The 57,671-nt window shown below is 45.3% G+C and carries 40 protein-coding genes (2 of these 40 running past the window's edge); 18 read left to right on the forward strand and 22 right to left on the reverse strand.

Annotated elements, in window-relative coordinates; translation table 11 throughout:
• From FTW16_RS07965 to FTW16_RS07975, 3 genes are all read left to right on the forward strand, one after another.
• Positions 1-1,236, forward strand: partial view of a SulP family inorganic anion transporter gene (locus FTW16_RS07965; protein ID WP_186728040.1) — the 3' portion only. 396 nt of this gene lie to the left of the window's left edge; the window shows 1,236 of its 1,632 coding nt (coding positions 397-1,632); its start codon lies beyond the left edge, outside the window; it ends in the stop codon at positions 1,234-1,236.
• Positions 1,237-1,556: 320 nt separating this feature from the next.
• The gene (locus FTW16_RS07970) at positions 1,557-2,474 is read left to right on the forward strand and encodes an ABC transporter ATP-binding protein (protein ID WP_146490628.1); all 918 of its coding nucleotides are present in this window, start codon (positions 1,557-1,559) and stop codon (positions 2,472-2,474) included.
• 1 nt (position 2,475) lies between these two features.
• Positions 2,476-3,246 carry an ABC transporter permease gene (locus FTW16_RS07975; protein WP_009847587.1) on the forward strand — a complete coding sequence of 257 codons (771 nt, stop codon included), beginning with the start codon at positions 2,476-2,478 and terminating at the stop codon, positions 3,244-3,246.
• A gap of 105 nt (positions 3,247-3,351) precedes the next feature.
• Here FTW16_RS07975 and panC read toward each other — a convergent pair whose 3' ends face one another.
• The 7 genes from panC to sfsA form a co-directional block, all read right to left on the reverse strand.
• Positions 3,352-4,242: a pantoate--beta-alanine ligase gene (panC, locus tag FTW16_RS07980; protein ID WP_146490629.1), complete on the reverse strand. Its 891-nt coding sequence runs from the start codon at positions 4,240-4,242 to the stop codon at positions 3,352-3,354.
• Positions 4,243-4,250: 8 nt separating this feature from the next.
• A complete protein-coding gene (panB, locus tag FTW16_RS07985) occupies positions 4,251-5,045 on the reverse strand; it encodes a 3-methyl-2-oxobutanoate hydroxymethyltransferase (protein WP_146490630.1) in 795 nt (264 codons plus the stop codon).
• A 22-nt stretch (positions 5,046-5,067) separates the two neighbouring features.
• A complete protein-coding gene (gene folK / locus FTW16_RS07990; protein WP_146490631.1) occupies positions 5,068-5,553 on the reverse strand; it encodes a 2-amino-4-hydroxy-6-hydroxymethyldihydropteridine diphosphokinase in 486 nt (161 codons plus the stop codon).
• A complete protein-coding gene (gene pcnB / locus FTW16_RS07995) occupies positions 5,550-6,905 on the reverse strand; it encodes a polynucleotide adenylyltransferase PcnB (protein WP_017059432.1) in 1,356 nt (451 codons plus the stop codon). Before pcnB ends, folK begins: the two co-directional genes overlap by 4 nt.
• Before the next feature lie 183 nt (positions 6,906-7,088).
• Positions 7,089-7,964 (reverse strand): tRNA glutamyl-Q(34) synthetase GluQRS, encoded by an 876-nt coding sequence (gene gluQRS, locus FTW16_RS08000; protein WP_146490632.1) that lies wholly within the window; start codon positions 7,962-7,964, stop codon positions 7,089-7,091.
• A 179-nt stretch (positions 7,965-8,143) separates the two neighbouring features.
• Positions 8,144-8,590 (reverse strand): RNA polymerase-binding protein DksA, encoded by a 447-nt coding sequence (gene dksA, locus FTW16_RS08005; protein WP_004738189.1) that lies wholly within the window; start codon positions 8,588-8,590, stop codon positions 8,144-8,146.
• 135 nt (positions 8,591-8,725) lie between these two features.
• Positions 8,726-9,451 carry a DNA/RNA nuclease SfsA gene (sfsA, locus tag FTW16_RS08010; RefSeq protein WP_146490633.1) on the reverse strand — a complete coding sequence of 242 codons (726 nt, stop codon included), beginning with the start codon at positions 9,449-9,451 and terminating at the stop codon, positions 8,726-8,728.
• Positions 9,452-9,545: 94 nt separating this feature from the next.
• Here sfsA and hrpB point away from each other — a divergent pair, with 94 nt between their 5' ends.
• The 10 genes from hrpB (at position 9,546) to FTW16_RS08060 (ending at position 26,293) form a co-directional block, all read left to right on the forward strand.
• Complete coding sequence (hrpB, locus tag FTW16_RS08015) at positions 9,546-11,984, forward strand: ATP-dependent helicase HrpB (RefSeq protein WP_261383425.1); 2,439 nt, start codon at positions 9,546-9,548, stop codon at positions 11,982-11,984.
• Positions 11,981-14,380 carry a penicillin-binding protein 1B gene (gene mrcB / locus FTW16_RS08020; protein ID WP_146490635.1) on the forward strand — a complete coding sequence of 800 codons (2,400 nt, stop codon included), beginning with the start codon at positions 11,981-11,983 and terminating at the stop codon, positions 14,378-14,380. The genes hrpB and mrcB overlap by 4 nt, the downstream gene beginning before the upstream one ends.
• A gap of 38 nt (positions 14,381-14,418) precedes the next feature.
• Positions 14,419-16,752 (forward strand): patatin-like phospholipase family protein, encoded by a 2,334-nt coding sequence (locus FTW16_RS08025; RefSeq protein ID WP_146490636.1) that lies wholly within the window; start codon positions 14,419-14,421, stop codon positions 16,750-16,752.
• A gap of 272 nt (positions 16,753-17,024) precedes the next feature.
• The gene (gene acnB, locus FTW16_RS08030; protein WP_146490637.1) at positions 17,025-19,613 is read left to right on the forward strand and encodes a bifunctional aconitate hydratase 2/2-methylisocitrate dehydratase; all 2,589 of its coding nucleotides are present in this window, start codon (positions 17,025-17,027) and stop codon (positions 19,611-19,613) included.
• A 267-nt stretch (positions 19,614-19,880) separates the two neighbouring features.
• Positions 19,881-20,249, forward strand: coding sequence for a YacL family protein (locus FTW16_RS08035; RefSeq protein ID WP_019824378.1), 369 nt, complete (start codon positions 19,881-19,883; stop codon positions 20,247-20,249).
• Between the two features lie 240 nt (positions 20,250-20,489).
• Positions 20,490-20,828 carry a P-II family nitrogen regulator gene (glnK, locus tag FTW16_RS08040; RefSeq protein ID WP_004738200.1) on the forward strand — a complete coding sequence of 113 codons (339 nt, stop codon included), beginning with the start codon at positions 20,490-20,492 and terminating at the stop codon, positions 20,826-20,828.
• Between the two features lie 27 nt (positions 20,829-20,855).
• Positions 20,856-22,085 (forward strand): ammonium transporter, encoded by a 1,230-nt coding sequence (locus FTW16_RS08045; RefSeq protein WP_146490638.1) that lies wholly within the window; start codon positions 20,856-20,858, stop codon positions 22,083-22,085.
• Positions 22,086-22,380: 295 nt separating this feature from the next.
• Positions 22,381-23,394 carry a Fe(3+) ABC transporter substrate-binding protein gene (locus FTW16_RS08050; protein WP_048658180.1) on the forward strand — a complete coding sequence of 338 codons (1,014 nt, stop codon included), beginning with the start codon at positions 22,381-22,383 and terminating at the stop codon, positions 23,392-23,394.
• Between the two features lie 245 nt (positions 23,395-23,639).
• A complete protein-coding gene (locus FTW16_RS08055) occupies positions 23,640-25,265 on the forward strand; it encodes an ABC transporter permease (protein ID WP_146490639.1) in 1,626 nt (541 codons plus the stop codon).
• The gene (locus FTW16_RS08060; RefSeq protein ID WP_146490640.1) at positions 25,265-26,293 is read left to right on the forward strand and encodes an ABC transporter ATP-binding protein; all 1,029 of its coding nucleotides are present in this window, start codon (positions 25,265-25,267) and stop codon (positions 26,291-26,293) included. Before FTW16_RS08055 ends, FTW16_RS08060 begins: the two co-directional genes overlap by 1 nt.
• Positions 26,294-26,443: 150 nt before the next feature.
• On the opposite strand, the gene FTW16_RS08065 is transcribed toward FTW16_RS08060, so the two are convergent.
• The 14 genes from FTW16_RS08065 to hemL all read right to left on the reverse strand — a co-directional run bounded on the left by FTW16_RS08065 (position 26,444) and on the right by hemL (position 49,227).
• Positions 26,444-27,856 (reverse strand): phosphoglucomutase/phosphomannomutase family protein, encoded by a 1,413-nt coding sequence (locus tag FTW16_RS08065; RefSeq protein ID WP_146490641.1) that lies wholly within the window; start codon positions 27,854-27,856, stop codon positions 26,444-26,446.
• Positions 27,857-27,930: 74 nt separating this feature from the next.
• Positions 27,931-30,336, reverse strand: coding sequence for a GH36-type glycosyl hydrolase domain-containing protein (locus FTW16_RS08070; RefSeq protein WP_146490642.1), 2,406 nt, complete (start codon positions 30,334-30,336; stop codon positions 27,931-27,933).
• A gap of 127 nt (positions 30,337-30,463) precedes the next feature.
• A complete protein-coding gene (locus tag FTW16_RS08075) occupies positions 30,464-32,410 on the reverse strand; it encodes a beta-N-acetylhexosaminidase (protein WP_146490643.1) in 1,947 nt (648 codons plus the stop codon).
• A gap of 12 nt (positions 32,411-32,422) precedes the next feature.
• Positions 32,423-33,307 (reverse strand): N-acetylglucosamine kinase, encoded by an 885-nt coding sequence (locus tag FTW16_RS08080; RefSeq protein ID WP_146490644.1) that lies wholly within the window; start codon positions 33,305-33,307, stop codon positions 32,423-32,425.
• A 2-nt stretch (positions 33,308-33,309) separates the two neighbouring features.
• Complete coding sequence (locus FTW16_RS08085; RefSeq protein WP_146490645.1) at positions 33,310-35,031, reverse strand: glycoside hydrolase family 9 protein; 1,722 nt, start codon at positions 35,029-35,031, stop codon at positions 33,310-33,312.
• A gap of 97 nt (positions 35,032-35,128) precedes the next feature.
• Positions 35,129-36,124, reverse strand: a complete 996-nt coding sequence (locus FTW16_RS08090; RefSeq protein ID WP_060982642.1) for an ABC transporter ATP-binding protein — start codon at positions 36,122-36,124, stop codon at positions 35,129-35,131.
• An 87-nt stretch (positions 36,125-36,211) separates the two neighbouring features.
• A complete protein-coding gene (locus tag FTW16_RS08095; RefSeq protein ID WP_048658172.1) occupies positions 36,212-37,195 on the reverse strand; it encodes an ABC transporter ATP-binding protein in 984 nt (327 codons plus the stop codon).
• Between the two features lie 2 nt (positions 37,196-37,197).
• Positions 37,198-38,223, reverse strand: coding sequence for an ABC transporter permease (locus FTW16_RS08100; protein WP_146490646.1), 1,026 nt, complete (start codon positions 38,221-38,223; stop codon positions 37,198-37,200).
• A gap of 2 nt (positions 38,224-38,225) precedes the next feature.
• Positions 38,226-39,212 carry an ABC transporter permease gene (locus FTW16_RS08105; protein WP_017633262.1) on the reverse strand — a complete coding sequence of 329 codons (987 nt, stop codon included), beginning with the start codon at positions 39,210-39,212 and terminating at the stop codon, positions 38,226-38,228.
• A gap of 169 nt (positions 39,213-39,381) precedes the next feature.
• The gene (locus tag FTW16_RS08110; RefSeq protein WP_060982640.1) at positions 39,382-41,064 is read right to left on the reverse strand and encodes an ABC transporter substrate-binding protein; all 1,683 of its coding nucleotides are present in this window, start codon (positions 41,062-41,064) and stop codon (positions 39,382-39,384) included.
• 699 nt (positions 41,065-41,763) lie between these two features.
• Positions 41,764-45,153 (reverse strand): response regulator, encoded by a 3,390-nt coding sequence (locus tag FTW16_RS08115; protein ID WP_146490647.1) that lies wholly within the window; start codon positions 45,151-45,153, stop codon positions 41,764-41,766.
• A gap of 216 nt (positions 45,154-45,369) precedes the next feature.
• Positions 45,370-46,392, reverse strand: coding sequence for a 16S rRNA (guanine(1207)-N(2))-methyltransferase RsmC (gene rsmC / locus FTW16_RS08120; protein WP_146490648.1), 1,023 nt, complete (start codon positions 46,390-46,392; stop codon positions 45,370-45,372).
• A gap of 110 nt (positions 46,393-46,502) precedes the next feature.
• Entirely contained in the window at positions 46,503-47,588 is a 1,086-nt protein-coding gene (locus FTW16_RS08125; protein ID WP_060982637.1) for an AI-2E family transporter, read from the reverse strand.
• A gap of 343 nt (positions 47,589-47,931) precedes the next feature.
• Complete coding sequence (gene hemL / locus FTW16_RS08130; protein ID WP_146490649.1) at positions 47,932-49,227, reverse strand: glutamate-1-semialdehyde 2,1-aminomutase; 1,296 nt, start codon at positions 49,225-49,227, stop codon at positions 47,932-47,934.
• A gap of 296 nt (positions 49,228-49,523) precedes the next feature.
• Here hemL and erpA point away from each other — a divergent pair, with 296 nt between their 5' ends.
• From erpA to FTW16_RS08145, 3 genes are all read left to right on the forward strand, one after another.
• Positions 49,524-49,865 (forward strand): iron-sulfur cluster insertion protein ErpA, encoded by a 342-nt coding sequence (gene erpA, locus FTW16_RS08135; RefSeq protein ID WP_004734539.1) that lies wholly within the window; start codon positions 49,524-49,526, stop codon positions 49,863-49,865.
• A gap of 343 nt (positions 49,866-50,208) precedes the next feature.
• A complete protein-coding gene (locus FTW16_RS08140; RefSeq protein ID WP_146490650.1) occupies positions 50,209-51,333 on the forward strand; it encodes an efflux RND transporter periplasmic adaptor subunit in 1,125 nt (374 codons plus the stop codon).
• Between the two features lie 10 nt (positions 51,334-51,343).
• Positions 51,344-54,433: an efflux RND transporter permease subunit gene (locus FTW16_RS08145; RefSeq protein ID WP_146490651.1), complete on the forward strand. Its 3,090-nt coding sequence runs from the start codon at positions 51,344-51,346 to the stop codon at positions 54,431-54,433.
• 96 nt (positions 54,434-54,529) lie between these two features.
• Here FTW16_RS08145 and FTW16_RS08150 read toward each other — a convergent pair whose 3' ends face one another.
• Positions 54,530-55,819: a peptidoglycan DD-metalloendopeptidase family protein gene (locus FTW16_RS08150; RefSeq protein ID WP_146490652.1), complete on the reverse strand. Its 1,290-nt coding sequence runs from the start codon at positions 55,817-55,819 to the stop codon at positions 54,530-54,532.
• A gap of 129 nt (positions 55,820-55,948) precedes the next feature.
• On the opposite strand from FTW16_RS08150, the gene tyrS reads away from it, so the two are divergent.
• Positions 55,949-57,136 (forward strand): tyrosine--tRNA ligase, encoded by a 1,188-nt coding sequence (gene tyrS, locus FTW16_RS08155; protein ID WP_017059402.1) that lies wholly within the window; start codon positions 55,949-55,951, stop codon positions 57,134-57,136.
• A 393-nt stretch (positions 57,137-57,529) separates the two neighbouring features.
• Positions 57,530-57,671, forward strand: partial view of a magnesium transporter gene (locus tag FTW16_RS08160; RefSeq protein WP_146490653.1) — the beginning only. 704 nt of this gene lie beyond the right edge of the window; 142 of the gene's 846 nt are visible here — the first part of the coding sequence; its start codon is at positions 57,530-57,532; its stop codon lies off the right edge, out of view.

The following is a 57,671-nucleotide window of genomic DNA, read 5'->3' on the forward strand; positions in this document are numbered from 1 at the left end:
CATGCTGCACCTTCCGGTGGTGTGATGGGCACGCTCTCTGCGCTTCCAGATACACTAGCAAACCTAAAAGTGAGCGAACTGTTTTTAGGGGCATTGACGCTCGGTATTCTTTTCGGTTTTCCAGCTAAGTACCGTAAGTATGTGCCTGCTCAACTGGTCGCTTTGGTTGCAGTGACGCTCTTGTCAGTCATTATTTTTGATACTGACTCTATTCGCCGTATTGGTGAAATTCCAGCCGGTTTGCCTTCTCTCGTTATCCCTACGATCAACGCTGAGCAGTTTACTACCATGGTTATTGATGCCTTAGTACTGGGTACTCTTGGCTGTATTGATACGCTTCTGACCGCGGTTATCGGAGATTCACTGACTCGTAAAGAGCATGACTCAGACAAAGAACTTCGTGGCCAAGGTATTGCGAATATGATTTCTGGCTTGTTCGGCGCTTTGCCGGGCGCGGGCGCTACTATGGGGACGGTCACCAATATCCAAGTAGGTGCTCGTTCTCCACTATCAGGTGTTGTTCGTGCATTAGTTCTGGCGTTGGTGGTATTGGTCGCGGGTGGCTTAACCGAACCTATTCCTATGGCGGTGTTGGCAGGTATCGCGATGTATGTGGGCTTCAACATTCTCGATTGGAGCTTTATTCAGCGTGCGCACAAGGTGAGTTATGCGGGCATGGGCGTTATGTATGGCGTAATGTTGCTAACCGTATTCGTTGACCTGATTATTGCTGTTGGGCTGGGTGTCTTTATCTCGAATATTCTGATTATTGAAAGATTGAGCCGAGAGCAAGCCAGACAAGTTAAGGCGATCAGTGATGGCGATGATGAAGACGATATTCCACTCACTGATAGTGAACGTCAGCTGCTCGATAGCGCGAATGGTAAAGTTCTGTTCTTCTATCTTTCTGGGCCAATGATCTTCAGTGTTTCTAAGGCGATTTCACGCCAGCACTCGAGTATCTCTGACTATGAAGCGATGATTCTAGATTTAACGGACGTTCCGATGATTGATGTAACCGTTGGTCTAGCGCTGGAGAATGCCATTAAGGATGCTCTAGATGCGCAATGTGAGGTGTATTTGTTGTGTCCAAACGAGAATACGCGTCAGCAGCTTGAGAAGTTCCATGTGATTGACTTGGTTCCTGAGTCCAATACTTACCGATTCAGATACGAAGCCCTGACGGCCGCAACAAGCTATGTCGACAGAGATGAACATCAATTTGAGGCTGTTTAATTATTCAGTAATAAGGTGACATGAATGAGCTATAGACGCTCAATTCATGACTGATCATTAATGCCGCTAAGTGAATAACTTAGCGGCATTTTTATATTTATTGAACGCTGATTTGGTCTTCACTTAGCCAATATTCTTATTTGTTTTCGAAAGAAACTCTCACACGATATTTGTATTCATCGTTAATCAACGATAAACTTGTTTGCAAAATGGCCGAGTAAACAAGTTTGGGTTAGTTTTCTGCTAGCCGTTTTAAGCATTACTCTCTCCTCAAGCTCGGTCGTCGACATCTTATCTATAGCAAATGGCAGTCTATCTCTATGTATGCATTAGAAATTGAGCAATTAAGAAAAACTTATGCTGGGGGCTTCGAGGCTCTTAAGGGTGTTAGTTTACAAGTAGAAAAAGGCGACTTTTACGCACTACTTGGTCCAAATGGTGCGGGTAAATCAACCACAATTGGTGTTATCTCTTCACTGGTAAATAAAACTTCAGGCAAGGTTAAAGTGTTCGGTTACGACATTGATACCGATCTGGAGTTGGCGAAGCAGAACCTAGGCCTTGTGCCTCAAGAGTTCAACTTTAACCCGTTCGAAACCGTTGAACAGATCGTGTTGCAACAGGCGGGCTATTATGGCGTGCCAAAAGCATTGGCGAAAGAGCGAGCGAAAAAGTACCTATCTCAACTCGATTTGTGGGAAAAACGTGGTGAACGTGCGCGTAACTTGTCTGGTGGTATGAAGCGTCGTTTGATGATTGCACGTGCATTGATGCATGAACCTCATTTGTTGATCCTTGATGAACCAACTGCGGGTGTCGATATTGAACTGCGTCGTTCAATGTGGGAATTCCTAAAAGAGATCAATGAGAAGCAGGGCATTACCATTATCTTGACCACGCACTATCTAGAAGAAGCAGAAATGCTGTGTCGCAACATTGGCATCATCAATCGCGGTGAGTTGATTGAGAATACAACCATGAAAGCGCTGCTGGGCAAGTTGAGTGCTGAGACCTTTATTCTGGATCTGGAAGAGGGCGCGACAGAACCTAAGCTTGAAGGTGTGAATAGCCAAGTCATGCTCAATGGCTCGCTAGAAATCGAAATCGATAAGAACCTAGGTTTGAATACCATCTTTGCTCAATTGAGCGAGCAACAGGTTAAAGTCCTTTCTATGCGTAATAAAGCAAACCGTCTAGAAGAATTATTTGTGAGTATTGTCCGTGAGGGGAGTAAGTAATATGTACAGCCTATATTGGACAGCTTTCTGCAGTTTGTTGACCAAAGAGATCAATCGCTTTACTCGTATCTGGGTGCAAACGTTGGTTCCACCTGCGATTACCATGACGCTTTATTTCATTATCTTCGGTAATCTTATCGGTGCACGTATTGGTGAAATGAACGGCTTTAGCTACATGGAATACATTGTTCCTGGCCTGATCATGATGTCGGTAATCACTAACTCGTACTCGAATGTGGCTTCATCATTTTTTAGTGCCAAATTCCAAAAGAACATTGAAGAACTGTTGGTTGCGCCGGTGCCGAACTACGTGATTATTGCTGGTTTCGTGATGGGTGGTGTGGTGCGCGGCCTATTGGTCGGTACTATTGTGACCTTTGTTTCTCTGTTCTTCGTTGACCTTCAGGTTGATCACTGGGGCGTGATTATTGCGACCGTTTTCCTTACGTCGGTGGTATTTGCGTTAGGTGGTCTTATCAACGCGGTATTTGCACGTACGTTTGATGATATCTCAATTATCCCAACCTTCATTCTGACGCCGCTTACTTATCTTGGTGGTGTGTTCTACTCGATTAGCCTGTTGCCTGAGTTCTGGCAAGGTGTGTCGAAGTTGAACCCTATCGTGTACATGGTGAATGCGTTTAGATATGGCTTCTTGGGTGTGTCTGACGTGGGTATTGTGACGTCGTTTGGCGTTCTAGGCGTGTTTATCGTTGTGCTGTATGGCATTGCACATTACTTAGTGACTAAGGGTATTGGCTTACGCAGCTAGCTCCGACACTTACTGAATCGCAGGCAAAGAAAAAGGTCGATATTACATCGACCTTTTTTGTCTCTTTCATTTGTGCTTTTGTTTTGTGTTTAGAGAAGAACGTGATTACTCAGCAGTTTCTTCTTTAACTTCTTCTTTGGTTTCCGTTACCAAGTCGAGAACTTGGTTGTCGATAAGACGCGTCTTACCTAGGAAAGCCGACATAAGAATTACAGCTTGAGTGGATTCTGAAGTGATGGCTTGCAGAGTCTTAGCATCACAGATGAAGATTTCATCTGGCTGTAGATCTGCTGCACGAAGTTGGTCTGTCGCATCTTCAATCACTGATGCGTAGTCATCGCGACCACCACGAATAGCACTGCTGATCCAGCGCATAGTACGCGCTAGAACTGGCGCTCGTTGGCGCTCGTCAATCGTTAGGTTGCTATTGCGAGAGCTCATTGCTAAGCCATCCATTTCACGAACAGTCGCAACGCCCACAACTTTAATGTCTAACGCTAAGTCAGTGGTCATCTGGCGAATAACAGCAAGCTGCTGGAAGTCTTTTTTGCCGAAGCATGCAAAATCTGGCTGAACAATGTTAAACAGCTTGGTGACAATCGTCGCTACGCCACGGAAGTGACCTGGACGAGACGCACCTTCAAGCATGTGAGATATGCCTGGGACCTCAACAAACGTTTGTTTGTCTAATCCCTCTGGGTACATCACATCTGGCGTGGGTGTAAATACTAGCTCAACGCCTTCGCCTGTCAGTTTGCTTAAATCTGCTTCTAACGTTCGAGGGTAGTTGTTTAGGTCGTCGGCACGGTCAAACTGCATTGGGTTTACAAAGATACTTACCACAACAATGTCTGCCAGTTCACGAGCTTTCTTTACAAGAGTCAGGTGACCTTCATGCAGGTTTCCCATTGTCGGTACAAAAGCAACCGTACGTCCATCACGCTTAAACTGTTTAATCTGCTCACGAAGAGCCGCTATCTCAGCAAAAGTTTGCATACTTACTCCTAAGCGATTGTATGAGCTTCATCAGGGAAGCGCGCGCTCTCTACTTCTTCTTTGTATAGAGCTACTGCTTTACGCATATCACCTGTTTCTGCTAGGAAATTCTTAGAGAACTTCGGCATGTAGTTCGCAGAAATACCGAACATGTCATGCATAACCAAGATCTGACCATCGGTAACATTACCTGCGCCGATACCGATTACTGGCACGTGACAAGCTTCTGTAATTCGTTTTGCCAATGAAGCGGGTACACATTCAAGTAGAACGATTTGAGCACCTGCGTTTTGTAGCGCTAGTGCGTCAGCAACCATTTTATCTGCTTGATCGTCGTCGCGACCTTGAACCTTGTAACCACCAAAGATGTTCACAGATTGAGGCGTTAAGCCTAAGTGTGCACATACTGGCACTGCACGTTCTGTTAGCATCTTCACAGTATCAACCAACCAGCTTCCGCCTTCGATTTTTACCATGTTCGCGCCAGCACGCATCAAGGTAGCTGCGCTCTCACAAGCTTGCTCTGGTGTTGCGTAGCTCATGAAAGGCATGTCAGCCATAAGAAGACAGTTTGGGCTACCAGCACGCACTGAGCGAGTGTGGTAAGCAATGTCTTCAACGCTTACTGGTAATGTGTCGTTATGGCCTTGTAGAACCATACCCAGTGAATCACCGACAAGCAGAACAGGCATCTCTTGGCTTTCGAATAGTTGAGCAAAGCTCGCATCGTAAGCTGTTGACGTCGCGAATTTACGGCCTTCACGTTTACACTTGATCAGGTCGTTAATGGTTACTTTTTTCATTGGTTTTCCTTAATGCGCCTGGCTATTGCTGCCAAACATTGAGCCCGTTTTTATCTACAGTTTTCAGTAGTTTTGTCAGCTCAGTCCCATCAGGGAGTTGTAAACTTGGTGCGATTTCAGCAAGCGGGTAGAGTACAAACTCTCGTTCTTTCATTCCGTAATGAGGAACGGTTAAGCGCTCTGAATCGATCACCTCATTGCCGTACAACACGATGTCGAGATCCAAGGTTCTTGGTCCCCAGCGTTCGTCTTTACGGACACGCCCTTGCTCTAACTCGATTTTTTGAGTGCAATCAAGCAGTTCAATAGGCGTTAATTCGGTTTTGATAGCGACTACCGCATTGATGTAGTCCGGTTGATTTTTCGGCCCCATTGGAGTGCTACTATATAGCTGAGAGGTCGCAATAAACGTTGATCGCGGTAGGCTTTTTAGCGTTTCGATAGCCAAATTTGCTTGGCTAACTGGGTCGGCAAGGTTGCTGCCGACCGCAATGTAAGCAGTTATCATTCGGATTGCTTACTCTTTTTGTTTCGGTAAGTCTTACGGCGACGATGGCCTGACTTTGATGGTGCTGCAACGTCGTTAGCCATTGCTTGACGCATGTTGCGACCTGCAGTCTGATAACGCTCCCACCATTTTGCTAACTCTTTGGTTTCGCCACCTTCAATCTCACCACGCATTTCTAGGAAATCGTAGCCTGCACGGAACTTGTTGAGCTCCATAAGGCGAACAGCGCGTTTACCGTTGCGACGAGGCAGTCGAAGTTGCAGTTGCCAAACTTCGCGAATGGTTGCGGTGTGACGACGAGGAATAGCAATAGACTTTACTTGCTGATCTAGAATGATGTTACTCGCTTCCATGATCGCATCGTAGTGTGCCATACCCTGTTCAGCGACAAGTTTGTCTGCCAGCTTGTTCATTGGGTACCAAAGCATCGCTGCGAACATGAATGCTGGGTTTACTCGCTTACCATCTTCGATGCGAAGGTCGGTTGAATCTAGAACCAAATCAAGCATCTGCTCAGTGTGAGAGTCGTAATCTTCTGTGAAGTGCTCAGCTACCGCTGGGAACATCTGTTGGAATAGATTGTACTCGCGCATCAGGTGGTAGGTTTCTAAACCGTGACCTGATTGCAGCAATTTCAGAGACTCTTCGTAAAGGCGCGCTGCAGGGATATCTCTTAGGAGGTGAGCTAACTCTTCAATTGGGTCAGCTGTGTCTTCTTCAATATCGAAATCCAGTTTAGCGGCGAAGCGCATTGCACGTAGCATACGTACTGGGTCTTCGCGGTAACGTGTTTCTGGATCACCAATCAGGCGGATCAGTTTATCTTCTAAATCTTCTACACCACCCGCGTAATCGTGGATGCTGTAGTCTGCAATGTTGTAGTACATCGCGTTGATTGTGAAATCACGGCGTTCTGCATCTTCATCAACACTGCCGTACACGTTATCGCGCAGTAGCATGCCTTCTTTAGATTGTGCAGACACGTTTTTCGATGGTTCTTGGTGGTGACCACGGAAAGTTGCCACTTCAATGATGTCGCGACCAAACATGATATGTGCCAAGCGGAAACGGCGGCCGATAAGGCGACAGTTTCTGAAGAGGTGTTTGATTTGCTCTGGCGTTGCGTTGGTCGCAATATCAAAATCTTTTGGCTGAGAGCCTAATAAGATATCGCGCACACCACCACCGACTAGAAATGCGTCAAAACCCGCACCATTCAGGCGATATAGCACTTTTAGTGCGTTGTCGCTGATCTGCTTGCGTGAAATATTGTGCTCTTGACGAGTATAAATATTCAGAGCTAATTCGTGGAATCCGCGTTGTTCGCTTGGGGTATTGTCGTTTGTATTCATTAGTTTAGAACAAAGTAGGTATCGCCAACTTTGTTTTTCTCTTAGTCCAAAGTGGTAGTGCAGAGTTTAATTGCGGCTAATAATAGCCTAGCGCGAGCCATTTGAGAACATCGTCTGCTTAACCACAGTGGTTGGTTATGGCATTTTTATGTGTCGTTTTTGCTATTTGCCGTGAGTTTCGAGCTAATTACAGTGCTCTTTTTGTAAACTATCAGGTAACTGACTGACGTTCCATTGCTGGCTGGCCCACAATAAAATCTCATCCATTGAAGCCTCACAAAGGGCTGTCGGGATATCAAAACCTAAGAATCGCATCGCGTTGAGTAACGTTGGTTTTGGATTGTCGATATCTATCGCGGTGGCATGGTTCTGTTTTGACAGTTTATTCCCCAAGCCATCGGTTGCCAATGGTAAGTGCAGGTAGCTGACTGTTTTTTGCTTGAGCGTCTTGTACAAACTGATTTGTCGACCTGTTGGCTCTATCAGGTCTGCGCCTCTTACTACTTCTGTTACTCCTTGTTCGATGTCATCCAGGACAACGGCCAAGTTATAGGCAAACAATCCATCTCTGCGTTTTATAATAAAATCTTCTTCAGCCAATGCTTTAGGGATTTGAATGGTGCCGTGGCGAACATCATCAAAGGACTCTACAGGAAAATCCATGCGCAAGCGGACCGCCTGTTCACCTGAATCGATTAAGCCTGCATCTCGACAGTGACCATTGTAAAAGCCACCCAAAGCCTTTATCTGCTTGCGGGTGCATTGGCAGTAGTAGGCTTGATTGTCAGCGACCCATTGATCGATTTGAGCTTGATACAAGCCATGACGCTGGCTTTGATAGACGACTTCACCATCCCAAAATAGGTGGTAAGCCTCAAGTGTCTTAAGAATGAGGTCTGCAGCGCCGGCCATTTCTCGTGGAGGATCTAGGTCTTCCATACGAACTAACCATTTTCCTTGGTTAGATTTCGCTTGAAAGTAGCTACCAAGAGCAGCAACAAGTGAGCCAAAATGAAGAGGACCTGACGGTGATGGTGCAAAGCGCCCGATATAATTCATGAGTGAACAACCTAATCTAAATGGTACCGCAGTAGCCGATTCTTAAGACGTTTAACAAGAGCTTTAATGCGTAGAACTAAGGCTTAAAGCTGCTATTTACTATCAAGCGTGTGAAATACTTCGCTTGGATAACAAACAAAAAAGGGAGCCAAGGCTCCCTTTCTTTACATCTGCAAGAATTAACCTTGCATCTGTTTCTCTTTGATCTCTGCAAGTGTTTTACAGTCAATACAAAGATCAGCAGTTGGACGAGCTTCAAGGCGACGAATGCCAATCTCGATACCGCAAGAATCACAGAAGCCGAAATCGTCTTCTTCGATCTTGTCTAATGTCTTCTCAATTTTTTTGATAAGACGACGCTCACGGTCACGGTTACGTAACTCTAGGCTGAATTCTTCTTCTTGAGAAGCACGGTCAACTGGGTCTGGGAAATTCGCTGCTTCGTCCTGCATGTGGTGCACAGTACGATCAACTTCTTCCCTGAGCTGGTTGCGCCAAGCTGCTAAAATTTTTGTAAAATGTTCCGTTTGCTCAGGTGACATGTACTCTTCACCTGGCTTCTCTTGGTACGGTTCAACACCTGCGATGGCTAGGATGCCTAGCGCTTTTTTCTTAGATTCTGGCATACAGCATCTCCTATTTACACCTAGTCAACTGCAAAGCAGCTAATTTTAAGGCGGGTATCTATAGCAGAAAGAACGAATGGTGGCAAATACTCTTATTCAAACTTGCAATCAATGTGATTAGTTCAGCATCTTTGCTTAGCTATTGATAAATTCAACAGCTTGTTTTAGTTGTATTTGAGTACTGCTGAGCTCTGCTTTATAGCAAAGCACTTCAACTCCAGCGTCTTGTGCTTGTTTTAGTAATAACGAATATTTGGCGTCTATATGGTGTGCCGCAGACACTTTTTCAATACCTGAATGTAAAACAGTGAATAAAAGTACGGCTCTATTTCCAGATTCGACCATTTCTGTGAGTTCACGCAGATGTTTTTGGCCTCTGGTTGTGACCGCATCAGGGAAAAAGCCTTGCCCTTTAGTAGAGATTTCTTGCTCGTCGAGCAAAGTGACGCTTTTTACTTCGATATAGCAAGGCGGCTTTTCGTTATCTTCAAGTAGAATATCAATGCGACTATTCTCACTGCCATATTTCACTTCGGTTCGTAACGCGTTATAACCTAAGAGTTCAACTATAGTCCCATTTTCAATTGCTTCCACTGCTAGCTGGTTTGCCCGCGCAGTATTTACACAAATACGATGACCTTTGTCTGTTTCTGAGATCTCCCAGCTGTTTGGGTACTTTCTTTTTGCATTATCAGATGTTGAGTACCAAACGGTGTTACCTGGGGTCGCACACCCTGTCATCGCTCCAGTGTTAGCACAGTGAATAGTACGCTCGCTGCCGTCAGGAAGTTTGATGTCAGTGAGAAAACGTTTATAGCGTTTGATAAGAGTCGCTGACTCTAATGGCGGATTGAAGTGCATATTACTTATTTAGACGAGTAGGTTTTTATGTACAATGTTGCCAACATTACACCACAAGGTTCTCCCATTGCCACAACTGCCCATAGAAGCTGTGATGCCAGATCTGCTCGCTGGCGTAGAAACACACACTCAACTTATTCTAAAGGCCGCTCCCGGTGCAGGTAAGTCAACATTCTTCCCTTTACAACTGGTTAAGACCAATGCCGTTCAAGGCAAAATTATCATGCTTGAACCTAGGCGTTTGGCGGCAAGAAATATTGCGACTTACTTGGCGAGCCAATTGGGAGAGAAGGTCGGGGAGAGCATAGGTTTTAGAGTTCGTGGTGAATCTAAAACCAGCAGTGCAACTCGCTTGGAGATCGTTACCGAAGGGATCATGACAAGAATGATCCAAACCGACCCTGAACTGACCGGGGTGGATATGGTGATCTTCGATGAATTCCACGAACGCAGCATTCATGCCGATACCGCTTTGGCGTTTAGTCTAGAGATCCAAGAGGCGCTACGTGATGATCTGAAAGTGGTTGTGATGTCGGCAACCTTAGATCAACAAGCGCTGCAGTCTTTATTGCCGAATGCCAAATATGTTGAATCTCAAGGTCGTACTTTTCCGGTCGACTTCCGTTATCAACCTCTCAGTACTAATGAATATTTAGCCCCTAAAATGGCTAATGTAATTCGCTCTTTGATGGAGAAGGAATCCGGTTCGTTATTAGCATTTTTACCAGGAGTGTCTGCGATTAAGCAGGTGGAGTCGCAACTAGAACAACTCTCTAGCGATATCGATGTGTGTCCTTTGTATGGGCAACTCAGCTTTCCTCAACAGCAGAAAGCGATCGCGCCATCAGAGAAAGGGCGTCGAAAGGTGGTGTTAGCCACCAATATTGCTGAGACTTCTTTGACGATTGAAGGTATTCGACTGGTGGTCGATTCCGGGCTTGAACGTGTGGCGAAGTTTGATTTGAAAACCGGTATCACCAAGCTTGAGCAAGTGAAAATCTCGCAATCTTCAGCTGAGCAACGAGCGGGTCGTGCGGGACGAATTGAAGAGGGCTTGTGCGTTCGTTTGTACAGCGAAACGCAGCTGATGCAGCAACCTGCTGTACCTGAGCCTGAAATTCTACATTCAGATCTCTCTTCGCTGGTGGCTGAATTGACGCAGTGGGGCGCTGCAAATGCAGACGAGTTGCAATGGCTAGATATTCCGCCACAAGCTTCAGTGGAACAAGCCAAGCAACTGCTACAAAGCCTTGAGCTATTAGATAGTAATGGCCAATTTACGGCGCTAGGTAAGCAGGCCCAGCGTTTAGGCCTTGAACCACGTATCGTCAGCATGCTGATAAAAGCGCAACAAGGCAGCCCAGCATTGCTGAATGCTGCGATTGTCGCCGCCGCTTTACTTGAAGAGCCTGAACGCAACGTCACTGATATTCAGCATTCGTTGCACCGGCTTAAACAAAGAAAGCATTCGAAAAACAGCGTGGTGATGCAGCGAGCGAAAAGTCTCGCCAGCAAACTCAATCATCACGTAGATTTGTCACAACTTGACGAATCATTGTTACCATTAGTGCTTTGTTTTGCATTCCCTGACCGAATAGCTCAAGCGAGAAGCGCAACCGGTAGTGCTTTCCTACTTGCGAATGGTCACGGCGCTGAGGTGCGTGATGATGATCCACTGGCGAATAACGATTACATCGTGGTGATTGATTTGATACGCAGCACAGGACGAGCCAGTCAGATTTTCTTGGCAACCGCCGTTGATATTGCGCAGTTAGAAGAAGCGTTTCCAAATCTCTTTGCCTGTTCGGATTATGCGGATTGGGATGAAAAGCGTGGTCGCTTAGTTGCCGAGCAGCGAGTCTCTTTGGGTAAACTGATTATCAGAACCAAAGCGTTACCAGAGCCGAGTGCGAATCAGGCGAGCCAAGCGCTACTCAATTATATCGCTCGATGTGGGCTTGATCATTTACATTGGACGCCTGCCGCGAAGCAGCTAGTTGAGCGCGTACGTTGCGCTCAGCTTTGGATGCCAGAACATGATTGGCCTGCGATGGATAATGCTAGCTTAATTGAACATCTAGATACTTGGTTATCACCGTATTTGAATGGCATAAAGTCAGCGAAAGGGTTGTCGAATGTTTCCATTGAACAAGCACTATCGGCTTACCTTGGTTGGCCGTTGAATCAAGAAATCGATCAATGGTTACCAACTCACTACGTGATGCCTACAGGCAGTAAAAAGGCGATTCGATACCAATATCAATCGGAGCCTGTGATCTCGGTGCGAATGCAAGAAGTCTTTGGTGAACAAGACTCACCATTGATAGCGCAAGGTCGTAAAAAAGTCGTGCTTGAGTTACTTTCTCCAGCGCAGCGACCACTGCAAATCACTCAAGATTTAGCTGGCTTTTGGGCTGGCGCGTACAAAGAAGTACAAAAAGAGATGAAAGGCCGTTACCCAAAACATCCTTGGCCCGATGATCCTGCTAACCATGTAGCAACCACTAAAACCAAACGACAGTTGAACCGATGATGACCAAAATGTTAACGCCAAAAAAGGCACCACCTAAAAAAGCGCCAGCAAAGAAGTCACCAGCGACCAAAGCCAAGCCTCGAAAACCGAGAGCCGCCGCGAAGAAGACCAAACCAAGAGCCAAAAAAACGGGTAACCGAGGTTGGTTGAAGATCCTTTGGGGCATTGCGTGGAAAGCGGGCTTAGCCTTGGCTGCGCTACTGCTGTTCGTCGGTATCTACCTAGATTCGGTGGTCAAGCAGCGCTTTGAAGGCCAATTGTTTGATTTGCCGACCGTTGTTTATGCTCGTGTGTTGGATTTGTCTCCGGGTACTCCGGTGAGTTTGACACAGGTTAAGAATGAACTGGATGTGCTTAATTACCGTAAGGTGAATGCGCCTCGTCACCCGGGCGAATACTCCTCTTCTTCAACCAAGATTGAAATGATTCGTCGTCCGTTCGAGTTTGTCGATGGACCGGAAGCGGATCGTCATGTGATGCTGCATTTCAATGGTAACGAGTTGACTCGCATTCAGTCGCTAGAGAAGAAAGGCGACATGGGCTACCTACGTGTTGAACCGAAAATGCTTGGTATGCTTGAGAAAAGTAACGATGAGCAGCGCCTGTTCTTAAAACGTAATCAATTCCCAGAAGTGATGGTTGATGCCTTATTAGCAACCGAAGACCGAAACTTCTATCAACATGACGGTGTGTCGCCACTGGCAATCGCTCGTGCAATGGTCGTTAACGTCAAAGCTGGGCGAACGGTACAGGGTGGTAGTACGCTGACACAACAGTTGGCAAAAAACCTGTTCTTGTCCAGTGAACGTACATTGTGGCGTAAGGTTCGTGAAGCTTACATTGCACTTATCTTGGACCATCGTTACAGCAAAGACCGTATCCTAGAGGCTTACTTAAATGAGGTTTACCTAGGGCAAAATGGTGGGCAAGCGATCCATGGCTTCGGTTTAGCGTCTCGCTTGTACTTCGGTCAGCCCATTCAAGAGCTCCGCATTGATCAACTAGCATTGCTGGTGGGTATGGTGAAAGGACCTTCGTATTACAATCCGGTTCGTTATCCTGAGCGTGCCAAGACTCGACGCGATTTGGTTCTTCGCTTATTGATGCAGCAAGACATATTAACTCCGCGACAATACGAAGAAGCGGCGAGTCGTGATTTGGATATTCAAGACAATCCACGTATTGCTAGCCGTCAGCCAGCTTACTTCCAACAAGTCAATATTGAGCTTAAGAAGTATGTCGGTGATCGATTTGAAGCGAAAAAAGGGATTCGAGTCTTCACCTCTCTGGATCCGGTTTCCCAAGACAAGTTAGAGAAGTCGATTGCACGCAAGGTGCCTGATTTATCGAAAACCGCAGGTAACAAACTGGAAGCAGCAGCTATTGCCGTAGATAGAAATACCGGTGAAATTCGAGCTATGGTTGGTGGTAAGCGTACTGGCTACGATGGCTTTAACCGTGCCTTGAACGCGAGTCGTCCTATTGGTTCTTTAGTTAAGCCTGCAATCTACTTAACCGCATTGGAACAACCTGATAAGTACACACTTGCGACAACATTGATGGATACGCCATTAAGCTTGAAAGGCAGCAAAGGAAGTGTGTGGAGCCCAAGAAACTTCGATCGTAAGTTCCGTGGAGATGTGCCCTTGTATGTGGCGCTTTCTAAGTCTTATAACGTACCTACGGTTCGTTTAGGTATGCAGTTAGGCATTGATAGCGTCTCCGATACGATTGGAAAACTGGGCGTCGATAAGAATGAAATTCGTCCAGTGCCATCGATGTTTTTGGGTTCGTTCTCACTGACTCCGTTCCAGGTGGCACAGATGTACCAAACCATCACCAACTCTGGCCGTATCGCACCTTTGTCTGCGCTTCGTTCGGTGGTTGATAATGATGGTGAGGTTCTGTATCAGTCGATTCCTCGTGTATCACAGAGCGTTGACCAGCAAGCGGCTTGGCTAACCACCTACGCGATGAAGCGTGGTGTGTCGGAAGGCACGGGGCGCTTCCTACAAGGTCAGTTTGCATGGGCTGGTTTAGCCGGTAAAACAGGCACCAGTAACGACAGCCGAGACAGTTGGTTTGTGGGTGTTGATGGCCGTGAAGTTACCACCATCTGGTTAGGACGTGATGATAATAAGCCAACTAAACTAACGGGCTCCAGTGGCGCGTTACGTGTTTATGCCGATTATTTGAAACAGAGAACACCAGAGCAGTTAATATTGCCTTGGCCTAATGGAATTGCGACGGCAAGTTTTACTCGAACCGCTCAAGGGGCTTTAGAATTTGACTGTGATGGTGCCGTTAAATTGCCGGTTTGGGATGAAAGTGGAAAGATTAAAAAGAGCTGTGAAAGTCAACCAAAACAGTGGCTAAAGAAGCTTTTTCAGTGGTAAAGTCGTAACAGAAAAGAATGACAAGGATAGTGTAAAGAATGATTTCTCGTTGGATGGTGAGCGGCTTAGGCATTGTCGGTACTGTGATCAGTTTTCAGCTGTTTGCATCTACCGTGACACAGGTTGATCAACCTCAGCAGGCTGAACAAGCTCATAAAAGGCCAACCGTTGCTGTCGTTCTTGCTGGTGGTGGAGCCAAAGGTGCAGCTCACATTGGAGTGCTTAAAGCCCTAGAAGAAATGCAAATCCCGGTTGATTACATTACTGGTACTAGTATGGGCTCATACGTTGGTGGCCTTTATGCGACAGGGATGAGCGCAGACGAGATTGAGAGCTTTATTTATACAGTCGATTGGAATCGCGGTTATCGTGATCGTGTTAACCGTAGTGATCGCCGTGTACGTGACAAAGAATATGAAGACCGCTACCAACTGAACACTGACCTCGGTTTAGGTTGGGGCGAAATCAAAGCAAGTAAAGGGGTGGTGCAAGGTCAGAATATGTTGCGTATTCTGCGAGAGACCACAGGTAACCTATCTCCACTCGACTCTTTTGATCATCTTGCTATTCCATACCGTTCCGTCGCAACCGACATCATCGAACTTGAAGAGGTGGTCATCGACCATGGTCACCTTGTTGATGCCATGATGGCGAGTATGTCGGTACCCGGCGCACTTCCCCCTTACTCTCTAGATGGTCGAATGCTGGTTGATGGCGGTGTCACCAATAATATGCCAGTCGACGTTGCCAGAGCGATGGGAGCGGACATTGTCATTGCGGTGGATATCAGTACCAATTACAAAGGCAAAGAAGACTTCACGAATTTTCTAGCGGCAGCTAACCAACTTTCTAATTATCTGGTCCAACGCAGCACTCAAGAGCAAGCTGAGACACTGACGGATGATGATGTTTTTTTACGCCCTGATGTTGGGCAAATGGAGACGACAGAATTCGATAAAATGCCGGGTGCCTACCAAGCCGGTTATGACGCAGCGATCCAGAACAGCTCTGAGCTTTCTAAGCTGTCACTCTCTAACGCAGACTATCAGAAGTATATCGATCATAAGCAGCAAGCTCGAAAGCAGCTGAAACATGGCGATAAGACTGTCGTCGATAGGGTCGTTATCAACAATAATACTCATTACACCGATAAGCTGATTGAGAACCGCTTGAACCTCGATTCTGGTGAGATTCTGAAGACCAGTGAAATTGAATCAAAAGTGCAAGATCTGTATGCCTTAGACCGATTTGAGTTGATCACCTATGAGTTCGAAAATTTCGATGGCGAAGATCAACTTCAGGTCGATGTGAACGAAAAATCTTGGGGGCCTAATTACCTCAATTTCCGTTTTTTCCTTGAAGATGACTTTTCAACAGAGAGCCAGTATTCGCTTGGTGTATCTGCTAATTTTACCGATATCAACTCACACGGTGCAGAACTAAGAACCAACGTTGAGATGGGTACAGATAAGCGTATAGAGGCTGAACTTTTTTCCCCATTCTTCTCAAGTCAAAAGCTATTCACGTCGGCATCTCTTGCTTATAGTAATCAACAAAGAAATTTACCCGTTGATATTGATGAGATCGAAGAGCCTACATTGGATGTAACTCAAAACTACTTTCCCATGTCTTATAAAGAGTATGTGGGTGAGTTAGCATTAGGTTATCAACCCACTTTGTGGCAAGAACTTAAATTTGGTGCTCGCTATACCGATGGTGATGTGGAGGTATCTTCGCTGCCTTATCTTGGTAATGGCGGGTACACTCGTATTGGCGGCTTCATTAGCTATCGACTCGATACATTAGATAACTTTAGTTTGCCGACCGAAGGTTATTTTGTCGATTTGGAGTACCTTGTCTCTCATGATGATTTTGAGAATGATTCGTCTATCGAAAATTCGGAATTAATCTCGGAGAGCGATACCGTCTATGAGTTTTCGGCTAATTTCATGGCGGCACAAAGTATTGAGAAGCATACTTTAGTCGCAAAGCTTGATTACGGTATCGTAGAAAGCAAGAACTCGGTTTTTCCTATCGATCCCAAAGAGCTCGGTGGTTTCCTAAACCTATCTGGTATTCCTAGGAATAGTATGATCGGTCAGAACTTAGCTTATACGAGTCTTATTTACCGCTATAAGTGGTTTGAAAATGACTTTGGTCTCTTTGAGTCACCATTCTATGTGGGTGCTTCCATTGAACATGGTGGTGTTTGGTCAAACAATGATTTAAGACTTGATGAAGCACCAATGTTCACCGCGGGCTCCGTTTTTGCGGGTGTCGATTCACCAATAGGACCGATCATTTTGGCTTATGGCCGAACCGAAGATAACTATGATTCGGTGTATTTGATTGTAGGTACTTCCTACAAATAATCATGCGTAGAGCTGCCATTTTACTGCGTAATTAGGCAAAAATAGTGGGACTTTCGTCTTAACTTGCTATGTTGGTCAAAATGATAAGATTTTAATTTAACGTTAAATTTGCTATTCTACCGCCCACAGTTTGGCCTCTATGACGCCGCTCATCAATACAAATTGAATGACAAAAATGGCAATGGAGAGCCAAGTTTCCAAGGATGTTCACTTCTTTATTTTACTAACAATTATGAAGGGAAGAAGTGAACCGCAATGAGAGGAAAAAAGTCGTGCTTGAAGCCTACCGTAAACACGTCGAAGAACGTGCTGCCGAAGGAGTTGTTCCAAAACCACTAGATGCTGAGCAGGTAGCTGGCCTAGTTGAACTTCTGAAGAATCCACCTCAAGGTGAAGAAGAAATCATTCTTGACCTACTAGAAAATCGCATTCCACCGGGTGTAGATGAAGCTGCTTACGTAAAAGCTGGCTTCCTTACGGCTATCACTAAAGGTGAAGTAGCTTCTCCACTAGTAAGTAAAGCAAAAGCTGCAGAATTGCTTGGTACTATGCAAGGCGGTTACAACATCGAATCTCTAGTATCTCTACTAGACGATGCTGAGCTTGCACCTATCGCTGTTAAAGCTCTGTCTCATACTCTACTAATGTTCGACGCGTTCTACGACGTAGAAGAGAAAGCGAAAGCAGGCAATGCTTCAGCGCAACAAGTACTTCAATCTTGGGCTGATGCCGAATGGTTTACAGCTAAAGATAAAGTAGCGGACAAGATCACCGTTAAAGTATTTAAAGTTACCGGTGAAACTAACACCGATGACCTATCTCCAGCACCTGATGCTTGGTCACGTCCTGATATCCCAGTACACGCGAAAGCGATGCTGAAGATGGAACGTGATGGCATTACTCCTGATGAACAGGGTAGCGTTGGTCCAATCAATCAAATTGAAGAAATGCAAAAAGATGGCATTCCACTGGCTTACGTTGGTGATGTTGTTGGTACTGGTTCTTCACGTAAATCGGCAACAAACTCAGTACTTTGGTTCATGGGGGAAGACATCCCATTCGTACCAAACAAGCGTACTGGCGGTGTTTGTCTTGGTGGTAAAATTGCACCGATCTTCTACAACACAATGGAAGACTCAGGCGCACTACCCATTGAACTGAACGTACAAGACATGAACATGGGCGATATCATTGATATCTACCCGTACGAAGGTGTTGTTCACAAGAACGGTTCTGTAATTTCAAACTTTGAGCTAAGCAAAGTACTTCTCGATGAAGTGCGTGCTGGTGGCCGTATTCCACTGATCATCGGTCGTGGTCTAACGGGTCGCGCTCGTGACGCTCTAGGTCTAGAAGAAACCGATCTGTTTGCTAAACCAATCGACCCATCTGCATCTGATAAAGGCTATACGTTAGCTCAGAAGATGGTTGGTAAAGCATGTGGCGTTGAAGGTGTGCGTGCTGGTCAGTACTGTGAACCTAAAATGACGACAGTCGGTTCTCAAGATACGACTGGTCCTATGACTCGTGATGAGCTTAAAGATCTGGCGTGTCTTGGTTTCTCTGCAGACCTAGTCATGCAGTCTTTCTGTCACACATCGGCATACCCGAAGCCGGTTGACGTAAACACGCACCACACGCTGCCTGATTTCATCATGAACCGTGCCGGTGTTTCACTACGCCCAGGTGATGGTGTTATCCACTCATGGCTAAACCGTATGCTTCTTCCTGATACTGTAGGTACAGGTGGTGACTCGCATACTCGTTTCCCTCTGGGTATTTCATTCCCTGCGGGCTCAGGCTTAGTAGCATTTGCTGCGGCAACGGGTGTAATGCCTCTTGATATGCCTGAATCTATCTTGGTTCGTTTTAAAGGCGAAATGCAGCCGGGTATCACGCTACGTGACCTAGTACATGCCATTCCTCTTTACGGTATCAAGCAAGGTCTACTAACGGTAGAAAAAGCAGGTAAGATCAACGAATTCTCTGGTCGTGTACTAGAAATTGAAGGTGTTGAACACCTATCTGTTGAGCAAGCGTTTGAGCTTTCTGATGCATCTGCTGAGCGTTCGGCAGCTGGCTGTACAGTGAAGCTTTCTGAAGAGTCTATCTCTGAATACCTGAACTCTAATATCGTTATGCTTAAGTGGATGATCGCTGAAGGCTACGGTGATGTTCGTACGATTGAGCGCCGTATCACGGCAATGGAAGAGTGGTTAGCGACCCCTGAATTGCTATCTGCTGACTCAGATGCTGAATACGCTCACGTTATCGAGATTGACCTTGCTGACATCGATCAGCCAATCCTATGTGCACCAAACGATCCAGATGATGCACGTCTTCTATCTGACGTTCAAGGTACTGAGATCCAAGAAGTGTTCATCGGCTCTTGTATGACGAACATCGGTCACTTCCGTGCTGCAGGTAAAATGCTTGAAGAGTTCAACGGCTCGCTAAGCACTCGTCTCTGGGTGGCTCCGCCAACTAAGATGGATAAAGACCAACTAACAGAAGAAGGCTACTACGGTATCTTCGGTCGTGCTGGGGTCCGAATCGAAACTCCGGGTTGTTCACTATGTATGGGTAACCAAGCGCGTGTTGCAGACAAGTCGACAGTAATGTCTACCTCTACTCGTAACTTCCCGAACCGTTTGGGTACTGGCGCGAATGTTTATCTAGCGTCTGCTGAGCTTTCTGCGGTAGGTGCGATTCTTGGTCGTATTCCAACGAAAGAAGAGTACCTAGAGTACGCTGATAAGATCAATGCAACGGCTGCAGATACATACCGTTACCTGAACTTCCATAAAATGGGTCAGTACACGGAGAAAGCCGATACGGTTATTTTCCAAGAACCAGCCTAGTTCCTCGTCATATTTGTAGCGGCAGCGTTGTTGACTGCGCACGTTCACCCTAATCACATAGAGCTTCTATGCTCATAGGGATGAACGTACTTGTCGCCTAGCTGCCACTCCAACTATTTAGAGGAACCCAAATGATAGAGCGTCTACTTCGGTAGGCGTTTTTTTATGTCTGAATGCTGGACGACGAGCGACTCGATCTCTTGATGACTTCGCTATATACTCTCGCCTCATTTTTAACCCTGTCTGCAGTCACTGCGTGGAGCCACTATGGAATTCGAATTTACAAGAAACACTTTGATGGGTGAGTACTACGTGAAATGCAGTATGGGGCATGAAATCGTTGGCCGTTGGTTACAAGAAGAGATTGGTAAAGATAAGCAGAAACTGGATCATGTGATGGCGCTTATTGAGCAGTCACGACAGGATCTGAGCAACGAAGTAACGTTACTTGGCAAAGAGATCAGCCTAGCGATTAATGAAGATGAAGTAACGATTCAAGAAAACGTGTTAGCGCATGAGCAAGAAATGGAAGAGGGCAGTGAGTTCGACTTCTATAACTGTGAAAGCCAAGCAAGCTGTGGAATCGATGACTTTGAACTACTCATCGAACGCTGGATGGATTTTTTAGGTTACTAGTTTCTAACACTTACCTGTTAGCCATTCTGAGCTTTGAAGGCTCCGTTGCCCAAAACTGGAGCAAGTAAGAGCATTACGCATTAAGATAGTGAAAAGGCCGCACCATATTGGTGCGGCCTTTTTCGTTTTTATAGTCCTATTATGTATATGTTGTTTTAAATCAAGTGCTTAGTGTTTTGGCACGCTACTTGGATTGTTATAAGAGAATTAACGGATTAAGTAAGAATTTAAGGAAAGAATATGAAATTAATAAATGCCATTGTTAAGCCATTCAAATTAGACGATGTACGCGAAGCGCTCTCTGATGTGGGTATTGAAGGTATGACTGTTTCTGAAGTGAAAGGCTTTGGTCGTCAGAAGGGACACACTGAATTGTATCGTGGTGCAGAGTACCAAGTGGACTTCCTACCAAAGGTGAAGCTAGAGATTGCTACCCAAGCTGAAAATGTTGACCGAGTTGTTGAAGCGATTAGCCAAGCGGCACATACCGGAAAAATCGGCGACGGCAAAATTTTTGTGTATGACCTAAGCCAAGCCGTACGAATCCGTACTGGTGAAATGGATGCTGAAGCACTTTAAAGAATTACAAGGACTGGAGACTTTAATATGGAACTTACAACAACAGTAACGGAACTACGTTACGCACTAGACACTTTTTTCTTCCTCATTTCAGGTGCGTTGGTAATGTGGATGGCAGCAGGCTTCGCAATGTTAGAAGCTGGCCTAGTTCGTTCAAAGAACACCACAGAAATTTTAACTAAGAACATCTGCTTGTACGCAATTGCTTGTACAGCGTTCTTAGTGGTTGGTTACAACATCATGTATGTCGACAACGGCGAAGGCGGTTGGTTGCCATCATTCGGTACTCTGATTGGTACTCAAGGTGAAGGCGCAGACCACTCTCTAGAATCAGACTTCTTCTTCCAGGTAGTATTCGTTGCAACTGCAATGTCGGTGGTATCTGGTGCAGTTGCTGAGCGTATGAAACTTTGGTCGTTCCTTATCTTCTCGGTAGTACTAACAGCATTCATTTACCCAGTTGAAGGTTACTGGACTTGGGGCGGTGGTTTCCTATCAGAAGCGGGTTTCAGTGACTTTGCAGGTTCGGGTATTGTACATATGGCCGGTGCAGCAGCTGCATTAGCAGGTGTTCTACTACTTGGTGCTCGTAAAGGTAAATACGGTAAGAACGGTGAAATCTACCCGATTCCTGGTTCAAACATGCCGCTTGCAACACTAGGTACATTTATTCTTTGGTTTGGTTGGTTCGGTTTCAACGGCGGTTCTCAACTGATGGTTTCAGATTTCGAGAACGCGACAGCAGTGGGTCAAATCTTCCTTAACACCAACGCAGCAGCAGCAGCAGGCGCAATCGCAGCACTACTAGTATGTAAAACGACTTGGGGCAAAGCAGACCTAACAATGATTCTTAACGGTGCGTTAGCTGGCCTAGTAGCAATCACTGCAGACCCTCTATCTCCATCTCCTCTGTTCGCTGTGGCTATTGGTTCAGTGTCTGGTGCGCTAGTTGTGTTCAGCATCATCGCTTTAGATAAAGCTAAGATTGATGATCCAGTTGGTGCTATCTCAGTGCACGGTGTGTGTGGTTTCTTCGGTCTAATGGCAGTGCCACTGAGTAATACTGACGCAACGTTTAGTGCTCAACTATTGGGTGCTGCCGTAATCTTCGCATGGGTATTCGGTGCGAGCCTAGCGGTATGGGCAGTGCTTAAAGCAACAATCGGTATTCGTGTTAGTGAAGATGAAGAGCTAGAAGGTATGGACATGCACGATTGTGGTGTCGGCGCTTACCCAGAGTTTGTATCAGTAAAATAACCAATAGTATTTGTCTAATCTGAACGGGTTAGGCAGGACAAAGCAAACCCCATAGCCATTGGTTGTGGGGTTTTGTTATTAATGGTCGAGTAGTTTTGATTGATGTAGATAAACCGAGCTAGCCGGCAACTCTTCGCAAGAATAAGCGGTCACTTTGAAATGAATTGTTACAAAAGTGCGAGGCTGATGATGCAGAGCGAACAATTTTTTTGTCGGACATCATTGTAATTGTGTTACTGATGAATATAATAACGCAACTGATATAGATTATCATTTCGATATAAAGGATTTTACCATGAAAAAACTGCTAACACTTTCAGCTCTAGCGTGTAGTGTCATTGCCCCTGCTGCAATGGCTGCGGAAGAAGTGAACGTATACTCTTACCGTCAACCTTTCCTAGTTGAACCAATGTTCAAGGAATTCACAAAAGAGACTGGCATTAAAGTAAACGTTAAGTTTGCTAAAAAAGGTTTAGCAGAAAAGTTAGCTCAAGAAGGCGAATACAGCCCTGCAGACGTAGTGTTAACTGTAGACATCAGTCGTCTATCTGAGCTAACTAAACAAGGTTTAGTTCAGTCTGTTGAAAGCGAAGTTCTTGAAAAGAATATTCCTGCTCAATACCAAGATACAAACAATGAGTGGTTCGCTCTAACAACACGTACACGTAGCGTTTACTCTTCTCGTGACCGTGTTGGTCGTCTAGGGGAGGAGTTTACTTACGAAGATCTAACTAAGCCTGAATTTAAAGGCAAGATCTGTACGCGTAGCGGTAAGCACCCATACAATGTTTCTCTAGTATCTTCGATGATAGCTCACAAAGGTGAAGCTGAAACGAAAGAGTGGCTAGAAGGCGTAAAAGCTAACCTAGCACGCAAGCCTCAAGGCAACGATCGAGCACAAGTTAAAGCGATTAAAGAAGGCCTATGTGATGTTGCTCTTGGTAACAGCTACTACCTAGGCAAGATGGTTAACGATAAAGAGCAAAAAGCTTGGGCTGACGCTGTTTACATTAACTTCCCTAACCAAGAGACAACGGGTACTCACGTGAATATCTCTGGTATGGCAATGGCTAAATACTCTCCAAACGAAGAGAATGCCGTTAAGCTAATGGAATTCCTATCGGGTAACACAGCACAAAGCATGTACGCAGAAGTGAACTATGAATACCCAGTGAAAGCTGATGTTAAACCTTCTGAGCTTGTTGCTTCATGGGGTGAATTCAAAGCAGATACAATTTCTCTAGACCAAATTGCTGACCATCACGCAGCAGCAATCAAACTATTAGACGAAGTTAAGTTTGATCTTTAATTTATTACTGTAGGCTTCGGCCCAAGTAAAATGACAACCTCAAGTCACCATTTTCGGTCACTTGAGGTTGTTTGTTTTTGGAAAATCACTTTTTGATACAAAGCTAGCTGTTGATCCCTTGAGTTATGAGCATCTCACCTTGAAGTCGTTACAGTATATGGGTATAAATAACCCCACCATTAAAAGGATATGAGATGTATTTGCAAATGCATTTGTGTTTCATTAAGCCTCGTTGTAGTTAGGCGATGAAAGAAAAGAATTATTTATGGAACACCAGTAGCGGCGTCATTGCTGTCTTGCTGGTTTTACCGATCTTAGCGATTTTTACGACGGCTGTTGGAGAAACAGATGAGCTATTTTCTCATCTGATGTCCACAGTGATGCCCACCTATGCTTACAATACGGTGGTTTTAGTCATAGGAACCATGCTCCTGTCTTTGGTTTTTGGTATTCCGTCTGCTTGGATTATGGCAATGTGCCGTGTACCGGGCGAGCGGGTTTTGCAATGGGCGCTGGTACTGCCATTAGCAATGCCAGGCTATATTGTCGGGTATATTTTTACCGATTGGTTCGACTTTGCTGGTCCTGTTCAAGTTCTACTGCGAAATCTTACTGGTTGGGGACCTGGTGAGTATTGGTTCCCGGATATTAGAACCTTATCTGGTGCTATTATTGTTCTGTCTCTCGTTCTCTATCCTTATGTTTACTTGCTGTGCCGAGCGGCATTTATGGAGCAAAACGTCTCCTTACTACAATCAGCTCGGTTGCTAAAATGCTCACCTTGGGAAAGTTTTCGTCGTATCTCGTTGCCACTTGTTCGCCCATCAATGGCCGTAGGTCTATCGCTTGTTGCAATGGAAACCATTGGTGACTTTGGTACTGTGAGTTACTTTGCAGTCAACACCTTAACGACAGCGGTTTACGATACCTGGTTAGGTTACTCAAGTTTAACGGCTGCTGCGAAAATATCGGCAATTATGCTGGTTATCGTGATCCTACTGTTGAGTTCAGAGCGCTACAGTCGTCGTAAACAGAAACTGTTCCAGAATCAATTCAGCAGTCGTGAAGACTTTCGTTACGACCTGTCCGGTTGGAAGAAGTGGTTGGCACTATTTTGGTGCTGGGGATTAGTGTGCGTTGCATTCTTATTCCCTCTAGGCCAGTTGATGATCTATGCCTACAAATACTTTGCACAAAGTTGGACGCCTGAATTCAGAGAGTATGCGGTTAACAGCCTTTATGTGTCGGTGGTAGCGGCAATTATTGGTGTAATTGTAGCGATGATTGTTAACTTCAATCAACGTGTTAGCCCGAGTAAGAAAAATCAGGCTTATATGCGTCTCGCTTCGATGGGCTATGCCGTTCCAGGCACCGTGTTGGCTATTGGTGTGATGGTGCCTGTGCTGTTCATGGATCACTTAGTCAATGATATTGCGAAAGTGATGGAGTGGGGGCGCCCGGGGCTGATTTTCTCTGGCTCTATGTTTGCGCTTATTTTTGCGATGGTCGTGCGTTTTTCTGCCGTGGCGATTGGCAGTATTGAAAGTAGCTTGAGTAAAATCTCTCCTTCATTGGATATGGCTTCTAAAACTATGGGTTGCAATACCAACCAGATGTTACGTCGTGTTCATTTACCTTTGATTAAACGCGGTGCGTTGATCGCAGGTTTACTGGTGTTTATCGAATCAATGAAAGAGTTGAATGCGGCATTGCTGCTACGTCCTTTCAATTTCGAAACATTGGCGACTTACGTTTATAACTATGCCTCAGATGAGCACCTAGAATTGGCGGCAATGCCTGCTGTATTATTGGTGTTGGTGGGTTTAATTCCTCTGATCATCGTAAACCGTTCTTTGGAGCAGAAACACTAATGAGTTGTGCATTATCAATTAAAGATCTGACTTGTAAATATGAGTCGCAAACTATCTTGGAAGCGCTCTCGTTAGAAGTAGAGCATGGTGAAATTGTTTGTCTTCTTGGTGCTAGTGGCTGCGGAAAAACCACCTTACTTAAGGCGATTGCCGGTCTACTTCCATTGAGTAGCGGTGTAATGAGCCTGAACTGTCAAACTATCGATGACAGCGATAATTGGTTGCCACCTGAGCAACGAAACATAGGTATGATTTTCCAAGATTACGCCCTGTTTCCGCACTTGACGGTAAAACAGAATGTTGGCTTTGGCCTTAAAGAGCTCTCTGAGCAACAAAAGAAAGAGAAAGTTCAAGAGATGTTGGAACTGGTTCATTTAGATGAGTTCGGTGACCGATACCCACATCAACTTTCTGGTGGTCAACAACAGCGTGTTGCGATTGCCCGATCTTTGGCATACAAACCTGACTTACTGTTGTTAGATGAACCATTCTCGAACATCGATACTCAAGTTCGTCATGAGCTGATTTCTCAAATTCGTAAGATCTTTAAGAAGCAGGGTGTTACCGCTATTTTTGTGACTCATAGTCGCGAAGAGGCATTTGCTTTCGCAGATAAGATGGCTGTAATGAACCATGGTGTGATTGAACAGTATGGTTCGGCATCTGAGTTGTATTTCCACCCTTCGAGTAAGTTCGTTGCTGATTTCTTGGGTGGTGGCAGTTATCTGAATGCACAGCGTATTTCAGGAAATGAATTTGAAACAAGCTTAGGCGTGATAGAAGCTAAAGCACAAACTCAGATTGAAGTGGGATCGGAATGTTCGTTGTTACTAAGGCCACAGCAGATCCAAGCAAGTTATGAGCAAGACAGCGCTATTTCAGTGCTAGAACAGCAATTTATGGGCGACCACTGTCGCTATGTTATTGAAGCTCATGGTCAGAAGTTGTTGGCAACCTCATCAGAAGCGCTTGAAGTGGGTATGCCAGTAAACGTAAAAGTCGATACCAAAGGCGTGTTGGCTTTTTAAAGGGATACAACACGATACTAATCGTTACAAGAATCACGATAAAAAAGCCCAGCACTTTAATTAAAGTACTGGGCAAGAGTTCTTCACCTATAGGCTTTAACAAGGCAGTGATTTGTTAAATCCCATACAAAACTGCTGCACTCTATAAGCCTATAGAGAGAGGAAGTCTTTCACTTTTTGAAGAACACGTTCTGCAGTGTCTTTATCTTCCATTTCTGCGAAGATTCGTAGTAACGGCTCTGTTCCTGAGAAGCGAGCAATTACCCAGCCGCCATTCTTGAAGTACACCTTGGCACCATCTTCATAGCTGACTTTTTCAATTTCGTATTCAAATTCAGGCAGTTGCTTCTCTACATAGATCTTGGTGTAGAGTGCTTCTTTCTCTGAAGGCTTAAACTTGCAGTCGCCTTCAGCAGTGTAGGCATAGCCGTATTTGGAATAGATCTCATCAAGCAGTTCAGACAGCTTTTTGCCCGTCACGCTGATCATTTCAACCAGCAAGCTAGAAGCAAATACGCCGTCTTTACCTTTGATGTGACCACGAATGGTTAAACCACCTGAGCTTTCTCCACCAATCAGTGAGTCATCGGCTTCCATTTGCGAGCTGATATGTTTAAAGCCTACCGGAACCTCAAAGCTCTTCTCGCCGTGATCAGCCGCCACTTTATCTAGCAGGTGTGTGGTTGCGATGTTACGCACGACAGAGCCCTTCCAACCTTTGTATTCCAGCAAGTAGTAGTAAAGCAGCAATAACACTTCGTTAGGATGAATGAAGTGACCTTTCTCATCGATAATGCCTAAGCGGTCGGCATCGCCATCGGTACCGATACCGATGTCATAACCTTCAGCGGCTACTAAGTGCTTCAAGCGATAGAGCGTTGCGGCATTTGGCGATGGCATCAAGCCACCAAAATCTGGGTTTTTGCCATCATTGATGACATCAACATCACAGCGACCGTTGATCAGAACCGTTTGTAGAGCATTTTTTGCTACACCAAACATAGGATCAATCAGTACGCGTAGGTTGGCTTTTTTGATCGAATCGATATCAATAAAGTTGATGATCGAATCCACAAAGTCGTTCATCGGATTGATGATCTCGATCTCTTTATCATTTAACGCTTGTTCGAAATCGACACGGATAACGTCTTCGTTGGTTAGAGTTGCGATTTGCTGTTCGATCTTCTCGGTGATGATCTCGTCAGCATCACGACCACCTTCAATGAACACCTTGATACCGTTGTAGTCTGCTGGGTTGTGAGAAGCGGTGATACACGCTGAGTAGGTACACCCCAACTCTTTTGCTTGGAACATCACGATAGGTGTTGGAACGAATTTATCAATGAAGCTTACTCTGATGTTATTCGCTGCAAGTACTTCTGCAAACCAGCATGCCGCTTTATCTGAAAGGAAACGACGGTCATAACCGATCACAAATCCATTCTTGGCAGCATCTTCGTTGTTGATGATGTTAGCGAGCGCTTGCGCTACTAAGCGAACGTTCTCTCTGGTGAACTCTTCACCAATGAAAGCGCGCCAGCCACCTGTACCAAATTTAATCATTAGAAAATCCTTTTAGTCTCATTGTCTCAAGCCTGTAAAGACTTGAGACAAGAGTTGTTCGTTAAATTGAGTGACTAGCCTAGAACAACGATAACATCGTTCACGCTGCCTTCTGCTTGTACTGGGATTGCGCCTTCAACTGATTCACCATTGATAGTGATAGAGGTAACGCCTTTGCTTACTGCATTCGGGTTTTGCACCGTGATGTTGTAAGTCGCGCCACGCCATTGACGAGTAACCTCGAACTCTGGCCAATCAGTCGGGATACATGGATCAACCGTTAGGCCTTCAAAGCCTGTACGAACACCAAGAATGAAGTTAGTTACCGCGAAGTAAGCCCAACCAGAAGTACCCGTTAACCAAGGGTGGTTTGCACGGCCATGGTCTTGGTGATCTTTACCCATGATGAACTGTACGTACGAGTATGGTTCTGCGTAACGTGTTTCAATCATGTCGTTTTGGTTGTACGGGTTAAGTGCATCGTAGAACTTCATCGCACGGTCACCACGGCCTAGCTTCGCTTCTGCTACCCAAGCCCATGGGTTTGGGTGAGAGAAGATAGCGCCGTTCTCTTTTACACCCTGGTAAACGCGAGTGACGAAGCCGATGTCATCGTTTGGTGTCGCGAATGATGGAGAGTTTAGGTGCAGGCCGTATTCAGAGAATAGGTTCTCATCGACTGCATCCATCGCTTTTTCACCACGCTCTTGAGAAACCGCACCAGACAGAACTGCTAGTGTGTTTGACTCAAGGTGTACACGACCTTCAGCTTGTTGAGCAGTACCGATCTTGTCACCATTTTTGGTTAGACCACGGATGTACCAACCGCCTTCGTCATCCCAAAGGTGTGTTTCACACGCTTCACGTACGTTCGCTGCCATTTCTGTGTATTTAGCAACATCAGCATCGTTATTGCGGAACTTAGCAAGGTCTAAGAATTCTTGTAGCGCCCAGAAGTGAAGGAACGAAACCATTGACGACTCACCACCACCAAGGTTCAAGCAGTCATTCCAGTCTGCGCGAAGGCCCTTACAGATCCCCGTTTGACCAACGTATTCTGCAGAGAAGTTCAGTGCCGCTTTCATGTGTTCGTAAACAGTCGCTTCGCCGCCGTCTGCGTATGGAATTACTTCATCAAAGAAGTCGTGCTCGCCAGTTTCCATTACGTATTTGATGATGGTTGGTACGATCCATAGGTGATCATCAGAACAGGTGTCTTCAATGCCGTGGATCTTGTCGTCATCTGACGGTGTTGGAACAACCGTTGGTGATTTTGATGGCTCAATGTCGGCTTTCTCTGGATCGAACCAGTCAGGATCGAACAAGTGAAGACCGTAGCCCGCTTTCACTTGGCCGCGAAGCAGGTCGATAATACGCTTCTTGGTCATTTGTGGGTTGGCATGAGGTACAGAGATAGCATCTTGCGCAGTATCACGGTAACCAAGGCCAGTACGGCCACCAACTTCGATGAATGATGCAAAGCGCGACCAAACCACACAGGTTTCGGCTTGGTATAGCGTCCACGTGTTGATCATGGTGTCTAAGCCTTCGTTCGGAGACTTAACTTGGAATTTGTTGCAACGCTCGTCCCAGTGATCTTTGATACCTTGGAACGCTGCATCGACATTTGCAGTGTCTTGATATTTCTCACGTAGGCGCTCGCCGTTCCCTTTACCGATACCTAGTACGTACGCAAAGCGAACTTCTTCACCTGGTTGAATCGTGAATTGTTTATGCAGAGAACCACAGTGGTTGTAACAGGTTTGAGCGCTGTTAGAACATTTACCGTTTTCAACTGCAATTGGGTTCGCTTCATCACGATACATGCCAAGGAAGTTGTCACGCTGGCCATCGTAGCTGTCTGGCGAGAAAGTTGAAGCTAGGTAGTAGAAGCCTTCAAAGTCGTTAGTGTTGTAGTACAGATCGTATTCCAGAACACCTTCTTGGTAAGACGTGCCCGCAGAGTACAAAGACATCTGATGGTTTTGGTTATCCGATTGAATATGACTGAAAGAGAACTCAACAAACGAGAAAGTGCTGATAGTACGTGGCTTATCAGTGTTGTTCTTTAGTACAACGTCCCAAACTTCTGCATCTTCACCTTTAGGTACGAATAGCGTCTTCGTTGCGGTAATACCGCTGTACTCACATTTGAACTTTGAGTATGACAGGCCGTGACGAACTTCGTAGTTCGCTTCATCGAGGCTCTTTGCCACTGGCTGCCAAGAGATAGACCAGTAATCACCTGTCTCATCATCACGTAGGTAAACATAGTGTCCTGGACGGTCAAATGTGCCGTTTGGACGGAACTTAGTAACACGGTTGTATTCCGGAGAATTGTAGAACGAGTAACCGCCTGCATTGTGTGAAATCACGGTACAAAACTTTTCTGTACCTAGGTAGTTGGTCCAAGGTGCTGGTACATCAGGGCGAGTGATGACGTATTCGCGATTGTCGTTATCGAAATAGCCGTATTTCATTGTCATTTCCTTTTTAACAAACTGCATCTATGCAGCTAATTTTTAAATAGTGATGCTGAGTCGTATCTGACTGAGCACCTTAATTTGAGTCAGCAATCACTTGATGTGAGTGTCGCTTTGGTTTGTTTTATTGAGCTTTCCAAGGGTTGCGATAATCAACATTGAGTCTGTCGAGTAATGGCAGATGCCCCTTTAGGCGAGATAGGTAATCTAGCCAGTTTCGGTTGTTTTTATGTGTCCAACATCCTTCAGCTAAAGCGCTAATTCTTGGGAATACCATGTAATCCATACGCTTTTGGTTGGTGACGATCTCACACCATAGAGCACACTGAATTCCGCGAATCCGCTTACGAATTGGGTCGGTGTCGGATATCTCAGCAAGCGCTTCGTAGGTATAAGCTTGTTCTAATGGGATAACGGCAGCCCAATCTACGCCCGGCTCTTCCGGTGCATAATCTTGGGTCATGTCGAGATAAGTAAATTGTGCCGGTTGCAGTACCACATCAAAGCCTTGGCGAGCACAATTGACAGCGGCTTCTTCGCTGAGCCACGAGTAGATGATGGTCTCTTTGCTTACCTTGTCGCCGTGCTGTGCTTCTTCCCAGCCCACCATGCGTTTGCCTAGCTGCTTGAGTTTATTTTCGGCATAGCGGAACAGGTGACCTTGCAAGTCTTTGCTGTCTTGGTACTGGTGCTCTTTCATCAGTGCTTGAGCTGCAGGGCTGTTGGTCCAAACGCCCGGTGGTACTTCATCTGCGCCCATGTGGATCAATTCGCTCGGGAAAAGTTCTGCGACTTCTTCAATCACAGCATCTAGGAACTGATAAGTACCTGGCAAACCTGGATTTAGCACGTTGTCGTTGTAGTGCTGAATACTCTTGTATTGTGTGGTGTCTGCTTGCTCTACTAGCATGTCAGGCAGTGACTTAATCGCAGCGCGACAGTGTCCTGGGATATCGATCTCAGGGATCACGGTGATGCTGCGTTGCTCTGCGTATTCAATAACTTCGCGAATCTGCTGTTGTGTGTAGAAGCCGCCATAATTCTCTGCAATGTGGGTATATTGCGGTTCTAATGCATGGTCAGGACCACGCCAAGCCCCAATTTCTGTTAGCTGAGGTAGTCGCTTGATCTCGATTCTCCAACCTTCATCATCGGTTAGGTGCCAATGAAAAACGTTGAATTTGTAGTGCGCCAGTTGGTTGATTAAACGCTTAACTTGCTCCACAGAGTGGAAGTGACGTGCACAGTCCAACATCATTCCGCGGTATTTGAAGCGAGGTTGATCGGCGATTTTGCAACATGGCACAGAGAAGTGCTCAGCATCTTGTTGTTGAACCAATTGGATTAAGCTAGCGACGGCATGGGTGAAGCCTGATTGACTGCCGGATTCTACGATAACTTGCTGCTCAGTGATCGCTAGCTTGTATTCGGCTTCGTCCAATGTCGGATTGCTACGAAATAGAATGTCGCCACTTTCGTCTTTTGAAAGTTCAGCTGAAAGCGCGTTTGAAAGAGCCAACTCAAAGGTAGAGAGCAATTCTTGCAGGAACCAAGAGGCGGCCATATCGGCAAGATGAGATTGAACCTCAATTCTGCAGTCGCTATTTAGCGCGAAGCTACCTTGCTGAAGTTCGATCTGATTAGGCTGAGGAATCAATGCAATTTCAGCAGCGTTAACTTCAGGTATTTGATTGCGTTCACGGTATGGCGAAGCCAGCACAATCGGTGATATCGCGACAGGCAGTACCGATGTTTCTCCATCATGATGTGATTGGATAAAGGCATCGTTAAGGCCATCAGAATAGAAGCGGAATGGTGCACTTTGAATACTAAATTCAAGGTAGTAATGGTTGTTGGCCTTTAATACTGACGAACTTGGTTTGAACGAACAAAAACTGCCAACTTGAGTCAGTTCGCCTTGCGACAGACTCTCCTGAAGGATGAATCGGTCAAACGCAAAATGCAGTGACCAATCTGTTACGTCAAGGTCACTTAAGTTATGTACCGTAAGGCCAAATCGGCAGTTATTTTTTTGTTCAGAAAGAACAGCTAAGTCGATGCGATAATTCATATAACTTCCCTGCTAAGCCTGTTGATACAAGTTGTGTTGTGGTTTACCTGCAAACATCAATGCGCCTTCGATAGCGTCAAATTGAGGTTGAACGATCCATTGTTGTACTGGTGGTGATAGCCACTTGAGAATGCGCTCAGCGATACTGCCCATCAGGCATACCTTGTCCGCACCTTTGCGATGAAGTGCTAGCACAAACATTTCGATGTCAGCTGCGGTTTGCTTGAGCATCTCGATAGCTAGCTCATCGCCTTCGTTAGCGAGTTGAAAAATCACTGGCGAGAATTGACCGTAGTCTTTTGGAATAGCCCCTTTTGACCATTCGACGATGGCATCGACATCATTGTTAAAGTGGTCCATAACATACTGAGTGAGCGGTGTTTTATTGCGAATACCGTCTTCTGCAAGTAGGACTTGTTGAATCAAGCGAAGACCCATAACCGCGCCGCCGCCTTGATCTGAAATTGGGAATTCACGACCGCCAACCACGTGCTGCTCACCATCTTGCAGGTAGATGCCGCATGAGCCAGTTCCACCAATCATGATCGCGCCGTTTTGGCCATTGTGAGCGCCAATACAAGCACCGTAAGCGTCAGTGTTGAGCGTCATACTTGCGAAAGGGTGTGGTTGAGCCATGAAATCGAACCATGCCGACTTTTGCTCAGCACCAGCCAGAGCTAGGCCAACATGCATATTTGAAAAATGGTTTGAGTTTAGTTGCCCTTGTTGTGCCGCTTTTGTAATGGCATCAATAATTGAGCTCATTGCAACATCGACACCTAAAAGGATGTTAGCACTGCCACTTTTCGCTTCACCAATGAGTGTGCCTTGGTCATCTCGGATTCGAGCTCGACAAGATGTACCGCCGCCATCAATACCTATGAAGTAAAGAGTCATGATTATTGCTCCTTACTTTGTGCTAAGAAGTTGAACTGTGCAGCGGTTGCTAATAGGAACCAAGCGCCATGAGGGATCCATTGTTCACCCCAGCGCCAATTTTGAAGCATGTCGTCTTTTTGTGCTGGTGGATTAAACGCGATGTCTTGTTCATCTTCGAAACCAGCTGTGATGCCGTTGCAGATACCGCCCTTCGCATTGAAGAAACCAAGCTGTGGTAGGTAATCAGGGTTGTTGTGACCGTGACCATCGAGCATGCACATGTGGTATGGGTTGAGGCCCAAGATCCAGTCGAGGCTGTTTTGCGAAAGTTGGATCAAACGCTTTTTAAGTTCGCTATCTTGAATGTGTGGCTGAACTAAGTACGCCATGGTTGCGATTGAACCAAGGCGAGCGTTTTCGCCTTGCCACCAGTAACCTGTTTCGTTTTGCTGAGCGACAAAGAAGGCATCACGTTTATCACCATCGACAGACTTAACGTACTGTCTTGGGTAGCCAAATGGGTTAGTGACTTTGTCGGTAATGTTGATTTCGAACTGGCAAGCTTGTTCAACAACTGTGCGAGCCTGTTCTTTTAATTCATCATCGGTTTCGTTGTCGAGGTATTCGCATAGCGCAATCACAGGAAGACCAGCTTCGGCTGCATGGAAGTATGGTCGAGTGCCATCAGAATTCGCTGACCAGAAGTGCTCAAATGAATCATCTGACTGTTGGCGAGAAATTAAACGAGTTGCCCAAGTTCTTGCTTCTGATAGGTATTGCTGGTCTTTTGTTACGCGATACAGTTCATTGGCTGCGAGTAGGGCACAGTACTCATCGATGATGTTCTCTTCACCATCGTTTAGATACTGGAGGTTGTGCTCTTTTAGGTGCCAGTAACCCTTAGCAGCCGTATCAAGGTAAGTATCGCTCGAGTAGCTGCCAGAGATTTCAAGCTCAGAAGCGGCTGCCAATGCTGCGATAGCTACACCTGCACCTTGTCGATGGCCTGCTTGTAAGTCTGTTGATTTATGGCCTTCTTGAGTCGCATAAGCGCAGATGTCGCGCTGGTTGATATCTTTGCTCCACTTATCGAATACTGTCATGTAGAAGTATCCAGCCGCGTCTTGCATACGCACTAAGAAATCAGCACCAAATAGCGCTTCTTCCGTTAGACGAGTCATGGAGAATTTAGGGAAGTCCGGATCGTCGCTGGTTAAGCGCACGCTTTTCAGCATGTTCCAAACGACCATTGGAATCTGTTGCGGGTTTAGGTAGTTGCCATAAGACAGGTGGCTAAAATACTTACTGACATCACCTGATGCATCATACCATCCACCGTGGACATCGACGTATCTGTCGGTACCGAGAATTTGTGCTTGTCGATCTTTCTTGTCGAAAATACCGCCACAGCGTTGTGACTTAAAGTAATGAAGCACATCAGAAAACGTGTGGTTCATTAATAGGTTGCTAGCAATCTCAAATACTTCAGAGCGCAGGTTGTCAAAACGTAGATAGTAGCGACCAGATTCAGTGACTGAACTGAAGTCGATAGTGAAGAATTGCCCTTGATGCCAATTTGCTACGTGGCCTTGTTTTACCACATCAAAACTTCCGACAGTGATATGGTTGTCTGCACAGACGAGTAAAGCCGTTGTGCTAGATAGGCGAGCTTTCTTAGTTTGTAAGATTGCCTGCTTGGGGCCTGTGGATTCATAGCCAATATGGTTGGTCAATAACAGCATCAATATTCTCCGACAGTCCTAGTTTCTATTGGCTAGGTACTTGAATGTTTTGGATATAAATAGGTAGGGCCCGCAGACCCTAACTTGATTTTATTGCTTAGCTTTCGTGTAGGTAACAACGTACAAAGTGGTTATCAGCTAGTTGCGTAACCCCTGGTAGCTGCTCTTTACATTTGTCCATTGCATGAGTACAACGACCTGCAAATGGGCAGCCTGCTGATACTGGCGTCCAAAGAGGGATCTCACCTTTGTTGCCAGCAAGTTGTTCATGGATCGATTTCTTAGGATCTGGAACCGCTGAAACCAGTAGTTGGGTATAAGGGTGCTGAGGGTTAGCAATAACGTCATCGGTATCCCCCCATTCCACCATGTGTCCCACGTACATTACCGATAGGTCTTCCGCGATATAACGAGCGGTTGCGATATCGTGCGTGATGTAAAGCAGAGACATTTGCTTCTCAAACTTCATCTCTTCCATTAGGTTCAAAACACCTGCACGGATTGATACATCTAACATTGAGGTTGGTTCGTCCGCTAGAACGACCTCTGCACCTACCGCGATGTTACGAGCTAGGTTGACACGTTGACGCTGACCACCAGAGAGTTGGTGAGGGTATTTTTGCGCCGTCTCTTTTGGTGGGATTAAGCCCACTTGCTCCAAAAGATCGTAAACGCGTTCTTCTAACTCTTTCTTGTTACCCGGGGATACTTTCTTGTGGATCAACAGCGGTCGAGCAATGTGGTGGAAGATATTGTGCGTTGGGTTCAGAGAACCAAACGGGTCTTGCCATACCATCTGCACGCCTTCACGGTAGTGCATAAGATCTTTTCTGCTTGAGATCTCTTGGATATCACGACCTTTGTATTCGATCGTGCCGCCTGAAGGTGCGTACATTTTTGCGATCATTTTTGCGGTTGTTGACTTGCCTGAACCAGACTCACCAACCACTGCTAGGCCGCGGCTTTTGTACATCTTGAATGACACGTCGTTAATCGCACGCATCATTGGGGTTTGAATTGTGGTACTGCTTATTGGGAAGTCTTTTACGACATTCTTGCCTTCAACCAATAATTGACCGAAATCTTTGCTCATAATTGTCTCCAGAATCCTTATTCGCTTTGCTTGTTTTTAGGTGGTCGAGCCGCCTTGTTCGTTATTCACGCTGAGTTAGCGTGCAAGCTATAGCTTCCTTTGTACTATTGGGTCACCGTACAGGTGGCAGTTAGACAAATGTCCCGGGTCGATAGAACGCAGCTTGGTTGGTACCTTGGTACACGTTTCATGTACACGGTCACAACGAGCTTGGAAACGACACCCCTCAGGGATCTCTAACAGGTTCAGAGGGTTGCCCGGAATACCTGCTAGTTTTGTCTTTGGCCCTGTCAGTGGAGGGAAAGAACTTCCCAGCCCTTTGGTGTAAGGGTGGTAAGGGTTTTCTAGAATATCTTGAGAGTTAGCCACTTCGATTAGCTCACCTGAGTACATGATGCCGATACGGTCAGAGAACTCGACCATCAATGACAGGTCATGGGTGATGAACAGAATCGAGAAGCCAAACTCTTCTTTCAGTGCATAAATCTTTTGTAGGATTTCGCGTTGCACAACCACATCAAGTGCGGTTGTCGGCTCATCCATGATGATCAGCTTTGGATTCAGTGCCAACGCGATAGCAATAACTAAGCGCTGACGCATGCCGCCAGAGAATTGGTGAGGGTAGTCACTCAATCGGCTCGGGTGAATATCTACGATTTCTAGTAGACCTTCAGCACGTTGTTTAGCTTGCTCACGAGTCATGTTGGTGTGACGCATGATTACGTCACAGAACTGCTCTTCCATTGGTAGGACTGGGTTGAGCGCGTTCATCGCGCTCTGGAATACCATCGACATCTCGCTCCAACGGAACGCTTGCATACGGTCATCACTGTATTCAAGGATGTTCTCACCGTTGAAAATAACCTCACCACCACTGATGTAAGCGGGCGGCTTATGAAGACGCATAAGAGAGAAAGCGACCGTTGATTTACCACAGCCAGATTCACCAGCTAGGCCGAATACTTCACCTGGAGCGATGTCGAAACTTACGTTGTTACACGCACGAACATCGCCAGACTCTGTGATGTAATCCACGCATAAGTTGCGGATAGAAATTAGTGGTTCAGACATGATTATTTATCTCCGCTCCAAAGTGCATTTTGTGGTGGTAGTTCTGGTTCACGTTCTTGTTTGTCTTGTGCCGCTAGTTTCTTCCAACGCTTCATGCCTTTATGAGAACGCAGTTGCGGGTTGGCAATTTCATCGACAGCGAAGTTAAGCAGAGCAAGGCCAGTTACAAGTAGTGTTAATGCGATACAAGGAGCCAATAGTTCCCACCAAGCGCCAATCAGCATTGATGAAGAGGTTTGAACGTTGTAAAGCATGATGCCCCAGCTGATTGTGTTAGGGTCACCAAGACCTAAGAACGAGATGGTTGCTTCCATCATGATTGCGTACATCACCGAACCGATGAAGCTTGCGCCAACGATAGAGATAAGGTTTGGCAGAATCTCTACGAAGATGATGCGGAATGAAGATTCACCCAAAACTTCAGCGGCTTTTACAAACTCTTTTTCACGCAGTGCTAAGGTCTGGGAGCGAACAACACGGGCGCCCCAAGCCCAGGACATAAAGCCGATAACCAAGGTTATGGTGAGTGGCCCTGCCTCACCAATAAAGGCTGCAACTACGAACAGTAATGGGTATTGAGGAATAACCAGCATGATGTTCATTGCGGCTGTCAAAATGTCATCGACACGGCCGCCAAAGTAGCCTGCAGAAACGCCGATAACCGTTGCTAGTAAACATACGGTAAGGCCCGCACCAAAACCTACAGCCAGAGATACACGTGCGCCGTATACCACTTGTGACCAAACGTCACGACCCATACGAGTTGTCCCCAGTACATGGTCTGCCTTCTTAGACATGATAAGTGTGCGACGGTCGTCTGCTAGGTTTTGAGCAACCCAGCCGTCAGGGTTCGTTTGTGCAGACTTAACGACGAAGCCAGGGTATTCGTGTGGGTTACCTGTACGTTTGTCTGGTACATGTTTGGTGATCAATGGAGCCGCAATAGCACCAAGAATAAAAATACTTAGGATGATGACGCCTGTTAGGGCCATCGGGTTACGCCAAATGAGTTTTAGAAAGTCTTTCATGATTATTTACCACCCTTACGAAGACGAGGGTCAAGAACAACGTAAAGCATGTCTGCAACTAGGTTAAAGAACAGCATGAATAGCGTCATGATAAGCAGCTGACCTTGCAGTACTTGGTAGTCACGAGCGTTAATTGCGTTGAAAAGTACGCTGCCAAGACCTGGGTAGTTAAAGATGATTTCGATAATTAACTGACCACCGATTGCCATACCTAGAGACATTGAAAGAGCAGTCACACTTGGTAGCATCGCGTTACGAGCTGCGTAGTTGAATACCACTCGGTTTTCGCTCAGGCCTTTGCCTTTCGCCATGGTGATGTAGTCTTCTGCTAGTAGGTTGATCATGTTGTTACGCATGTTTACTAGGAAGCCACCAATTTGAACAACAGAAGCACAGAACAGTGGTAAGAAGGCGTGGTAAGCGACATCTTTAATGAATGCCCAGCTTGTCCAATCTGGCATAGTACCTGCGGTGTAGGCGTAACCTGTTGGGAACCACTTTAAGCCAATTGCAAAGGTAAATAGTGCAATCATCGCGATAACAACTTGAGGAACAGCTTGTAGAATCAGCATCCCTGGAGTTACGAAGGCATCGTATTTACTGCCGCGTTTCCACGCTGCGAAAATACCTAGGATTGAGCCAATCGAGAAAGAAAGAATAACTGCAGTGCCTGCTAAGAAAAGCGACCAACCGAATGCTCCACCCAACAGTGTGTTTACAGAAAGTGGGTAGAATTGAATTGATGTACCAAGTTCCCAGCTAAGAATGTTCTTCATGTACGCTACGTATTGAACCAGTAGACCGCCATCAACGAAGCCTAATAGTTCTTTCATTGCAGCAATACGCTCTGGAGTAACTTGTACAGAAGCGTTCGCAAACATCATGGTAACGGGGTCACCAGGCATTGCTCTTGGAATAATAAAGTTTAACGTCGCAGCAACTAATAGCGCGACAAAATAAAATGACAAACGTCTTAAAAAATAACCCATAACTCACACCTTACTCACCCAGATTGTTTCCCTGTTTCTGGATTCAGGTCGCTCCTAGCGAAATTTGGAACGAAAAATCCCCTGACGACTAGCGCCATACTTTCAATTGAGAGTGTGGGGATTTTTATAAGCGGCGTAAGAGGTTACGCCGCAAGGATTGAACGATTACTTATTTAACTGGTTTTAGGTCCAGTACATGAAGTAGACGCTCTGGAATACCAGCCCAAATGTTTGGACGGCCTTTTGGATTTTCTTCGTTCCACCAACCAGTGAAGCGAGTTGTGTTGTATTGGTACATGTAAGCACCAGACATCACAGGGATTGTCACTTGGTCTGCAGCGATGATTTGCTGAATACCGTGTGCAATGTCTAGCTGCTCGTTCTTATCAGCTGTTTTGTAGAAGCTGTTTAGAAGACCATCTAGCTTGTCGTTTTTGTAGAAGTGCATAGCGAAACGAGGCATACCATCACCAGATTGTAGTGATGAGTTGTAAGCACTGTTCCAGTACGTGTATGGATCCGCACCGTGGAAGTAGTTTGTGTATGCTACGTCGTATGTACCTTCAAGCATTGCTTGATTGTAAACAGAGAAGTCAGGTGTACGAGCTTTCGCTTTAATACCGATTTCGTTCAGCTGTTCTACCGCTAGTTGAACTGTGTTGTTGAAGTCAGTCCAGCCGTTTGGCGATTGAATCATTAGTTCGAAAGACTTACCTGATGGAGTGTCAACAAAACCATCTTTGTTTACATCTTTGAAGCCAGCGTCAGCAAGAAGCTTCTTCGCGCCTTCAGCGTTGTATGTGTTGAAGCCTTTGTACTTGTTATGAGTTTTTTCATCAGACCAAGCTTCAAACGCGTAGCCAAGACCCGATGCGAAATCGTTCACAGTACCGCCACCGTAGAATGCGATGTCGATGATAGTTTGACGGTCAAGAGCCATAGAGAAAGCACGACGGAAGTCAACGTTGCTCAATGCTTCATGCTTCGCAGCATCAGGGTGCTTGAAGTTAACGATGAATGCCTGTGTACCTGCTGGCGGGTACCAGTAGTGGTGTTTAGGGCTAGCTGCTGCGTATGTACGATCGATATCTGGAACGAAAGAAGACGTCCAGTCCATTTCACTGTTTACAACTTTACCTAAGAATTGGTCGTTGTTCGCAATTTGTGGAACACGTAGACAGTCAACATCTAGGTTGTCTGCATCCCAGTAGTTCGGGTTTGCACACTGGATGTATAGTTGCGCTGTAAACGTATCGATTTCTGTAAATGGACCAGAACCTACCGGGTTCTCATTGGTAAACGTTGATGGATCTTTAACGTCTTTCCAGATGTGCTTAGGTACTACAGGTACTTTAGCAATCTCGTAAGGTACGTTTGAGTTTGCTTCTGTTAGAGTGAACTTAACTTGGTTGTCGTTTAGTTTTTCTACAGAAGTTACCCAAGAGTTGATACCAGATTGGTCAAGCTCTGGCTTCTCTTTTACAAGGTTGAAAGAAAAAACAACATCATCAGCAGAGAAAGTTTCTCCGTCAGACCATTTAACACCCTTACGAATGTCGAAAACAACGCTCATCAGATCATCTGACATCTTGAAGTTTTCAGCTAGACGGAACACTGGAGTGTTACCGTGCATTTCGTTAAATACTACTAGCGGCTCATACATGAAGTCAGTTGTAGTATGTAGGTTAGTAGCACCAAGGTACGGGTTAAAGTTACGTACGAATGTAGTGTACTCTTTCGGGTGAACGGTCAGTTCGCTGCGTTCTGCAGCAGTTGCTACTGATGCAAAACCTGTTGTAGCAGTTGCAATAATTGCTGTTGCTATTGCTGTTTTTTTTATATTGGCAAGCATAGCTGTTCCTTACTATTTGCTTTCATTTCACTAATGGATTGAATGTTATCTGTCGCTAAATTGTTTAGTAGATACACACTCTGGTTAAAGGCCTACCTCTTCTTCGTTGCTCCAGATTCATCGTTGATTCTGAGAAGTGGTAAGAGTGGCCTGTAGGCCTTTGGCAGGAGTAAGAAAACACCTTATCGATGAATTAATCAAACTCGTTTCCCGTCAAAAACGTTAAAAACACTTAACTCCACGTCATTAACGTCAAAAACGGGTGGTTTGGTGGTTTTTTATGCGCATTTGTTAAGGTGATGTGACTCGCATTTGATTTTGCGATGATGTTATAATGTTAGTGCTTACTTACTATTTGGGCTTTTTATTATAAGGCTTTAAGGTGTGGTAGTGTAATTGTAGATCTCGGTCACTTGCCGGTTTTACGTTAAATTTCCCTAGAAAATTAAATCTGCCGTTCTGTTGTGACTCGCTTCTCAAACTGCAACAAAGAGTCGGAGAACTGTGAAATTCAGCCAAGAATAAGCTTCTAAATAGCGATTGAGCAGGTGATTGTTTAAGCTTGAGTAACGTGTCATTTTGCTTGTTTAACACCGTGAAAGAAGTGTGTTTGAATGGACATTCTTGTGTTTTGATTACGAATGATACCCACAAAAAAGCCCACGCTAGGTGGGCTAATAAGGAGGTATTGGTTCAGGTTTAACTGGTCAAGAGTTTCTGCAGTTTATCCCTTAGCATCTCAATATGCGTCCTCTCTGGTGTTTGTTCTTTACAGTGCTCAAGTATGAATTCGATAGAACTCAATACCGTTCGCCAGCGAGGTGTTTTTGGTAGGGTTTCGACGCGTAGGTATTTGTCTAGCGTTCGAGTTTGCAACGTACTGCGATCTAAGTAGACACGCCACAAGCCACTCTTCTCGGCGAAAGCAAATTTGGTTTCACCAGTCACCGATTCCCAGTAGATGATGGCATTAGTCATTGCATCGACTAAGACCTCACGCATTAACTCTTGCTTGTTTTTACCTTCTCCAGTGGCTTTATCTGCCAGACGAGTAAACTCACCACCGAGTTCTTTCAATTGTTGCAGTTTGTCCTTATCACCTTCAAATGCATAGCTAGAAAGCGCTTCAACAGCGGTCTCAAGGTTATTAATACGGTTTGAGTTAACGCCACCGCCTACATTAAAGATATACATGGTGTCGAGCCCTGAGCCTTCAGGTAGCTTAAGGATGTCACTTGGTATGCGCTGACGTGTGTCATCTATATAGATATCAATGTCACCGCAGTAGTGTGCTTGTTCCACCTTAAGGTATTTAGGTGCGATGATCTCGTCAGCCATTGAGCGTTTAAGTTGTTCTTGACCGCGCCTGAATAGCTTCGCTGCCGCTTCGTTAGCAAAGCGAATACGTTGGTCATCACGAATACAGATGATAGCCTCAGGTGCCGATTCTAACTGTTCTAATAAGCGTCCTTGAGTTTCCAACAGGTTAGCCTCAACCATCGCTCTATGTTTGAGCTCGAGTTGCAGTTGGTCGTTTTCAAGGCGCCTCTGTTCGGCTTTACTTGCTGATAGATGCGCTGTTATTCGAGCCGCCAGTTCTTGTTTGTTGAATGGCTTCGATAAGTAGTCATTGGCACCCGCTTCGAAACCTCGAACACGGTCTTCTGCTTGGTTGAGTGCCGTTAGCATGATGATTGGCAATTGAGCATGATCGTATTGCTTACGCAGTGCTTCACAAACCTGATAGCCGCTCATACCTGGCATCATTATATCGAGCAGCAGTAGTTCCGGTTTCTCTTTTTCAATTAACTCGATGGTTTCAGGGCCGTCACATGCAGTACGTACTCGATAACCTTCTAACTTCAAGAAGCTGTCTAATACTCGCAGGTTAACCGGCTCATCATCGGCGATAACCAGTAACGGACCATCTGGATTTTCACTGATAACACTGTTTTCTTGTTGGCTGTTATCAATTAAATCAGGTGCTTGGAAGTGCGAGTAGTGACCTGATTCGTTGTAACTGTCCAGCTCATCTTGAGTAGCTAGGGGCAGGGTAAAGCTAAACGTAGTGCCAAGCATTGGCTGGCTACTTACGTACAGCGAACCGCCCATTAACTCAATTAACTGACGACTGATCGATAATCCAAGCCCAGCACCTTGGCGGTAGTTATTCGCATCTTGTCCTGCTTGAATCAATGGCTCAAAGATGTGTTCAAGATACTCGGCTGGAATACCTTGGCCAGTATCGACAACTTGTACACGAATGTTGTCGTCGATAACGCTGGCAGAGATAACAATTTTACCTTCTGAGGTGTACTTGATGGCATTGCCGACCAAGTTATACATTACTTGCTCAAGTCGTTGAGGATCCGATGAAACCAGCCCTAAATCACTTGGCACTTGGTTAATAATACGGATTGGCTTATTGCCCAACAGGTGATGAGACAACTCTAGGACCAAGCTGGTGGCTGCAGACAAATCAACGGCTGACTTCTTAATGTCCAAGCTGCCGTAACGCATCTTGTGGTAATCAAGCAGGTCATCAACCAGCGTAGCCAATCTTTGACCACTATTGATGATGATATCTAACTGGTACTTCTGGTTAGCCGGAATAGGACCATTCGCGCCTGATATCAGTGCTTCAGCGATACCAACCATGCCATGCAGTGGTGTTCTCAACTCGTGAGAGGTGGTCGCTAAGAACTCATCTTTGAGTTTGTTAGCCAGCTGTAACTCTTCATTTTGCTTTTGAATGGTCTTGAGGTTGTCTTCAAGCTCATCATTTTGGCTTTTGATCAACTGCATCTTTTCACGAATAGAGCGCTGCATTCGTTCAAAGCTTACCGCCAAACGACCGATTTCATCTTTACGTTCGGTATTGATCATCGTCTCATCAAGATCACCCGCAGAAACTTTCTCGGCTGCCCACGTCAGTTTAAGTAGCGGTGAGGTGATGAAGTTAGACAGATAGTGCGATGCGACAACAACCAGAATGATCGCCGTTAACATCACGATCACGAAGATCTTTTCTAGTTGATGAATACGGGCAAATGCCTCTTTTTCCGGAAGTTCGACAACGAGAGCCCAAGTCGCGTACTTGAGTTCAATTGGTGTATAGGCCGCGATGATCGCCTGATCTAGAGTGTTATCAAATGTGCCTACCGCTGTTTCGCCCGCAAGTGCTTTATCAACCACATCTAGGCTTAAGTTAATCGATTCTTGAGAGTGCGCAAGGCTACGAGGTAAGTGGTCACTACCTACAAGAAGCGTTTGAATGTTAGAGCTCTTGTTGAGATCGGCAATCAGTTTGGTGATGCCATTGATCGGCAGTCTGAACATCGCATAACTGTGTAGGTAACCCTGCTGTACGATAGGCGCACCTAGCCATGCTGTCTGTTTCCCATTCTCGTCTTTAAAGTCCGATACAATAACCGGCGTGTAATCTTCATTGGATTTACGTCGGTCGGTGACATCTTTAGCGAGTCGTTGAAAGGTAACGCCTAGGTTTGAATCTTTGTACTTACCTGTTAGTAAGTTAGTGCCGTAATCGTCATTTTTAAAGACGGAGTAAGCGACGTTACCATTGATATCAACCAATAGAATATCGTCAAAATCAGAGCGTTTAAGCAGCTCTAGGTAAGCATTATGGTAGCGCTTGTGAAGTAGTCGATAGCGCTCGCTGCCAATAAAGCTACTGGACTCTGGAAGAATCGATGTTTTGATTTGATCGCCAGATCCCTGAATGTAGCGTTGCTGCGCATTACTGCGTGCCTCGTCAATATCTAGACCAAGTCGCTGGAAGGCATTGATTAATCCATAGAATCGGCCGCCACTGGCATTGGCTAGTTCAGAGCGAACAAAGCCCATCACTTGGGATTCTTGAGCTTGCAGGTAATCGACAATTTGCTGTTGCTTAGTATCACGGACTGAAACAAGGTGTGAGGTGCTTTGTTCCTGAAGGTCCTGACTGTGCGATTGAAGGAAAAATATCGCGATAAGTGTCACTGGAGTAATACTGAGGACAAGAAATGCCAGCATTAGGGTATTTTGAAGGCGCTTAAACTTCTGCTTACGATAAAATCTAAACATAAATTGGGTACTACTTTCCTTTGATGTACTGCTAAAAGGGGCGAAAACAAGTACAGAGAATAGAATTAATGGTTTCCAATTTAACGAAATTAACGAGTTTTTTTACTTTGACAAGTAAGTGGTATTTAAAGCGTGTGCAAAAGCTCATTTTTATAGAGTTTTGACAAAAATATGAACAGACAGCGCAGATAATGACCCTGCGCTGTGTTAGGTAGGCTATTTGCTTGCGTGATAAATCGCGAATTTAGTGGTCTTATTTAGAGTCGCGCATTTTCCAAACGCTTGTTCAATAATTGGAATGTATTTTAAGAAACTGTTCGCAACAATAATCATCTCACCAGAACGTTTCAAATGCTTAGGAGCCTGAGCAAGTAAGGTCTCAGTCGCACTGTAGCTAGTATCCAAACCTGAGTGGAATGGTGGATTACTGATGATGAACTGGTAGTCTTCTGCAGTATCAGAATAGACATCTGAAGCGAAGACTTTACCCGTTAAACCGTTCGCTTCTAGGGTTGCTTGGCTGGATGCCACGGCAAATGCACTGATGTCGCACATTTCTAGTTCGATATCAGGGTTACGAGATGCCATTACCGCGCCTAATACGCCTGCACCACAACCAAAGTCCAGTACTTTGCCTTTTAGTTTTGGCAGAGTATCAAGCAGAAGTTGGCTGCCGACATCGAATTGACCGTGACTGAAGACGCCAGGAAGGCTTTTTACCGTCAGAGGTTGTTCATCAATGTTAACCGTGTAGGTCTTAAACCAGTCTTGTAGGTTGAATGCTTGTGGTTGCTCGAAGCATTGACCCCAGTAGAAAGAGCAGCGACGTGCTGAATCGTATTTAACGACTTTGCCGTAAGGAGTAAACATCTTCTCGATGCTCTTCACGCCTGAGCGGTTCTCACCAACCACGACGATTTCGGTATCTTTGCCTAGCTTGGCAAATAACATCGCTAACAAAAATTCTGCTTCTGCCTTGGCCTTTGGCCAATACAGCATCACTAAGTCTGCTTTGGTCTCTTCAGTAAACTCAGCACCGTAAAAACGTTGGATGGTGTTACAGCCTTCCAGTTGACGGTAGTAGCTGTAATTAGACGTAAATACAGAGACAGATTCACAATGTTTCGCTAACTCAACAGGGAACAAGTCTTCTGCCTCACCTGCAACTAAAACATGTTTGCCTTCAAAGTAGGCGAGTTGGCGTTGAGCAATCTGGCTTGGGGCAATATAAGCTGACATAGGATACTCTGTTGAATCGTTAGCAAAAAATGAGGGCGGATTTTCGCATAATCCGCCCAAAGCTTGAAGTGTTTAATACTCGTTCGGCAACCAAGTTGCTGAGCCGTTGATTAACTCTTGTCTTGCTGGTTTAAAAAGTCTTTAAACTCTTCATCGTAGATGTTGAATAGGACAATGGTAATCGCAAAGATTAGTGGGCCATAGATAAGACCAATTAGGCCAAACAGTTGAATACCACCTAACAGTGAGAAGAAGATCATTAGGGTATTCATGCCTGCACTGCCTTGCATCAACAACGGACGTAGCAGGTTATCAATTGAACCAACAATTGCTACACAGTAAACCGTTAGGAAAATCGCCCAAGTGGTATCGCCTGTTAGGAACAAGTATGTTGCAGCAGGGATCCAGATGAGAGCGGTTCCCACGACTGGGATGAAAGAGGCAAAGCCCATCATGGTTCCCCAGAACAACCCAGGGAAACCAGCAATCCACATACCTAAACCACCCGCAAAGCCTTGCGCGATGGCCGTTAAGAATGAGCCCATTACTGCTGATTTAGATACTTGCTCTATCTCTGTTAGAAGCTTGTCTTCTTGGCTACGAGATAGCGGAAGAATATGACGCACCACACTAATGATTTTGTCGTGATCTCTTAATAAGAAGAACAAAACGAACAGCATCAAGAAGAAGTCCATCAAGAAATTGGTCGCATCACCTAAGATTTTCGCACTGATCCCAACCAACTTAGAACCAAAACTTGTCGCGAATTCGCCAACTTTCTGTGCGATGGCTTTAGGTTCAATGTTATCAAAAGGCAGGTAATTATTTACGAACGACAGTGCTTTAACAACGATAGGGTGCTCAAACAGAGTCTGAATACCGCCGTGTGTCACCCATTGGTAAGTGTTCTGAGAGAACAGAGAACCTTGCTGCACAATCGCTGCGAACACTGCTAATAAAGGAATCACAATAATGAAAGTCAGGATGACACAAGACAGCAGAGAGACGATGTTTTCTTTATTCGGAATCTTCTTTTCAAGCCACTCGTGGATCGGGAACATCAACAGTGAAATGATGAAAGCCATCACAATTGAATTAACGTACGGCTCGATAAGCAGGTAACAAGCATAAGCAGCCGCAAGTAAGGCTATGATGATCACCCAGTGACTGGAATTGATTTTAATTTTTTCTGACACGGTAATGGTCTCTATATTTGCGTTCTAAGTTTATAATGGCTGCAAAACAGAGAGTTAGCAATGAGGAGTTTTGATAATGGGATGCTGTAATAAAGATAAGAAATGCCAAGATGAAGAACAGCAAACAAAAAAAGAGATCCCTTGGTTCAGAATGTTCCTAGGTACCTTGATGCTGTTGGTTTTTCTTTTTTGGGAACGTTAGGTGTTTTTAGTTCAATTTTGGTCTTAGTTGGCTGATAGGCAAGCTGCCATATTCACAGTTGATGAACGTGGCGTACAAAAAAGGGCCGCACCTAATGCAGCCCTAAATTCAACCAGTTAGCGACTTATAAAGTGCTTTCGATTATTTGCTTTCAGCTGCAATGATCGCAAGAGAGCGGTCTGCGGCTTCTAGTGTTGCATCAAGTTCTTTTGAACCGTGAGCAAGAGAAGTAAAGCTTGCTTCGAATGCTGAAGGTGCAAGGTAAACACCGTGATCTAACATTAGGTGGAAGAAGCGCTTGAAGCGTTCTACATCACACTTAGTTACATCTTCGTAGCACGTCACAGTTTCTTGATCTGTAAAGAAGAAACCAAACATACCACCAACTTGGTGAACTAGCATTGGGATGCCGTGTTTGTCAGCAAGTTGCTTGAAGCCATTTGCTAATTGCTTAGTTTTTGAAGCTAGACGCTTTTCGTTGCCTTCTTCTCTTAGAAGGTTCAAACACGCGTAGCCAGCAGCCATTGCAACAGGGTTACCTGAAAGAGTACCCGCTTGGTAAACTGGGCCTGTAGGTGCGATGTATTGCATCACTTCTTTGCGACCACCGAAAGCACCCACTGGCATGCCGCCGCCGATTACTTTACCAAGGCACGTTAGATCTGGCTTGATGTTGTAGTAAGCCTGAGCACAACCTTCAGCAACGCGGAAACCTGTCATTACTTCATCAAAGATTAGCAATGCACCTTCTTGGTCACAGATTTCACGTAGACCTTCGTGGAAGCCTTCTACAGGAGGGATACAGTTCATGTTTCCCGCGACTGGCTCAACGATGATACAAGCGATCTCGCCTTTATTTGCTGCGAAGATTTCACGTACTGAATCTAGATTGTTGAAGGTTGCTGTTAGCGTTAGTTTCGCAAAATCAGCCGGTACGCCTGGTGAGCTTGGCTGACCTAAAGTCAGTGCGCCAGAACCTGCTTTTACAAGTAGGCTGTCTGCGTGACCGTGGTAGCAGCCTTCAAACTTAAGAATTTTGTCACGACCAGTGAAGCCACGAGCTAGACGAATTGCACTCATTGTTGCTTCTGTACCTGAGCTCACCATACGTAGCTGTTCCATTGATGGAACCATTTCAGAGACAAGTTCAGCCATTTTGATTTCAGTTTCGGTTGGAGCGCCGAAGCTAAGGCCACGTTGAGCTGCTGCAATAACAGCATCACGAATGACAACGTGGTTGTGACCAAGGATCATTGGACCCCAAGAGCCAACGTAATCGATATACGCTTTACCATCAGCATCAAAAATAAGTGGGCCATCAGCGCGTTCAACGAAGATTGGAGAACCACCTACACCATTGAATGCACGAACTGGAGAGTTTACGCCACCAGGAATAGTTTGCTGTGCTTTTTCGTACAGCTCTGCTGATTTGGTCATTGATATATCCTCTTTTGACTGTCGGACCAATTGGCACGCATTGTACCTATCCATAATCCAACTAGGAATGCTTTCGCTGATATAATCGCCCGAATCTGGTTGTTTTGTGTGGTTACACGTTTTAATTGCTCGATATTGACTACTTTACTGCACTAAAAGAGGCGATCCGGTGGTGAATACTTGAACGTTTCAGTCAGGTATTAGATAATCAGTAGAATATAAGAAAATACTCAACAACTATGGTCTCGAATTAGATTTGTATCATGTTGTTTTTGACACAGGTAAGAGAGGTTGTCGTGAGCGAAGTAAATATCCCATTGTCTTTTTCTGATGCAGCAGCTACCCGCGTACAAACGCTAATCGCTGAAGAAGAAAACCCAGAACTAAAACTGCGTGTATACATTACAGGTGGTGGTTGTAGTGGTTTCCAATACGGCTTCACATTTGATGAAAAAGTAAATGATGGCGACACTACCATTGTAAACAGCGGTGTAACGCTAGTTGTTGATCCAATGAGCCTACAATATCTAATGGGCGGCATGGTTGATTACACAGAAGGCCTAGAAGGCGCACGTTTCTTTGTGAACAACCCGAACGCTACAACAACATGTGGCTGTGGTGCTTCATTTAGCGTATAGCTTGAACAGAAAAAGTTGAAAGCTACATTAGAAACACTGCAAACGCCGAACCTATGTTCGGCGTTTTTGTGTTATAGACTCCTCAAAAAGCCGTAGTAAGTTAAACCTCACGGTCGACCGCTTGGCTTTTTCATCGAAATCAGTACTTACCTCGATATTTAACCTATTATTTTTCAAAGTATTTCCTTCATTTTTAGTACACGGCATATTCTTTAAACTGTCGATAGCGTCCAACTTCGTTTGGTTTTGGTCTGGTAAGGTTATCTCTGTGCATATGGAAGTTGCACATAACCGTGTTAAGCCAATTAGCTTACCTTAATTACATCGGACAAAAGGATTTGTTATGCCCACTCTATTTCCTAACTCACCACTTTTTCAGAAACTTAAGCAGCCGTGGCTAGTTTCTCTGACTCTAGTCGTGTTGTTGTCGATCTGGCTTGGTTTAGGCGTAGGGCAAGCAGGAGAGTCACCTGAAAAAAAGGCGACAGAAATTCCGTTGGCTAAAGTTTCCTTTCAAACCTTCACTTCATCACCGACCTTTAAAACGATTGATCTCTATGGAAGAACGGCGCCCGATAGGCATGCTCGTCTAGGCGCAGAAGTCGCGGGCAAGATTGTCAGATTGAATGTTGTTAAGGGGGATATGGTTAAAGCAGGACAAGCCATTGCTCAGATTGATAAAGGCGACTTAGAGATTCAGCTGGAGCGAGCATCTGCGTTATATCGTTTGAAGAAAAAAGAATTCAAAGCGGCGCAATCACTGAAGAAAAGAGGGCTGCAAGGCGAAATCGCCTACACCACAGCAGAGGCTTCGTTAACAGAAGCAAAAGCCATGATGCGCAATGCGGAGTTGGCTTTAAAGAATACGGTAATTACTTCCCCGTTCTCTGGTGTGGTTCAAGGTTTGATGGTGGAGCTTGGTGACTTTGTTGGGGTTGGCGATCCGGTCGCGGGCGTGATTGACCTCGATCCTCTGGTCATCGAAGCCGATGTGAGTGAGCGTCATATCCAGCATTTGTTAGTTAATCAGTCTACCTTGGTTCGCTTGCTGGGAAGAGAAGAAGCGGAAGGCCGCTTACGTTATGTTTCTCGAATCTCTTCTGCCTCAACCAATACCTTCCCAATTGAGATTGAAATCGATAACTCCGATGGCCTGTTACCTGCTGGTGTCAGTGCCGAAGTAACCCTCAATCTAGAAACGAGAGACGCTATCAAAGTGACACCTGCCATGTTGGCACTAGATGAGGCGGGCAATCTTGGAGTCAAAACTTTGGTTTCAACTGATGACTCACCAATCGTGAAATTTGTCGGTATTCAACTGGTGAAAGCTGAGCAAGATGGAGTGTGGCTGACGGGGTTAGGTCAGCGTGTCGATATCATCACGGTGGGGCAAGGTTTTGTGCGTGATGGTGATTTGGTGATTGCTGTTGAGCAAGGCGCTGAACTCTCTAACGTAACCGCAGAGTAGGAGACAATCGATGTATTCAATTATTGATGCAGCATTGTCTCGTGCTCGAACAATGCTCTCCCTTTTGGCGTTAATTATTGTCGCCGGTGTCATTACCTATATCACGATACCCAAAGAATCGAGCCCAGATATCACCATTCCAATTATCTACGTTTCAGTAGGGCACCAAGGGATCTCGCCAACCGATGCGGAGCGTTTACTGGTACGCCCAATAGAACAAGAGCTTAGGTCGATTGAAGGCGTAAAAGAGATGACGGCAACCGCTGCAGAAGGGCACGCTTCTGTTGTGTTGGAGTTTAATGTTGGCGTCGATCTTACCAAAGCAATGGCCGATGTGCGTGACGCGGTTGATCTGGCTAAGCCAAAACTGCCAGAAGATAGTGATGAACCGGTTGTAAATGAAGTGACACTTGCTTCGGAGCAGCCTGTACTTTCTGTAGTTCTGTTTGGAACTGTACCAGAACGTACTATCGTACAAATTGCTCGAGAGCTGGGAGATAAACTCGAAAGTTATCGTCAGATATTAGAGGTCGATATAGCGGGTGACAGGGAAGATATTGTTGAAATCATTGTTGATCCTCTTTTAATGGAAAGCTACAGCCTAGATCAAGCCGATATCTATAACCTGATTGCGTTAAACAATCGAGTGGTTGCTGCAGGCTTTGTCGATACTGGCTATGGTCGTTTCTCGGTTAAAGTTCCTTCGGTGTTTAACTCTCTAAAAGACGTGCTTGAGCTACCAATTAAAGTGGATGGTAAGCAGGTCGTGACCTTTGGTGATGTGGCCACGGTTCGTCGAGCGTTTCGAGATCCTGAAAGCTTTGCTCGCTTAGATGGTAAATCCGCGGTTGTCTTGGACATTAAGAAGCGCGCAGGTGAAAACATCATTGAAACGGTTGAGTTAGTGAAAGCCGTAATGGCTGGCGCTCAACAGCAAGCCGAATGGCCAAATAACTTATTGGTTAAGTACACTTGGGATGAATCCAAAGATGTGAAGATCATGCTCAATGATCTGCAAAACAACATTCTATCCGCCATCATTTTAGTGGTGATCGTTATCATCGCCATTCTTGGTGTCCGAACCGCGCTATTGGTCGGAATTTCAATTCCTGGATCATTCCTTACCGGGCTACTAGTGCTGTCTGTATTCGGTTTAACCGTCAACATTGTAGTGCTGTTCTCTTTGATCATGGCGGTTGGTATGTTGGTCGATGGCGCGATTGTGGTGACCGAATTTGCAGACAGGCGAATGCAAGAAGGTGAAGGACGTAAAGCCGCTTACCGGGATGCAGCTAAACGTATGGCATGGCCGATAACAGCGTCTACTGCGACAACCTTGGCGGCATTTGCTCCGTTATTGTTTTGGCCGGATGTGACGGGCGAATTCATGAAGTATTTGCCGTTAACCCTTATCGCTACTTTAACTGCTTCATTGATCATGGCGCTGTTATTTGTGCCCGTATTAGGCGGCTTGATTGGCAAACCTCAATACGTATCGTCTAAAAGCCAAGCTCGAATGGTCGCACTGCATAATGGTGACTTTTCACAAGCCACCGGCTTAACTAAGGCGTATTACCACACACTGTCGATTGCGATTAAGCACCCCTTTAAGATTCTTTGTAGTGCGATACTGCTCGCGGTTGCGGTTGGATTTACTTACTCCAAAGCCGGTCTTGGAGCTGAATTCTTCCCTGAGGTTGATCCGCCATTCTTTAATGTCAAAGTCCGCTCATATGGTGATCTCTCTATCCAAGAAAAGGATGGCATCATGCGTGATATTGAGCTGATGATGCTCAACTATGATGAGTTCGATACCGTTTATACGCGCACTGGTGGTGACGACCAGATTGGTTTGATCTCGATTACGCCTGTTGATTGGCAATACCGCCGCAGTGTTAAAGCGATCATTGATGAGTTGAAGGTACAAACCGATCAATACGCTGGTGTTGAGATTGAATATAAGTTTCCAGATGCAGGGCCTCCGGTTGAGAATGATTTAGTGATAGAGCTGTCGGCAAGAACGCCAGAGCAACTGAATCAGGCTGCAAAAATTGTAAGGAACTGGGCGGATGGCAATCAGGCGCTGACCAATATAAGTGATACCGCGAGTAAAGATGGCATCGATTGGAAAGTGGATATTCGCCGCGACGATGCCGCTCGTTTTTCGGCTGATGCGACCTTGGTGGGTAATACGGTTCAATTCGTCACTAACGGGCTAAAGATTGGCGATTACCTCCCAGATGATTCTTCAGAAGAGGTCGATATCTTGGTGCGCTATCCAAGCGATAAAAGAGATATTGGGCGCTTTGACCAACTAAGAGTTAAAACACCAGCAGGCTTAGTGCCGATCACCAATTTTGCGCAGATAGTCCCTGACCATAAGCAAGACACGATCAAACGTCTTGATGGTAAGCGTGTAGTGAACATCATGGGTGATATGGAAGAGGGCTATAACCTTGCTCTCGAGTTGCCAAAGATCGAGCAAGCGTTGAGTGAGTTGGGTCTACCAAGTAGTGTCGAGTTTCGTATTCGTGGTCAAAATGAAGAACAAGAAAACTCTTCTGCTTTCTTACAAAGTGCTTTCTTGGTTGCTCTGGCGGTGATGGCTTTGATTCTGATTACTCAGTTTAATAGCTTCTATCAAGCGTTTTTGATTCTTAGTGCAGTGTTGTTTTCGACGGTAGGTGTATTTGTTGGTTTGCTTATCTTCCAGCGTCCGTTTGGCATCGTGATGTCTGGTATTGGAGTGATTGCACTGGCAGGTATAGTGGTGAACAACAACATTGTGCTGATCGATACCTATAACCAGTTGATTAAAAGAGGCTTGGATAAGCGAGATGCGATTCTAAGAACCGGAGTTCAACGTTTAAGACCTGTAATGCTGACTACTGTCACTACTATTTTAGGTTTGATGCCGATGGTGTTAGAGATGAACATCGACCTGATTAATCAAAAGATAGAATTCGGTGCTCCGAGCACGCAGTGGTGGTCGCAACTCGCTACCGCAATTGCGGGAGGCTTAGCATTCGCGACAGTCCTAACTTTGGTACTGACGCCTTGTCTATTGATGCTAGGGCGAGACAAGAAGCCTGAAGAATAGTCGATACAGTGGTTCGATGAACATAAAAAAGAGCGCCTTGGTGGGCGCTCTTTTCGTTGGTTTATATGGCTATTAATCTAATTAGTCACTAGTAGCCTAATTAGTTGCTAGTAACTGGCCGTATCGCTCTAGGTTATTCAATCGAATCTCTGAGTTGGCAATAAAGGTTGCTTTTGCCTTACCGGTTAACGACTTAGATTGAGGCAATTTCACGGTACGCGCATTCTTATGTACGCCATTGACCAAGAATTCATAGTGTAAGTGTGGGCCAGTCACTCGGCCCGTACCACCCAAAGTACCAATGGTTTGGCCTTGTTTTACGCGCTGACCAGTTTTCACCATACGTCGCTTCATGTGCAGGTACTTGGTGATGTAGGTGTTGCTGTGGCGTATGAACACGTAGTTACCATTGAATTGGTTGTAACCCGACTTCTGAACGATACCGTCACCGGCAGCCCAGATAGGCGTGCCAACAGGGGCTGCGTAGTCAGTGCCGCGGTGAGCGCGAACCTTACCGGTTACTGGGTGTTTTCTGTTAGGGTTAAAGTTCGATGTTACACGACGAAAATCAATAGGAGATCGCAAGAACGCTTTCTTCATTGCACGACCATTTTCATCGAAGTAATTGCCGCTCTTATCATCTAATACCGCGGTAAATGAATCACCTTGGTTTTTGAATACGGCTGCCATGATCTTACCGCGACCAACCACTTCACCTTCAACTACTTTTTCTTGGTATAAGATTTTGAAGCTGTCATTCTTACGAATATCTAACGCAAAGTCGATATCCCAACCGAAGATGCCTGCCAGTTCCATAATTTGGTTTGCGGTTAAACCTGCGCTTACGCCAGCGTTCCAGAAATTCGAGGTGATATCGGCTTCGGCATAATTGTATTGGTAGGCAACCTCTTTCTTGTCGAAACTAGAGGAAAACGAATCGCCAGACTTAGTGATCTTAAAGCTTTCAAACGCACTAAGCTGTCGTTTTAGCTGAACAAGGTCGTTGTTTTCATCAAAGCCAAACTGCAATACATCACCAGGTCTTAGGTTAGACAGCTGCTTCTTAATATCATTGTTGGTATTAAGTAGGGTGATCAGCAAGCGGTATGAGAGGCCAATACGTTCGAATAGAACAGAAGTGCTTTCGCCAGAACGAACGGTATATTTTTCCCAATTGAGCACAGCTGTTGGTGGCGCATCACTTGAGCCCATAAGCGCGGATGTATTGATAGTCAGTGGGTAATGTTTCCCCACCACTAAAGCGCCCGTATCGTCACGTAAACTGTTGACGTCGGGGAGTAAGAAAATCGCGACGAAAATTACGGCACTAAAAAATGCGATAAAAGCCCGGTGCAAAATAGGAAGGCGTGCAAAAATAGACAACATGTTCCGGTTCGTTCTGTAAATATTATGAAAATCGACGACGGAATAGTGTAACTGGTTTCAAAATACATCGCTATTCAAGTAAGATGTCTAATTATTATATTTTTGCCAAATCTGTGGGAGTGAACAAGAATGGCGAGTATTGAAGCTGCACTAGCCGAGATCAAACGTGGCGTAGAAGAACTGATTCCAGAAGACGAACTAATTGCTAAATTAAAAGAAGGTCGTCCTTTACGCATTAAACTGGGTGCTGATCCAACAGCTCCAGATATCCACCTAGGCCATACGGTTATCTTTAACAAGCTTCGTGCTTTCCAAGAGCTTGGTCATGAAGTGACATTCCTTATCGGTGATTTCACTGCAATGGTTGGTGACCCATCAGGTAAGAACTCAACCCGTCCACCGCTAAGCCGTGAAGACGTATTGAAGAATGCTGAAACTTACAAAGAGCAAGTATTCAAGATTCTAGATCCTGCGAAAACGCAAATTCGTTTCAACTCTGAGTGGCTATCTGAGCTTGGTGCTGAAGGCATGATTCGTCTTGCTTCTAACCAAACTGTTGCTCGTATGCTTGAGCGTGATGACTTCAAAAAGCGTTACGCTGGTGGCCAACCGATTGCAATCCACGAATTCATGTACCCACTTCTACAAGGTCACGACTCTGTTGCACTAGAGAGCGACGTTGAGCTTGGCGGTACTGACCAGAAGTTTAACCTGCTAATGGGTCGTGAACTGCAAAAAGCTGCCGGTCAAAAACCACAAGCGGTACTAATGATGCCACTACTTGTTGGTCTAGACGGCGTGAAGAAGATGTCTAAGTCTGCGCACAACTACATCGGTATCAGCGAAGCACCAAGCGAGATGTTTGGTAAGATCATGTCTATCTCTGACGATCTAATGTGGAGTTACTACGAACTACTGTCTTTCCGTCCTCTTGAAGAAGTTGCGGAACTGAAAGCTGGCGTTGATGCAGGTAAGAACCCGCGTGACGTTAAAGTGCTTCTTGCTAAAGAGATCATCGCGCGTTTCCACAGTGAAGCAGATGCTGAAGCCGCTGAGCAAGAATTTGTTAACCGTTTTGCTAAGAACCAAGTTCCTGATGAAATGCCTGAATTTGAATTCGAAGCAGGTCTACCAATTGCGAACGTTCTAAAAGAAGCGGGTCTAGTAAACTCGACTTCTGATGCGATGCGTATGATCAAGCAAGGCGCGGCTAAGCTTGAAGGCGAGAAGATTGAAGACAGCAAATTCGTACCTGAAGCAGGTACTGCGGTTTACCAAGTAGGTAAGCGTAAGTTTGCTCGTATTACTATTAAGTAATAATGCATATCAATAATTGAAATCAAAGGCATCCACGGATGCCTTTTTTATTGACTTAAAATTGACGAAACTTTGAAACGTCTATTGCTACACTATGCGCGCTGTCAAATTGACAGTAATTCTGGAGATTTTTATGAACAATACCGACCATCCTCCTAGTTTGAATGGAGAAGAATAACCTGTCTCGGTATTGATCTATTGTCCTGCCGTTCAGGTAGGGTATCTTTGTTTTTCCCCCTCATTCTTTTCCACACACTAGATTCTAACAAGTAGACACACCAGTAGCTTTAAGCTCTTGGTGCGCATAAATCTATAAATCTATAAATCTATAAATCTATAAATCTATGCTATTTGTTTTGATGGTCGTTACCTTTGCCAATCGGGAGATTCGCCATGACGGTAATGAACAACGCTTTTTTATCTATTGAAGCTCTGTATTCAGAGCAAGACATCCAAGCTGTATCGAATGCATTTCAACAGTACGGACGTGAACAACAAATTAACCTTTTGAACCGTATGCCGCTTGAAGATGCGG

The sequence above is a fragment of the Vibrio sp. T20 genome, assembly GCF_007858795.1.
In the GTDB taxonomy this organism is placed as follows: domain Bacteria; phylum Pseudomonadota; class Gammaproteobacteria; order Enterobacterales; family Vibrionaceae; genus Vibrio; species Vibrio satsumensis.

What these genes read in the sequence shown, in the direction of transcription:
- folK (WP_146490631.1), bottom strand. Translation starts at nt 5,553, where the DNA reads ATGATAACTGCTTACATTGCGGTCGGCAGCAACCTTGCCGACCCAGTT.
- FTW16_RS08145 (WP_146490651.1), top strand. Translation starts at nt 51,344, where the DNA reads ATGTATTCAATTATTGATGCAGCATTGTCTCGTGCTCGAACAATGCTC.
- hrpB (WP_261383425.1), top strand. Translation starts at nt 9,546, where the DNA reads ATGCCAGATCTGCTCGCTGGCGTAGAAACACACACTCAACTTATTCTA.
- FTW16_RS08110 (WP_060982640.1), bottom strand. Translation starts at nt 41,064, where the DNA reads ATGCTTGCCAATATAAAAAAAACAGCAATAGCAACAGCAATTATTGCA.
- gluQRS (WP_146490632.1), bottom strand. Translation starts at nt 7,964, where the DNA reads ATGAATTATATCGGGCGCTTTGCACCATCACCGTCAGGTCCTCTTCAT.
- FTW16_RS07975 (WP_009847587.1), top strand. Translation starts at nt 2,476, where the DNA reads ATGTACAGCCTATATTGGACAGCTTTCTGCAGTTTGTTGACCAAAGAG.
- panB (WP_146490630.1), bottom strand. Translation starts at nt 5,045, where the DNA reads ATGAAAAAAGTAACCATTAACGACCTGATCAAGTGTAAACGTGAAGGC.
- FTW16_RS08065 (WP_146490641.1), bottom strand. Translation starts at nt 27,856, where the DNA reads ATGATTAAATTTGGTACAGGTGGCTGGCGCGCTTTCATTGGTGAAGAG.
- tyrS (WP_017059402.1), top strand. Translation starts at nt 55,949, where the DNA reads ATGGCGAGTATTGAAGCTGCACTAGCCGAGATCAAACGTGGCGTAGAA.
- mrcB (WP_146490635.1), top strand. Translation starts at nt 11,981, where the DNA reads ATGATGACCAAAATGTTAACGCCAAAAAAGGCACCACCTAAAAAAGCG.
- FTW16_RS08100 (WP_146490646.1), bottom strand. Translation starts at nt 38,223, where the DNA reads ATGAAAGACTTTCTAAAACTCATTTGGCGTAACCCGATGGCCCTAACA.
- FTW16_RS08115 (WP_146490647.1), bottom strand. Translation starts at nt 45,153, where the DNA reads ATGTTTAGATTTTATCGTAAGCAGAAGTTTAAGCGCCTTCAAAATACC.
- hemL (WP_146490649.1), bottom strand. Translation starts at nt 49,227, where the DNA reads ATGACCAAATCAGCAGAGCTGTACGAAAAAGCACAGCAAACTATTCCT.
- FTW16_RS08080 (WP_146490644.1), bottom strand. Translation starts at nt 33,307, where the DNA reads ATGACTCTTTACTTCATAGGTATTGATGGCGGCGGTACATCTTGTCGA.
- rsmC (WP_146490648.1), bottom strand. Translation starts at nt 46,392, where the DNA reads ATGTCAGCTTATATTGCCCCAAGCCAGATTGCTCAACGCCAACTCGCC.
- sfsA (WP_146490633.1), bottom strand. Translation starts at nt 9,451, where the DNA reads ATGCACTTCAATCCGCCATTAGAGTCAGCGACTCTTATCAAACGCTAT.
- FTW16_RS08035 (WP_019824378.1), top strand. Translation starts at nt 19,881, where the DNA reads ATGGAATTCGAATTTACAAGAAACACTTTGATGGGTGAGTACTACGTG.
- FTW16_RS08090 (WP_060982642.1), bottom strand. Translation starts at nt 36,124, where the DNA reads ATGAGCAAAGATTTCGGTCAATTATTGGTTGAAGGCAAGAATGTCGTA.
- FTW16_RS08095 (WP_048658172.1), bottom strand. Translation starts at nt 37,195, where the DNA reads ATGTCTGAACCACTAATTTCTATCCGCAACTTATGCGTGGATTACATC.
- FTW16_RS08085 (WP_146490645.1), bottom strand. Translation starts at nt 35,031, where the DNA reads ATGCTGTTATTGACCAACCATATTGGCTATGAATCCACAGGCCCCAAG.
- FTW16_RS08050 (WP_048658180.1), top strand. Translation starts at nt 22,381, where the DNA reads ATGAAAAAACTGCTAACACTTTCAGCTCTAGCGTGTAGTGTCATTGCC.
- FTW16_RS08150 (WP_146490652.1), bottom strand. Translation starts at nt 55,819, where the DNA reads ATGTTGTCTATTTTTGCACGCCTTCCTATTTTGCACCGGGCTTTTATC.
- FTW16_RS08025 (WP_146490636.1), top strand. Translation starts at nt 14,419, where the DNA reads ATGATTTCTCGTTGGATGGTGAGCGGCTTAGGCATTGTCGGTACTGTG.
- FTW16_RS08075 (WP_146490643.1), bottom strand. Translation starts at nt 32,410, where the DNA reads ATGAATTATCGCATCGACTTAGCTGTTCTTTCTGAACAAAAAAATAAC.
- FTW16_RS08055 (WP_146490639.1), top strand. Translation starts at nt 23,640, where the DNA reads ATGAAAGAAAAGAATTATTTATGGAACACCAGTAGCGGCGTCATTGCT.
- FTW16_RS08105 (WP_017633262.1), bottom strand. Translation starts at nt 39,212, where the DNA reads ATGGGTTATTTTTTAAGACGTTTGTCATTTTATTTTGTCGCGCTATTA.
- glnK (WP_004738200.1), top strand. Translation starts at nt 20,490, where the DNA reads ATGAAATTAATAAATGCCATTGTTAAGCCATTCAAATTAGACGATGTA.
- FTW16_RS08140 (WP_146490650.1), top strand. Translation starts at nt 50,209, where the DNA reads ATGCCCACTCTATTTCCTAACTCACCACTTTTTCAGAAACTTAAGCAG.
- FTW16_RS08060 (WP_146490640.1), top strand. Translation starts at nt 25,265, where the DNA reads ATGAGTTGTGCATTATCAATTAAAGATCTGACTTGTAAATATGAGTCG.
- FTW16_RS08070 (WP_146490642.1), bottom strand. Translation starts at nt 30,336, where the DNA reads ATGAAATACGGCTATTTCGATAACGACAATCGCGAATACGTCATCACT.
- panC (WP_146490629.1), bottom strand. Translation starts at nt 4,242, where the DNA reads ATGCAAACTTTTGCTGAGATAGCGGCTCTTCGTGAGCAGATTAAACAG.
- pcnB (WP_017059432.1), bottom strand. Translation starts at nt 6,905, where the DNA reads ATGAATACAAACGACAATACCCCAAGCGAACAACGCGGATTCCACGAA.
- FTW16_RS07970 (WP_146490628.1), top strand. Translation starts at nt 1,557, where the DNA reads ATGTATGCATTAGAAATTGAGCAATTAAGAAAAACTTATGCTGGGGGC.
- dksA (WP_004738189.1), bottom strand. Translation starts at nt 8,590, where the DNA reads ATGCCAGAATCTAAGAAAAAAGCGCTAGGCATCCTAGCCATCGCAGGT.
- FTW16_RS08045 (WP_146490638.1), top strand. Translation starts at nt 20,856, where the DNA reads ATGGAACTTACAACAACAGTAACGGAACTACGTTACGCACTAGACACT.